Source organism: Pseudoalteromonas sp. SCSIO 43201, assembly GCF_023716725.1.
In the GTDB taxonomy this organism is placed as follows: Bacteria; Pseudomonadota; Gammaproteobacteria; order Enterobacterales; family Alteromonadaceae; genus Pseudoalteromonas; species Pseudoalteromonas peptidolytica.
Map to the genome: position 1 here is coordinate 230,686 of NZ_CP072684.1, position 57,671 is coordinate 288,356.

Below are 57,671 nucleotides of genomic sequence, written 5' to 3' on the forward strand. Positions count from 1 at the left end.
CAGTCGCCATTTAGATCGCGACTACCCGTCAAGTTATTTGAGGCTGCAATATCAACATGCGTATTTTTCTTGATGATTTCGACTAATTCAAAGCCATGATTGTTGGCCGCTAATTCACAGCCATAAAAAAGCAGATCAGCGCTGGGCTTCATTGCTTGATTTATCGCGTCAGTAAGCTGGCTATCGTGTGCGAAGTCTGTTTTATTTACTCGCTCATCGCCTAAGTGGATAGTGCCCGCTGTCGCATGTGACACCAAGTGAACAGCATCAAGGCCACGATATTGTTTAAGCCAAAATATCAGTTGTTGCTTACCGCTAGACCCTGCTTTTAAATCAATAACCTCTATACCGGGACGGATGCGTTGATAAAACAAGTGCTTATCTTTCACATCAGCAGCAAGAATAATTAGCTCTTTCACACCAGCCAGTTTGCTAAGGCTAATTTCCTCTTCTATTGCTGTCGATTCTTCGGCTTCGTAAAAGAATGATTCAAGTTGATAATTTGATTTACCTCTAGCCAAACGTTCAGGCTGAATACTACTTGGATGAAGGTCAAAAAGTGCGTTTTGCTGTATCGCAGCATAACTACTGACAGGTAATAGAGCGGAAACTATTCCATTTAACACGAGATGATGCATATTACTTCCTTCTTATATAACAAGGTAGCTTAAGTTCAGTTTTACTTTGGAGAAATAATACTGGCGCTTGTTCCCAACGGGTCTTGCCAAAATTGCATTTCGCTATATTTTGCAAAAAGATCGGGCGGTAAAATGGTATTACGTGCTTTATATTCAACTTTTCTTTTCACGGTGTGCAGATCTTTCACACCCAATTGAATATCAAATTCATTTTCGCTGTATTCCACATTGTCAAAATCATGTTGAAAACCGTCGAGTTGCAAAAACTCATAGAGTAACGCCAAGGTTTTATGCGGATACTGAGTAAAAATGTCGTAATCTATAATCAACAATCTATCCGAAAACTCGCCATAATATGCTTCTTTCAAAGCCGTCCAGGCAGAGCCAACAGCGCCAGCTGATTGCACTAATGACTCACAGCGAGTATAGACTGTTGTGCGAGAGGCAGGAGAAAACATCCGGCTATAATCGAATGGGTTTTTACGATAAATTCGCTCAAAGCTGTCCATTATCCAAGCAGGGTTCCTGACTAAACAAATAACTTTAAGATTTTGATGCAACTCAACTTGCTGATGAAGTCTTGCCGTCCACAACCTATTTGTATCGAAAATTACGGACTTGTTTTGTTGCGCTTCGTAGTACGATTTAAATATAGCAGTAACTAAAGATTTGCGCTTTTTCTCATCAAAAAATGAACCAAACTCACTACCTGCACCTATTTGCTCAAGACATGTGTTTATCAACACAGCTACGGGGCTAGACATGCCGGCATGAAAAGCTGGGTTTTGTCTTAAAATACCCGCTAGCAGGGTGGAACCTGAGCGCGGCAAGCCAGAGATAAAATGAAATTGCTGTGTCATAAAACAGTCCCTATACAGCCCTTGAGTTCGAAGTTAGCCATTAATTGCAACCAATATAGAAACATAATAGCGATATTTTTATAATTGAATTATTCTATATAAAATGTAGTCACCTTTTATTTTACATGCAAGCAAGCCTAAGCATTACCGATTTTAGAAAATCGATATGAATAATAAAGAAGAGTCGTTATCTAAAATAAACCGGGTGGCTTATAGAGCAGGTAAAACATACCTTGCTCATACGCAATGGCCATAAAATTCCGTAATGCTAAACACATCTATAGGTGTTACTTTAAGCGCAGTTGAGTTTGGGTCAGCTCACCTAGTAAACAGCTAAATGAGCTAACCATCACGTCCGACATAGCAGCTACGTCAGCTCTTAATTCCTTTGTGGAAAAATGCCTTCCATACAAATTACATAATTCACCGCTTGGTAAGGGCTACGACTTCTCACCGCAACAGCAGCGCCTGTTACTCCAGTTTCACCGCTAACATGTCCAGATGCAGAACCAGTCTGAGTCACTTCTATTCCTCCGAGTGCTACGGTAGAAGAGGGATTACCACCTGTGTAGTAAATTTTTTCCGGTGCATCAGGACCCGCGATATCTGGTGCTGTTGCAAGGTACGCTCCTGCCTGTGGTGTGGCTGAATCACCTTCCAATTGAGTCGCATTTAAAGTCACATGTGTGGTTGTAGCGTCTCCTGCTCCAGTAACATTAAGATTAACTCCATGATGGTGTGGTGGTAGGTTAGACTCGGTCAATATGAAGGAATCTCCACCACCAAACTGCCCCATATTAAATGGACCATAATATGGAGATGTACCATAGCCCAAAGGCGATCTACCTCTAAAATCAGGCAAACCAAATGATACTCTGCCATCACCACCAAAGTAGGTACCGAGTAACGCGAACACGGCAGTATATTGTGTTATTTGAACGGTCCCACCCATACAGAATGCAAAATCGACCGGCGCAAAGTGAAAGCCGCATGGCATAATCTGCCCAGTATATTCATCACTCATTTATTTCTCCTAATTAAAGTCAAAAGCCTGCTGGCTATAGTTGCATCCCAGCTTGAGTACCACCTACTCTCGAAAACTGGTGATCTGTTACTGAATTACCTCTTATCTCTGACCAACATAAAGATACACTTTGCAGAACGTTTCATTTAAAACAGCTCTAATGACATCTTTTCTCAGAGCAACCTGCCTGAAAACATATTCTTGGCTAGCTCTTTCTTTGTTGACAAAAATTAGATTCGATGACAGCAAGTCACCTAAAAAATCGACATACGATGCGCTTGTACAAACACGTTTCAGCAATAATCGTTTACTTTTACAATGGCAAGCGTCAGCCCTTTGAGACTTTTTTACGCCACCTGCTTTTGAGTGTGCCCATTACTAGCGCTTCATATTGAGTGAGTCATCGACTCTCCTTTAATATGTTCAGCGATCCACTCATTTACCACACAGTCAATGACCAAATTGACACGATCATTACCACCATTATTCTTTACGCTGTGTGTCTTGTCGGCATTGATATACCAAAGCTCACCAACAGCCATTGGTACGACCTTGCCATTAACTAAAAATAATACCTCGTCATTAGCCAATATCGGCACGTGTAGCCTTACTTCTCCCTTACACAAGCATAGTCCTCTGTCTCTGTGTGGCTTGATATATGCCCCAGGCTTTAACCGCATTAGACGCGCCGACTTTACGTCACATTGCAAACTCCATATTAAGCTTCGTATCGTTGGCAAACTGTCCATTAAAGGTAGGTTTTTCCATTCGCTACCATCCCCCATAGCAAAGCACTGCAAAATCGGATGCGCATTTGTATGCTCCAGCTGACATCGCAGCGGTAATACATCCCAATCTCCAACGTAATCTCTATGATTCACATGAGGATTCCAGCTTTTGGTCAGTAATCGGCTAACTTCACTACACATAGAAGCATTGTTGATACCAATTGGTAGCCTACAGAAATCAGTATCAATCGCGCTCATCTTGAAAATAGCTCCTTTAATGAAATTAGATAGTTATGCTTCTGTGACAAGCAACCAGCTAATGGCTTTATATGATGCGCCACAATAACGAATAGTTATTAGCCTAGTATAAAGGGACAATAGTGCTATTAAAGATTGCAAAAAGTTTTGAGATTACTGGGTACACTCTCGTGCTGACTGGTTTTATAATTATCTTATACAGGAGGCGCATTCTGGCGCAAGCAGCATTAGCATAGGGATTTTGACTTCAAGCTTGTGTTTATACCAATTGGACCTAATACTTGCCCAATTTGTAGGAGTAAATCTGACGCTAACAGCGTTAAAACTTCTTATCTAGAACAACTAAATAGCAAAATTTTTGCCTTGCCTGCACGGATGTGGGTTCCTTGGCGATAGCAGGACGCGGTAGCGGGGTTATCGACAAGGTTTTCTCGTCTCAAAGTAGGCCTCTTAAATAAGATAATTGGTATTACCTCTGCGCTTTAGTCAGGGGATGTGGTTTGGCTGAGTGGGATAGTTTTATCGAAAATAGCCTTGTTTGCCTTGGTTACATAGGGGAGGTTTCGTTTAATTAAAACGTTAATAGCGGATCTACAAATTTGCTTCTCCGCTACAACATTAATATTGCATCGATTATTGCTGGTATTAAAGGTCTCTTTGACAGGGTTAGCCATTAATGGATTGCACGTAAGCTTTGGTCTTCTGAGTCCAAATACCAAAGGCGCTCACCTGATAAACCACCGCTGACCACTACTTTTTGATTACCATCTAAACTGGTAAACTTTTTACCTTTTGTAAATCTTCCTAAGCTATAGTCTCTCAGGAACATGCCATTGTTTCCAAACACTTTAATACGTGTATTGTCTGAATCCAACACATAGACCCTGTGGTGGCTATCTATCGTAATACTTCTTGGGCCATTAAGTTTATCTGTTTGATCATGGCCGAATTCGCCAAGTGTGTTTAGCACGTTACCGGAATAGTCCGTAACGATAATTTGGTGTTCGCCAAGCGTCAACCAATAAACACTGCCGCTACTCGTATCAATTGCGAAATCATGTATCGGTATATCATCGCCTTCTGGAGTTGTAATTTGAGCGACTAAGTTCCCATACATATCAAATACATCAATAAAGCGGCTTAATTCGAAATATACAAACACTCTAGTGTCGTAGCGACGAATAATCTTTGCTTTCATCGTTACGTCAACACTTCCACCTGTTGGAGGGCTTATCTTTCTAACCGGTTCACTAATACCAAGTGACAGCAATTGCTCTCTCGATAATCTCGTGGAGTCAGCATTTGCTGCTATCAATTCATTTCCGGTCGCCATCGCAGGAAATGGTAGCACTGAAGCGGCTAATAACATCGAACTAGTATTCAAAAACGCTCTACGGTCCACGAGCCTATCCTTTTGTTGTTTTTGTAAAAAAAAACAATATATCAGCTTGGTAAGAAAACACAATTATTCTCTGATTACACCACATTACACGAGCAAAAAACAAACAAGGCCATGCCAATAGGGTCTATAAATAAAAGATTATGGTACTTGAGTTTGACGTAACTAGTTTATAACTTGCTGCTTCAGCCTGTTTAATTTTTTTAAATAATAGATAATCTCATACTAGACAAGTATTTACATTCCAATTAACCTATTATGTTAATATAGAATAAGAATTAGTAATCGTATGTCTCTGACTCAGTTTTCGGACAACCATATTGTCGATGTCTTTCAGTCTGACAAGTATCAACTACTTGAAAAGATTGGGGAAGGTGGTTTTGGCAAAGTTTTTAAAGCTCGTCAATTAAATACAGGGCAGTTCGTGGCACTTAAGTTTTTGGCATTAGAGCCACAACTTGATGTCACAAAAAAACAACGATATGCCGAGCGATTTAATCGTGAAACTCTGCTTTGTAGTCAGCTTAATCATCCAAATATTGTTCGATTATTAGATAAAGGGCAATTAAATGAAAATTTAATGTTTGGTGTATTTGAGTATGTTGAAGGGCAAACATTAAGAGACTATTTAAGTCAAAATGGCGCTATTGATTCTGTCTATACCACTGATATTATGTTGCAGGTTTTGGATGCCCTTATCCATGCTCATCAACAAGGTATTATTCACAGGGATATAAAGCCCACAAATATTATGTTGAGCCAATCAGGGGCAAAAACCTATGCCAAAATACTCGATTTTGGTATTGGTACCCTAGCGCAAGAAAGTCGCCAGCATGATTTTGAGACGATTACCCTCACCCAAGAAACTCTCGGTACACCATCATATAGCGCGCCAGAGCAATTAAGGGGAGAGCCTGCATCAGCAAAGTCAGATCTGTATGTTTGGGGGTTGGTTTTTTTGGAATGTTTGACCGGTGTGCCAGCAGTAACCGGCACCAGTGTTGCGTCAATTTACCATAAACAACTCAGTGACGTACATATTCCTATCCCAAGCGCCCTGCTCGGTCATCCTCTGGCAGGTTTGTTAAGAAGAGTACTGCATAAAAGTGCACTAGAACGTGTCATAACAGCAACCGAGGCGTTTTCAGAGCTCGCTCGAATGAACGTTTCCAATCTAGTCGGTGTACTTAGCGACGTAAAGGCACAACACGGTTACGATGAAACAACAATAATGATCCGCGATGACGATCCAGATCATCGCGCAATTCAAGAGTATACGGCACTTACTGAGCGTAAACAGCTTACGGTTTTAGCGGTACGCTTAAGTGTTAAAGCGCTCGACAACCATGATAAAGACTACGATGTGATTGACACAGTTTATAAGTCTCAACGTAATCACTTTATCGATATTGCCACCCGCTACGGTGCCTACCATGTTGGGAACTTAGCCGATACTTGTCTTTTTTATTTTGGTTACCCCGTAAGCAGTGATAATGATGCACGCTTGTCTGCGCGCACAGCGCTAGAAATGATAAGCGAACTTGCCAAACGAAATGCATTGATGCAAGAAGCGCACAGAGTCTCACTCAATGCCCATATTGGTATTCATAGCGGAGTATTTATTACTTATGCCAACGCTGTTCCTGAAGGCCATCATGCAAATATTGCCGCAGCACTCTCTCGTGAAGCTGGCGAGCGACAAATTTTATGTAGTGCAGAATCGCGCTCACTCCTAGATGCTTTTTCAGAGTTTAACCTGTACGGCCAGTTACAAATTGGCCCATTGTTCGAGCTAACTCCAGTATACAATTTACAGGGTGAACGTCGCGTCGAAGCGTTTGGCTTTATGCGCGGTACTAAAAATAACCATGAGCTAGTTGGTCGCCATGCTGAGCTTGAGCAAACACTGTCACTCATTAATACAGAAATTGAGGGCGAAACACGTATTGCGCATATTCATGGCGAAGCTGGTATAGGTAAATCTCGTTTATTACAAGAGATCCGTGCTAATGCTCCACAATACCAACACTTGGTCGCTCAATGTTTGCCTGAGCATCAAAACAATGCCTTATACCCAATACTTAACTTAGTAAGGTATCTATTTAATACAGATCAGCTTGATGCCCATTCAGCAAATACCGTATTTAGCTACGTGTTATCAAGCATTGACAGTGAGCTTGATTTGACTCAGGCCATTCCTGTACTGCTTGTTTGGCTCAATATTTCTCTTGGTGATGATATAGCACCTTCAACTCTCGCACCTGATGAGCAAAAACAAGTGTTATTTAAAGGGTTATGTGCATTATTGCTGTCAAACCGCCATGGGATAAGTAAGTTTAAGCTCTATATTATTGAAGATATTCATTGGGCAGATAATACAACCTTAGAGTTTTTACATCATTTTGCGGGCGCATTAACGTCTGGCAATGTACTACTGAGTACATCGCGCCAAGATGTACCTAGCCAGTTAAAAGATTTAACCTTAGTCGATGTTTGTTTGAAAAAGCTAACGGCCAAAGCGACCGAGGACTTTATCATTAATCTATTTGACGGTCGCCAAGTCTCTGAACAAGTGCTTACTGTACTCACTAGCCGTACAGATGGGATCCCACTTTTTATTGAAGAGCTGGTCAACATGCTAAAGCAGAAAGCACTGGTTGGAGATAAAGGCGGAGTCATCGACTTTTTGGCACCTGATAAATTGGAGCAAGTTCCAACCAGCCTAAGAGAATCACTGCAACAAAAGCTCGACAACCTTCATCATGCCAAAGAGACAGCGCAACTGGCGGCAACCATCGGCCGAGAGTTTGAATACAATTTACTTATTGCTACATCATCCTTAAGTGAAAGCCAAATTCAAAACGACTTAAATGAGTTAATGGCTAACGATCTTATCGTGCATCAACGTCGTGTTGATAACGATAGCTACATTTTTAAACATGCTTTGGTAAGGGATGCTGCCTATGAAAGTATGGGTAAGCATGAATCATATGCACATCACATGAGTATAATTGAAGTACTCAACAATACAGGAATGAGCCAAAAGCAGCCCCTACTTACAACCCATCATTTAGCAAAAGTGGGAGATCATAATGCGGCTGTTGAATTATTACTAACATCAGCAAAAAGTGCTGCTGCCATCTACTCTGTCGCAGAGGCCAGTATTTACTATGCAGAAGCATTAAACTTCTTTCAAAATGGGTTAATTGATAACCAGCCTTTACTCCATAAAATTAAAAATGCGCTTGCTTCATCACGGGTTGCATACAATGGTTGGCTAGACACGTTGGCTAAAAAGCACGTGCTTCAAAATATCAGTGAACTCGCCACAATTTTAGACCCTAAAGAGCGCTTCATTACGATGAGAGGTGAATGGCTACACGCCTACGCTACCGGTGATATATTAAAAGCTCATAATATTGGATTACAGCTGCACGAAAACAAAAACGAATATCCACCTCACCAACATCCAGTGATCTTCGAGCTTTTATCGCAATCCTACTTTTCGCTAGGAGAGTTTGACAAAGTAATTGCGCTTGTCGATACGTTACCAAAAGAGGGCTTCTTCGATAATAGCTCTCAAGCCATAACTGATAATTACGGCTTTTGTTCTGAACTCACTTGTATTGCTTTTAAAGCGCTATCACAGTTACTCACTGGTAAGGTTGATTTGGCACAAAGCGCCATGAACGATTTAGCTGAGCTTTCCAAAAATATTAATATAAATGACATTAGCTCAGCAACAAATGGGATATGGGCGTGGTTTAAACTAATACATGCTTCAATACAAAAAGATTCAGCTAATTTTAAAAAATATCAAGATGAAGCAAAAAATTACTCATCAACAGGGGTAAGCCTTGCAAAAAATTCTAATAATGTTGGCTGGTTGGGTTATAATAACATGCTCAACTACTTGGCTAATTTAGATAATATAGATAGCTTACAAGAATTCGAAGAAAAAATATCAAGCTTTGCTGGATATCGTTCACATCGTGCTTTTTATTATTACTTTTTATACAAAGTATTACTATTTAATAAAAACACAATGAAAGATGACGCTTATAACGAATACTTAAATGATAAGGCTGGTACTAAAACCTTATATCTCCAAAACTATGAAAATTAGGAAATGAAAAATGAGTGATAATACAACACTACCAACTGGTTTAATCTCTTACATCTATAATGTAACTAACGATGAAGTTTTGAAGCAACGAGCGACCGATAACTTGGCCGAAGTGATGGCAGAGTTTGATTTAACAGCAGATCAAAAACGCATTATTACTGAAATTTCTTTAGAAACTGGATTAACAGATGATCTGTGGGATCAACTATCAGCAGAACTAAGACCTGAAATTCAACACACGATCAAAACAATTTGGTAATACATAGGAGCAGCGGGTGATTTTTTTATCTTAATCAAGCGTGTATTTTTTGTAGTGAGTCCCTGTCAGTAATAAAAGTTGAGTTATTTATTTTTTAAATAGTCAATCTCTAATACTGTTGACATCATGCACAAAAAACAAACCAAAATTAAGTTAAATTGGCATTTCACCCGCATTTATCATGAAATATAGTAAAAGTGAGCTTTACAGCATTGCACTTGATAGTGAGGTTCAACATCTCAATAATACCGTATTAGAAGAGCTTCAGACAATTGTCAGTGAAATCCCTGAAAATATACACGCTATATGTTTTGAAAAGAGAATTGATCAGTTTGAAGATCCTGTTGACTTTTTAGTATGTTATTACTGCTCTCCTCATAATTTAGACAGCGTTTCATCCTATATAAATCAAAAAACTCCAAATAAATACGCCCTTAGAATAAATGAGTTTATAACGAATAGGAAGCACTCCCCTGCTTATAAATTAGTAAATTTAATATGGTTTAGCTTTGACTATGAAGAGGGTCGATATAGCACAGCTCCAACATTTTGTGTAAGTACACAACATTGTCAGTTTTCTGACTTTAGCCTATTAAGCTCATTTATAATTAACGCATCTGAATTTTTAGCTCCTGAGTTTTTAAACAAAACAAAAGAGTTACTTCCTAGTTTAGAATGCACAAGGATAAACCACTTCAGTTTTACATTTGGTAGAAAGGAATTTAGAGCTAAACTCGTTTTTAAATTAGAAACGTTAAGACTTCCTAGTCTACTCAAAGATCTAGACTGGAAAGGAAACTTATATCTGCTGAAACAGTTATTAAATACTATTGTTCAAGTATCAGATGAAATACAAGTTGGGCTTTCCTATTCAACGGAGTTGTCAGAAAAGATTGAAATTGAATTACCTTGGATAACAAGACTTGACGAAAATTATCTACAAGATAGCTTTTTGAGCTCGCTAAGAAAAATAACAGAAAAAGAATTAAGCACTAATTTAACTCCTTGGCTCAACCTGAAAGTACAAACTGGTTACTATATAAAAATAACCCTTACATCAGCATCAGAATTTAATATCAAGTCATATTTATATTCTTCACCTTATAAAAAAAGGAAATAATCATGAAAAGTGTAATAGCGAAACTCTCTTTACTATTCGTAAGTACTGGTACTTTTGCTACTGAATACAGCATTTTTCCAGATTGGCTAGTCAAAGATGAATGCACATTAACAGAGCCATTTCCTTTTCCAAACGACTTGACTCAGCAAAAACCCTACCCGCTTGACGCATACAATAAATTAGTGAAGTCGTGTGAAGAGTTAAAACCTGTAAAGCCTAATGAATCGCAGAAGCTTGATTATTTGGATCACCGATACGCGCTATTTTCATGGCTGAGCTTTACTGCGCTAAATAGGCAATTGGACGAAAACTATAAGCTCACGCAAAATAATCTAAAAGTGTGTGAAGCCGATTCAGGCGCCAATTGCCCGCTTCCACTTTGGATAAATTGGCGTGAAACCGAGACTATTTTCACAGCAGATGCAGCGCCTCCAAAAAACTGGGAAATATCCAAAAACTTCGCCATGATGCAGCCTTTATCTGCAGTGGAGCAAGTTGCGCCCAAAAATACACCGAAAAAACAGGCAATTTTAACTGATCAAAAAAACAACCCTGTATATTATCAGAAGTTTGTTAGTCCCTATGTATTCAATTTTATTACCAAAAATAAACTATATAGCATAGATGGCCAAATCGAATTCGCGAATAACCCAACTTATAGTTGGGCATGCAAAAGCCAGAGCGCGAGTAGCATGTGCATCAACATGAATACGATTGGCTTTTTAGCGTGTTCCAGTGGTTCCTCATTACCCACTTGTAACTTGCCACAAGACCTGACCAATTTTGACCCTAAGCCGCCAGGCCTTGCTATCGAGATAAAGGTAGCGTGGAAAATACTCGATGAGTCTGATGATCCGAGTAAGTACATTCGCGCAACACTGCCCGTAAAACGCTACCACCAAATACAAAATGGTGAAACAGGCTCATTTAAAGTCGAAGAACAAGAAGTTGGCGTAGTTGGATTTCACATAATGCAGAAAACCGGCACATCTAGTAATTGGATTTACGCAACCTTTTCACATCAGGGTAATGTTTGGGGCAACTCTCCAACCTTTTTCGATAAGCAATGTCCAACATGCGCAATCAATCACCCAGTAGGAGGCACTAAGCCTACTCAAGTGGTTCGATTGGAACAAATATCACCGGTTGTTGAAAAAGTGAATCAGCATATTTCTAAGCTATTCAAACAAGAAAACGCTGTTCTGCAATATTACAAACTAATTGGTACGCAGTATTCAACTAATAACAGCAGTAAGCCAATGACTGATATTAATGGCCAACCAAGTGATACAATTGAAACCAAGCTCACCAATTATTCAGGTGGGTTGCCCCACCCTGTTTATCTAACTAATGAGGTGATTGAGACATTTTTACAACTAGGAAATCAGCCATTAGGTAAACAAGAAGCGCTTTATTATAAAAGCTCCTCTTGTATGAATTGTCATGCGGCAGGCGGGATCGCAACCGACTGTGATAAGAATACCGGCAAACCGATATTTACACCACGTACAGCAGACTTCTCTTTTATATATCAAGATGCAAAGGCAAAGTTTAAAGAGCAAAACTGTATCAAAGAGGAGCCCTGAGGTTTGGGGTTAGCTGCCTAAGCTGATGTGTATTTCTGTGAGTTGTAATGAGCACTTGTGGCTTCAACCGCATAATGCTCAACAGTCCGTCAAACTATAAAGCAAGATAGCAGTCATGCTATCTTGCTTTTACTTTAAAAAGTAAAGATTAGCGCTGTGCTAACTTTCCTCTTGCTGTATGAAGCTTCTTGTAACTCTCAATAAGACGCAGATGCTTGTCTAACCCTTCTAACTTCATGTTAGTAGGCGTTAAACCATAAAATTTCACATCGCCATTAATTGAGCCAATAACTGCATCCATCACCTCTTTACCAAACATACGAGTAAAGTTGTGAATGTAATCCTCTATTTCTAACTCGTCATCCAATGCAATTTCGAGTGTGGCGTGCATTGCTTGGTAGAATAAGCCTCGCTCAACGGTGTTGTCGTTAAACTGCAAGAAGGTTTCCACCAGTTCAATAGCCGCTTCGATATCACCAAGCGCTAGATAAATCAAAATCTTAAGCTCTAGAATAGTAAGCTGACCCCACACCGTATTTTCGTCAAACTCAACGCCGATAAGGGTGATAATGTCGATATAATTATCAAGCTGGCTGTCTTCTAAGCGCTCAACCAAGTCAGCTAATGCTTCGTCATCTAGTGAATGAATGTTAAGAATATCTTCGCGATATTGCAGTGCTTTATTGGTATTATCCCAGATCAGATCTTCGGCTGGATATACTTCAGAGAATCCCGGAACTAAAATACGGCAAGCAACGCCTAAATCTGTGAACTCCGCAATATAAGCTTCTTTACCTAACGCCTCTAGAATGCCAAATAACTTATCGCATTCTTCTTCATTAGTGCCTGTAAAATCCCACTCAACAAAGTCGTAGTCGTGCTTTGCACTAAAGAAGCGCCATGAGATCACGCCCGTTGAATCGATAAAGTGCTCAACAAAGTTCTCCGGCTCAGATACTGCCATGCTGTTAAACGTAGGTTTTGGTACATCGTTTAAGCCTTCAAAGCTACGCCCTTGCAACAGCTCGGTTAAGCTTCGCTCAAGCGCTACTTCAAAACTTGGATGCGCCCCAAAAGAAGCAAACACACCGCCTGTTTTTGGATTCATTAGCGTGACACACATTACAGGGAATTGACCGCCAAGAGACGCATCTTTAACCACAACTGGGAACCCTTGATCCTCAAGTCCTTTGATCCCTTCAACAATACCTGGATATTTAGCAAGTACAGACTCTGGTACATCAGGCAACACAATTTCTTGTTCGATAATTTGCTTTTTCACCGCACGTTCAAAGATCTCAGATAAACACTGCACTTTGGCTTCAAACAGATTATTACCAGCACTCATCCCATTACTTAGGAATAAGTTCTCTATTAGGTTTGATGGGAAATATACCGTTTCACCATCTGAATGGCGGGTATAAGGAATAGAACAAATGCCGCGCGCTACATTACCTGAGTTTGTATCAACAAGGTGTGAGCCACGTAATTCACCTTCTGGGTCGTAAATTTCGCGGGTGTAATCATCTAAGATTTCGTTAGGCAGCGCATCATCAGCACCTGGTGTAAACCATTTCTCGTTCGGATAATGAACAAATTCAGCATTGGCAATTTCTTCGCCAAAGAATTGGTCGTTATAAAAGAAGTTGCAGTTTAAACGTTCAATAAACTCGCCAAGTGCTGAGCAAAGTGCACTCTCTTTGGTTGCCCCTTTACCATTAGTGAAACACATTGGCGAAGCAGCATCACGAATATGCAGTGACCAGACGTGTGGCACGATATTACGCCATGATGCAACTTCAATCTTCATACCCAAGTCAGACAGGATCTTGGTCATGTTTGCAATCGTTTGTTCAAGCGGCAGATCTTTACCCAAAATAAAAGTACTATCGCTTTCACTGGTATCAACCATCAGCATTGCTTGAGCGTCATCCTCTAGGCTCTCAACTGCTTCTACTTGAAATTCCGGCCCAGTTTGAATCACTTTTTTCACGGTACAGCGGTCGATTGAGCGCAAAATACCTTGGCGGTCTTTTTCAGAAATACTTTCCGGTAACTCAACCTGAATTTTAAAAATTTGGTTATAGCGGTTTTCTGGATCAACAATGTTATTTTGCGCTACGCGAATACCATCTGTCGGAATATCGCGAGCATTACAATACACCTTCACAAAGTAAGCTGCACAAAGCGCTGAAGACGCTAAAAAATAGTCGAATGGGCTTGGTGCTGAACCATCGCCTTTATAACGAATGGGCTGATCTGCAATGACAGAAAAGTCGTCAAACTTGGCATCAATTCTGAGATTATCGAGGTAATTTACTTTGATTTCCATTGGAAGGTTCCGGTGTGTTGCAATCGAAAACGTTCATTGTACTTGAGGATGCAAGGCCACGCCAATGGAAGTTACATCTAGAGATCATCTCATGGCAATAAAAAACGATGGACAAAGGTAGTTAACTGAGCTTCGGATCATTGTGATTAAACACACTTTGAGGCACCCAGGTCTGATAGCGTGACTCAGCAAGCCACATGCTAATTCAGCCTGAGATTTAAAAATAATAAGCTAACTCAGATTGACTTATAAAGCCGCAAGTAAGTCTCGCTGACTTACCTTACCCAGTTTAAGCTGCTCATAAGAGTCATAGATAGCTTTTTTACTGTCTTGCAGGCGCTCAGCAACATCTTCGCCTTCAAGCAGCGCTGCTTGCGCGGCTTCCAGTCGGTCTTGCATATCTGCAATAATAGCTGTTAACTTCGCTTTATCTGACTTGAGTAGTGTACTGTCCTGATCCACTTTTTGCTCAAGCATAGAAAACAGCTCAGAGCGCACAGAAATAGTTTTATACTCTTTAAAATCTAACCCTAAATGGTTGAATAACAGAGCTTGATTCATTTCCTCTGGTGCAATCTCTACTTCTATAGGCATTTCCACAATATTCGTCATCATTTCGCGATACATCTCAATGTTATATTCACGACTGCCGACTTTATGGCTTGAGCTGACTAAGGACTCATGGGCTATTTTTTCAGCTTGCTCAAAATGCTTGACAAGATAAATCGATTGCGGATTGTTCGACGTCTTTTCTTGAACCGCTTTTGCAGCTGCCATAAAAGAGTTTGTTTCCGAACTTTTTGCCACGGGGTTGGCAAATCCTTGACCTTCTATGGTGTTGTTACTCGCATCACCAATTTGTTTACGCGAACTATACACTGGCGAATACGCTGAATTTTGAATATACATATACACTCCTTGGTAATTGACACACTTATAAAGCAATAAGTGCGCCAAGGAAATGTGGTTAAGATTTTAGCCTCTTAACCACAGTTCCCGGCTCTTGTAGCTAAAAGTTTGCCGTTCACCCCCCCTCATATTAGCGCACTTAAGGCAAACTTTTTCCGCTACCGATTAGCCAGCCACTTTCTCCCTCCAGCGGATCATCAGCATATAAACTGCTGGTAACACAATCAAAGTGAGCAAAAGTGCACTAGCCATACCACCAACCATAGGCGCAGCAATGCGACTCATTACTTCAGAGCCTGTACCTGAGCCGTAAAGGATAGGTAATAGTCCAATGATAATGGTCGCCACTGTCATCATAACCGGGCGAATGCGCTTACCCGCCCCTTCTAAAATGGCGTTATTTATAGCCTCAGGAGTCATAATCTGTTGTTTTTCTTTCAGCTCACTTATAGCTTGATTGAGATACACCAGCATTATTACCCCTATTTCAACCGCGACACCTGCCAGTGCAATAAAACCGACCCCAACCGCGACAGAAAAGTTAAACCCCTCTAGGTATAGTAACCACAGCCCACCTATCATGGCCATTGGTAACGTTGCCATGATAATCGCCACTTCACTCAACCTTCTAAAGTTTACATAGAGTAGAACAACGATGATCCCAAGTGTAAGTGGCACCACATAGGCTAATTTTGCTTTCGCACGTTCCATATATTCGTATTGCCCTGCCCAGCTGATGGAGTAGCCTGCTGGCAGCTCCAGCTGTTCATTCAGCACTTGCTTAGCCGTGTCCACGTAACTACCAATGTCTACCCCATCTAAGTCAATAAATGTCCATCCGTTTATTCTCGCGTTTTCACTTTTGATACCGGGCGGGCCATTTTCAATATAAATGGTCGCAACGTCACCAAGGGCAATATTCAGTCCTTCAGCCGTCACAATCGGGAGCTGCTTTAACGCTTCAGGGGAATTTCGTAAGTCTTGAGGGTAGCGTAAACTCACCGGATAGCGCTCTTGGCCTTCCACAGTTTGCGTCACGTCCATCCCGCCAATTGCAGTTGCGACGGCCTGTTGCACATCAGCAATGTTTAACCCAAATCGCGCGGCCTTATCACGCTGAATATCAATTTTAACGTAACGTCCGCCAGCTACCCGCTCTGAATAGACAGAGGCAGTGCCCTCTACTTTGTTCAGTATGCGCTCAATGTCCTGACCAATACGCTGAATGGTATCTAAGTCTGGACCTGCTACTTTTATGCCCACTGGCGTTTTTATTCCCGTTGCGAGCATATCAATACGGGTTTTAATTGGCATTACCCAAGCATTGGTCAATCCGGGGAATTGTACGAGTTTATCAAGTTCAGCTTTTAGTTTTTCAGTGGTCATCCCCTCACGCCACTGGTCTTTGGGTCTTAATTGAATAAAGGTTTCAATCATAGTCAATGGTGCAGGGTCGGTGGCCGTTTCCGCGCGGCCAATCTTACCAAAGACATTTTTGACTTCTGGCACAGTCGCAATCAGCTTATCCGTTTGCTGTAGAATTTCTCTCGCTTTGCCAATGGAAATACTTGGATAAGTGGTTGGCATATACATCAGATCCCCTTCATCCAGTGGCGGGATAAACTCACTCCCGATTTTATCCATCGGATAGAATCCCACTATGGTAATTGCGGTAGCAGCGATAAGTGTAAGCTTCGGAAAATGTAAAACTTGCCTCAACAATGGCGTATATGCGCCAACCAAAACTCGATTTACGGGGTTTTTGTGTTCAGGAACAACCTTGCCGCGAATAAAGTAGCCCATTAAAACTGGAATAAGGGTAATAGCAAGCCCCGCCGAAGCGGCCATCGCATACGTTTTAGTATACGCAAGCGGGGCAAACATACGTCCTTCTTGCGCCTCTAAAATAAACACAGGTAAAAAACTCACTGTAATAATCAACAAACTAAAAAATAGTGCAGGCCCTACTTCTGAGGCTGACTTAGCGACAATTTCCCAGCGGTTTTCATCGTTGAGCGGCGTTTTCTCCATGTGCTTGTGCATGTTTTCAATCATCACGATTGCGCCATCTGTCATCGCCCCAATCGCTATGGCTATGCCACCAAGGGACATAATGTTGGCATTCACCCCTTGAAAGTACATCACGATAAAGGCAACCAATATCCCCAGTGGTAGAGTGACCACCGCAACAATAGAGGAGCGAATATGGAATAAGAATACAACGCAGACTAACGCCACCACCATTAGCTCTTCGAGCAACTTGGACCAAAGGTTATCAATGGCTTTGCTGATAAGCTCAGAGCGGTCATAAACGGTCACCACTTCAACGCCTTCCGGTAAGCTCTTTTGCAACTGGGCCAGCTTTTGTTTAACACCCTCTATGGTATTTTGCGCGTTTTCACCAAAGCGCATCACCACCACTGCACCAACAACTTCTCCCTCGCCGTTAAGCTCCGCTATACCACGGCGCATTTGTGGCCCAATATTGACCGACGCAACATCCGCAATCGTTAGTGGAGTCCCCTTAACGGCTTGGCCTAGTGGTATTGCTTCAATATCTTTAACACTTTGAATATATCCTGTGCTGGTTACCATGTATTCAGCTTCAGCCATTTCAATAACAGATGCCCCTGACTCTTGGTTTCCACGCTGTAAAGCCTGCTGAATATGGGTTAGGGGAATGCCATAAGCACGCAGTTTATTGGGGTCAACCTGTACTTGATACTGTTTAACCATACCGCCAATTGGCGCAACTTCAGATACACCAGCAACCGATTGCAGCTCAAATTTTAAAAACCAATCTTGCAAGCTGCGTAGCTGACTAATATCGTGCTTACCGGTTTTATCTACTAACGCATACAGATACACCCAGCCCACGCCCGTAGCATCAGGCCCCAGTTGCGGCTTTGCTGCTTCAGGTAATTGCGGTGCAACTTGACTTAGATACTCAAGTACGCGACTACGTGCCCAATAAAGGTCTGTTTTGTCATCAAAAATAACGTACACATAGGAGTCACCAAAAAAAGAATAGCCCCTTACCGTTTTTGCACCAGGCACGGAGAGCATTGCCGTGGTGAGTGGAAACGTTACCTGGTCTTGTACTACTTGTGGTGCTTGCCCAGGATAGGGGGTTTTTACAATGACTTGAACATCTGACAGATCTGGGATCGCGTCAACTGGCGTATTTTTTAAGGTAAATAGCCCAATACCAACAGTCATTAAGGTCAGCAATACCACAAAAAAGCGGTTATACACCGACCAACGTATGATAGCTTGGATCATAATACGCGCTCCTAGTGGTCTGTATGTGTATTTACTGACATCTCATCAGCAGCTTTAATGTCAGTAACCACAAATTCGTCACCTACTTCAAAGGTGAAGCTAATTGCCATCCCTTGTTTCAGTTGACTTAAATCAAGATGATGAGCGGCCACAAAATCCATCGTCGTCGCTGGGCGGTTCCACTTTTTGATGGCGTCGCGAGAAATATTCAACACTCGGGTATCAATATCAATGGCATTGATCACACCACCGACAGTTGCACTAGGTAGTGTATCATTATCCTCGCTGCTGTCGGACATAATATGAATACCGGTGAGTAATACACTGCCATTGTCTTGTTTTGTCGCTTCGAAGTGCAAAACCTGTCCTGCATTTAGTGTGTCAATATCAACACTCTCAGCCACTGTAAAATCCATCACCATTTCGGGCCATTCCCACTCAGGTACAGGTTGATGATCGATATTCACTACACGGCTTTGATAGTCCACGCGTTGAATTTCTCCTTCAATCCAAACAGACTTAGCCTCAGCAACTGGCGCCATACGCATAAAGTCAGAGGTAATGCTAGATTGAGAATCAATCAAAAAATGGGCTGACGTAACGATTGTGTCTCCTTCGTTAAGACCATTGAGGATTTCAATGTTTTCACCACTGACTTGCCCTAGTTCAACAGCAACTGATTTAAAGCTACCGGGTGCAACTTCAACGACAACACGGTTTTGTTTGGCTGTACGGATCACCGCTTCACTTGGCACTTGTAATACCTGATCACGAGAATCTGCATGAATCGTTACTTGCGCAAACATATTTGGCTTTAATAACGCATCACTATTGTCAAATCTGAGCCTGACTCTGAGTGTTCGTGTTTTTTCATTGAGTGAGGGGTAGACATAATCAACTTGCCCTCGCCACGTTCTACCGGGTAAAAAGTCCAACCTCATGGAAACTGCTTGTCCCTGAGCGACCAGCATTGCATCACGTTCAAATACGTCAGCTTCAACCCAAATCTCGTCTAGTTTGGCAATACTCATGAGTGTTGTACCTGGCTTTACATAAAACCCCTCTCTGATCTGCAGACCGTCGAGTACCCCGGACTGGCGAGCATAAAAAGTAATGCTTTGATGTACTTCGCCTGTGCGTTTTAGTGTACTGATAAATTCCTCACTTAAATGTAACGCCTTAAGACGCTCCTGTGCTGCACTGACAAGTGCTTTATTATTGCGTTTACGTGCGATCAGATACTCCTCTTGCGCATTCACAAGCTGAGGAGAATATAGTGTGTAAAGTGGCTCACCTTGTTTTACTGCCTCTCCCGCGGCTTTCACATAAAGCTTTTCAATCCAGCCTTCAACTCGGGGATGGATGTGTACCAAGCTATCTTCATTGTATTGGATATAACCCACTGTCTGAACTTGATAAGACATCATATCCCGACTTACCAGTGCTTTGCGAACCCCCATATTGTTTTCAACATGGGGGGCAATCTCCACAACCCCCTCACCAAAGGCAGCATTAGAGCTCTCCTCTTCATATACAGGGATCAAATCCATGCCCATTGGAGATTTACCTGGCTTATCACGGCGATAATTGGGATCCATGGGAGCAACCCAGTAAAGTGGGGCCTGCGCTTCATTCGTTGCAATCTCTTGCTCGCCATTTGTAGATAGAGTCAAACCAACAAACATGCCCAATGTTAGAGTAACTACCCCAACTAGTATTAGCTTAACGTTACTGTTCATGTGTGGTCTCCTTGGCAACTTGGGTCAAATAGTAATTACTGCGTACTACCGCCTTGAGCAAGGCAATATCTATAGCAAGCGCCGATAATTGCGCGTTCAATTTGGCAATACGCGCCCTCACTACTTCAGCAAAGTCACCATCGTCATTTGTATACGCTGTCAACGCGGCTTCTGCTTGCTCTGCACTTTGTGCCACAATCGCCTTTTCGTAAAGGAAGCGGCGCTGCTGCAAACGTTGAATTGACTGAATTTCACCGTTCAAATTCGCAAATAGTTGCTTTAACACTATCAAGCGATCAGTCTTAGTCGCTTCAAACTCCGCAATAGCTGCGGCCTTTGCTTGATCTTGTTTACTATCAGTGAAGAGTGGCAGATCAAACGAGACACCCACGCTAAAAAAGTCAGAGCGTGACATTTTATTCGGCGCATCATCACGAAAGGCATAACTTGCGTTCAAAGCAAACTGCGGTTTATAAGCTTGTTCAGCTAATTTAATACCTTGTTCTGCTTGATAGGTCGTGACATCAGCAGCAACGACTTGTGGGTGTCGTGCTAAATACTGCACAAGCGTTTGGCTGTCACCATGACCTTCACGCAAAAACTGAGGTGCCAAAAAGGGGATCTTAGGTAACGTAATGTGGTCTTCAATAGATATTGGTAGTGTTTTTTTATTGTACAGAGAATCATCTAGTAACCATTGCTCAAGTTTTGCTTTGGCGATATTAAGTTGTTGAAAAGCCGCTGAACGTTTATCGTCGAGCTGCATAACCTCGAGCTGTGCTCTGATGACATCTTGTTGACGAGTCGGCCCAACCGCATTAGCGTAACTCGCGTTTGCGATTTCAACCATCTGTTCGAAAAGCACGCTATCGCGTTCAATTAACGATAACGTTTTCTTTGCCTGTACCATATCCAACCAAAGAAGAGAGACATCACGACGTACCTGAGCTTGTCGGTCTAGTTGTAATATCGGCTGCTTATTCGCATTAAGTTTTAATTGCGTACTTTTGATTTCAAGACTATCTCCACGAGGGAGCATTTGCATGACACCCACTTTAAGTTGGGTCATGCCCTCTTGGTTAAACTCCCAGCTATCGACTGGTAAATTCATTGTAGCGACGCTTACTTGTGGATCTGGGTAGCTTAGCGCCTCACGACTCATGGACAACATCGCAGAACGTCGATGATTACTAGATTTAAGCCAAGGATCGTGTTGTATCGCTACTTTTATTGCATTTTCCAGTGTCATTGTATTTGCTCGCAGCGAAGCAGAAAACACAATAGCTGCAAACAGGACACAGATGATTACTTTCATTAGAACTGTTCCTCATAGCGACTCACTTCAGCAAAAACCTCATAGCTGCCATCTTTTTTTAGTAACAACACTTGGAATGGCATAAATCGCTCTCCCATTTCCATGCCCACAGAGCCAATTGGCATTGCTGGTACACTTAACCCAATGTTATTGCTGTCTTGTGTTAGCGTTTCATCTTGTAGAAAGCGCTTGATAAACTTGGCAGGTACATGACCCTCAAATACAAAGCCATCTTTAGAAACACCAGTATGGCAAGACTGATAATTTTGTTTGATACCAAATTTGTTTTTAAGCGAGCCTAAATAATTTAGATCTGTCGCCTGGTGCGAAATACCTTGAGCGGTGAGATGGTTGAGCCAAAGCTCACAACAGCCACAAGTTGGGGATTTAAATACTTCTAGTTCAATATGGGGTTTACCGTATGCCACAGCACTCATTACCCATAGCACCAACATTAGAAAAAGTTTTCTCATGCTAACCTCGCACATGATTCAAAGCACAAAAGCCTTGAAAATTACATTATAAAAAAACACCACCTGATCCGATGGATAGATATAAATCAGTATAAAAAAGGCAGATCTGCCCTGTGGCTAGGCGATTATCGGTGGCTTATAAAGAGATTGAGGGTAAGTACTTAGCTGCCCGCTTACAAAGTTAAGTTTATCGCTGTGTAACGCGATCAGCGCGAGCCATTCGTTTAAGGAAAAAGCAGCTAAATTTGTTGAGCACATGTGTGTTGGACAGGTGCATTCATTGCACTGTGTAGCGCTTTTAGGGTCACAACAGTCCATCTCTGCGCTCATCATTTGATGATGTTCAGACTGCGTATGTTTGCTGTGAGTTTTTGCTTCGTTATTTGTACTGTGCATTTCACATGCTGCCATAGACGCAGCAGCGCTTTGACCACTAAGAGTAGCCACCACGAACAAGGTGATAAGTATGCGTAATATTAGCTGCAAAATGCTTTTCCAAGTCAATAACATCGCAATGATAAAAATCAATGTGAAGAAATGCAAGCAAATCACGCTTTACGGATTATTATTTTCTTTCATCATTGATATACTCTGCGCTCATTACACAAGCATTACTCTGGATCAAGGATAAGAATATATGAAATTAGTTACCCTTGCTGCGACATTGGCTTTCACAACTTCCAATGCCGTAACCGCAGCCGACTTTGGTGAATTTGGCATATCAATCTATGGTGGTGAATCATTCAGTAGCGATATTGAAACTTCGCGTCACCAAAAGTACGAACTAGAGGATGATTCTCATTTTGGGATCAGTATCGATAAGTATGTGCCACAAGGCCGTTATGGCTTTTATTATGGTACAACCGAAACTCAGCTAACAGCCTACCCACTCAACAAAGTTGAAATGGAGTATTTGTTTTTTCAAAGTGCTGTCGTACGACCGCTTACTGAAAACCTCGATGTCTACCTTGGTGCACAAATTGGTGCTACCTTTGTTAATCCTAACTTTATCGACTCAGACACATTCTTTGCTACAGGTCTTTATACTGGTTTAGAGTATGATGTAGGTGCCGGTTTTCATTTTGGAGCGCAAGTACGTTGGATAGCAACAATGCTTAACAATGGCTCGAAAGTCACGTGCGACCTTGACCCTGCAACAGAAAATACCTGTAGCTGGCACTTTGATGATGAGCTGATGAGACAATACCAAGCAAGCGCAACACTCAGTTATCGGTTTTCTCTATAGCTAACTTTTACAAGAGGAAGCGCGCCTTTAATGCCAAAAGGAGGCCTCCTCTCGTGTCAAAACCCACTGTAGTTCGGGTTCTCCTGACCTCAATACATCTCACTTTTTCAGACGGTGTAAGGTTGAATGTTCTTAAAAGCATTGCCATTTCAAAATTTACTCAGGGTACAGATCGAAGAACTGAAAGAGCATGTGAAACCTAGCTTAAAGCCTAGTTCTTAACCAAACCAGGGCGGTGATCTTTGTTTAACAAAAGATACTCTATCTTGGTTTTGGTCTTGGTACAAATCAAGACCACTAAGAACCAAAAAAGTCCCATGATAATCTAAAAAAAGCAGCTTTCCTTCTCTTATCCTCATTATAGATGTGAAATTAGCTATTTAAGCAGTCAACGGCTACCTTCAATAAATGAGCAATGCCCGCTTAATATTAGAGTGGACCACACTCCTCGGCTGAATTAAGGAATAAATAAGATCGAATTGATTACTCGCTATGCTTTATTTAAAATATTAAATAAAAAACCACCAAAAAGATCAAAAACCGAACAAACCAATCATTCAAAATAAATCATCATTAAAATTTTAAAACCTAAATAAAAAAACCCAAAAAGATCAAAAATCAAACAACTCAACATTTTAAAATAAAAAATCATTAATATTTAAAAAAATGCGAAATAAAAATTAAAAAATAAAGGTTAAATAAATTAAATACCCACAACCAGTATGTTAAAAAAAGATCAACCAAAAAATATACAAACAAAAATATTGATATAATCCAATTAATTAAATAATATACCCACCTCATTTTATGCCCCTATTGTTTGTAGGGGTTTCAGTTCGTATTATTTTTATTAGGGAAGGAAAGATGCGTTCATTTATCAAGCAAAACATTTCTAAAAAATCTCTTCTAGCTTGTGCAGTATCACTTGCACTTATCGGCTGTGGTGGTAGTGACAACGACAATAACACGAACTCACAAATAGATAATGGTAACAGTGGAAGTGTTAATAATGATACCAAGGCTGGTACAAAAACCATCACCGCAATCGATGGTTACCTAATCAATGCTGTAATTTGTAACGACACTAACAATAACTTAGTGTGTGAAGACGAAGAAGTACTGAAAACACAAAATAGTAAAGGCGAAACTGTTGACCTAGTAACCAATGCTAATGGTCAAGTTGTGGTTACTGAAAATGTCAATGTATTAGTTAAAGCTGTTGCAGGACAAACAGTTGATGCAGATACCAATGAGGTAATTAAGCAAGGTTATACCCTCGCCTCTCATTCCGACTCAGATATCGTATCTCCGTTTTCAACACTTGCATCTTTGAATAGCATGAGTATGGAAGCTCTAGCAGATCATATTGATGTAGATGCTGATGTTATTAAATCAGACTTTGTCGCAGCAAAAGCAGTTCAAAAAACTTCAGAAGATGCGAAAGAAGCTCACTTAGTAGCCCGCTCTGTAGTTCGTTTACTACCTGAAGATTTATCGCAACTGCTTGGTAACGCTTCACACAACGAAGCTCTATTAAGTGATACGGTTACTATTTCTAACATTGCAGATGATGTGGCACTTGACAATATCGATAACCTTATCATCGAAAAAGATGAAAGCGGGTTTGTTGTTTCTGATACCACAAAAAATGATAATGACGAAGTCACTCCTGAGCCGGAACCGGCTCCAGCCACTTTACAGACGACTTTAGAGCAAGGTAACGGCCAATGGTACTCGGGTTCATTTAATAGTGAGCTGCTAAATGATGAAACTGTTGAGCTATTCACTTTCACTAATGGCACGGTTTCAGCAGGTGCAAGCACATTTAGCTATACAATCGAAGGCAACACAATTATTGCTGAAGGTGAAAAGACCCATATCATTTACTCTTCTGACGCCCTAATTTTGGGACTAGATCCAGAAGCACAGGATATGGTCTTCTTTGCAAAACATTATGATTTAAGCCGAGAAAATGCAGCTGCATTTTCCGCTGAAGCCCTATCAAATCAAACACTTTATGCTGTAATGGATGATAATGCTTCTGGCTACCAATCGCCTGAGCCAATGCTTATTAAACAAACGTTTAAATCTGACGGTAAAGTCGTTTTTGAGTCCATGCTTAACAACGAAAGCTTTGAAGGTACGTGGAGCGTGAATGACGCTGGCGTATTGACTGTAGTCTCGGTTGATGAAGGCAATACAAAGACTGAGCATTACTATCGTAGTAAAAGCACTGCTGATGTATATTTAGTTAGAGCAGAGTTAAACCATACTTTACCAATGGTTGTCACTACAAATTACGAAACAGCTAAAGCGATTTTTGATAAGTTTGTATTTTAATTAAGCTCACCAGTATTCCTTACTAAGCACTAGCCAAAAGGCATCCTTAGTTTGACGACCCTTTTTTTACGGGGTCTACTAGCTTATACTTAACCTGACAGTCACCACTTTGAAACGGTGTCTGTCAGTTTCCGTAGGTAATTACACCAATACACTTTCAGAGTGCACAGCAGCTCCCCCTAACTGGTTCGAGAAGCAACTCATAATATCTCTGTCACTACTTTTCATCAGTCAAGAGCAACTCTGACGACCATTGCCTTTCCGCTTTCGATAACTCGCAGACTGTTTTCTCAGTTTGACATAATCACTATCGAATATCGATGTGAGTTAAGACGCAATGTTACTTCAATGATTGCACACATCCACTGTTTTTCTATGTCTCTTTAAAGTGGCATGACTAATAAAACTATTAAGGGTCTCGCTTTTATTCCTTTGTCAGTGGGCAAAAATGTCTACACAGCGAACTTACCTGTTAGATTAACCGTCTAACTCATCCCAAAAATTAGCTTTCCTGTTGTGTTGAAAGTCATCGAGTGTTTGGTAGCTATTAGAACCAACTGAGCCATAATACATCTCTAAATTACACAGTGTTTTAAACGACAGGTGATGCGCTTTGATATTAAAACATACAGTTTCAATATCTAACTCCTTCCATTTAGCAAGTAATGATTTATGAATAAAGAAAGTGTCAGAGTGCCTTTTTAATAGCATTCGAATAATAAGCCGTTTGGACACTGGAATATTTTCAAATCGCAACCTTGCACGCTCATGGAAAAAAACTTTATGAAACGACAACGCGGTAAAACCCGTTCTTTCATCTCCGGCGGCATCAACAATGGTTGCAGAAGTTCGAGTCACCCCTAAAATAGGAGAAAATTCTACTCCTTCTAAAAGATCGTTGCGGAGCATTAGAGAGCTATCTCCCCAGCAACTAGATATTTCTGGTAACCTAAGCGGTTGATGTCCCAGCGACTGCTTTATATATCCAGCTTTATCGGTTTCACAATCCACGCCAAAGCGCATAGGCTCATCCCCTAAGTAAAGCTGAGGCACTTGTTCACCCTCGTCTACAATAGGTCGCCATATAAAGTCGTATTCACTCAGCCACATATCAGGATCATCTTCTGGCCCATAAACCTCACCGAAGCGAATTAATTGTAATGGTAAGTATTCACTAAGGATCCCTTGTAAATCATTCATCGCCTCACTCCTCAGCGCAAACTTGATACTTTTTCAGCAAGTGTCGTATAAAATCCCTGCCATGTTTCTATCCAATCATCCGTAAGCTCATCAACATTAAGCTCTGGATCATGTCGCATCTCAAAATCTGCACTACCATTTGTGAGGTAATGATCAAAGAATAACTGTTCCGCAACTTTCTTTAAGACCCTATTACCTCTTGTCTTATGACTACACAATAGTTTGATAAGGCGCAGCTGCACCTGTTCATCTGGCTCTACCAATATTTGTGGTAAAATACGAGTACTATATTTACTGTAATTTTCAATGTGGAGGTCGTACTTTTTAGTGTCAGAATAGTGACCAAAATAACGCTGGAATTCAGAGAAGATAATGACACCTGATAAATAATCAGTAACCGCTTTTTGTAATGTTTTAGCCCGAGCTTGGTAACTTTCAAATTGCTCAGCCAGAACAGTAAGCTTATCCAGATCAACTTGATTATCCAAAATAATATAGTGACTAGCCCAAGAAATGCTATTTGACCCAGAGCAGAATGTGACCCCATCTGTTTTAGCAACAAGTATCAATGATTCAACATCATATAAAAATATCACAAAGTTTACGTCGTTTTTGATGGTCAGTACTTGTTGATGTAGGGAAACTGGTAACTCAAATTTTTCAGGTAAAAATTCAATATGATCACTAAACAGCAGCTCTTTTTGATTAAAGTAAGTAGCAATAAAGTCATCATCAAAATATAACGTTGAACTAATCAATGCTTCAATCATGTTTTCACGCTGGTAAATCAAGGGTGTTGTCACTTTCGGCGCTAAGCGATAGACGTCAAGATAAAAATAGTCCTTCGTGGCTGGCGTCACTTTAGCCAGTGCTTTATCCCACCTTTCTCGGTCTGACTTTTTCATTTTGACGTACTGCTTAACCAGCTTCTCATACCATTGAATGTCATAACCCTGCGCTAGTCGAACTTCAAATGTCAATAAGTCATATGTATCAACATTCACTTGCTGTAAATTAGCCAAGATTTGCTTCTTTTGTTCTGGTTCACCAAATGAACCAAAACGCTTCAATTGCAGCCCAATGAAGCAACTCAAGGATGCTTGTGGCGCTATTTTCAGCGCCATTGCAATTACTTTTCTAGTAATAATGTTTGGCTCACTTAATTCAAGCCAATAACAACTAGCAAGCACAGCTTGAAAATCACTAATACTACTAAACAATTGGGTATGTGGTTGTGCTGTATGCTCCGTCTTATGCGCATCTAGTCCAGTATCAGGCGCGAGATTTTTAGCTAATCGATCGATACACTCGGTATCAATACCTTGTTTTTCAGAGGTTAACCAAGCAACAAAAGACTCTGGTAATTTACAATCATGCGCTATGTCCTCTTCAATTTTTTTAAGTACTTGCTTTATTAATGACTCATTAATTAACTGCCTTAATGCTTGAGTGCTCTCGTCATTTATCGCAGATAATTTATCTTGATAGAGTAAAATACATGCTAGTAATAGCCGGCTTGATGGTTCTGTTCCCAGCCAATTTTCGGGGTTTACAGCTTGCCGATTACTTTTAAAAAGTTTTGTAATTTCGCACCACTGTCGATACGAAGCAAAATGGTAGTCTTCTAACTTATCGAGCAGTTCCAAAATTTGTTGTTTTAATTTTTCAGAGACACCGTCTGTGGATATTTCGATCTCTTGAATAAAACGAGCTTGATAAGCTTCTGCGCTCAGGCATGCGGTGTCCTGATCTTCAACGAGTAATTCGTAGAAATCATCAGACCATGATTGCTGATCGAAAAGGTGATAAAAAATATCCAATATACGTAAGAAACAAGCCTGTTTTGCTTCTTTTTTACTTTCGCTCTCTAATAACTCCTCAGTAAGTTCACTTATCGCTCGATAAAAATATTGCTGAATTTCATTTTGCTCTACAATAGTGCTATGGCGAAGCGTTGACATTATATAATTATAAAATTCAGGTGCATATCGACATGCATGAGGTAACAGCAAAACATGGTCAAGATCAAGCAACGCATGTGACCGAACTAATTGCTCCTTCCCTTTCCCAGTTTTTACATATGCCCATAATGCGGAACCAGATGGAAGGGATTCTATAAATATTTTCACTATCGATAGGGTTGGCGTGATTTCAAATCCTAACTGACGTTCGTCCTGACAGCCAAAGCCGAGGAACTTAGCCACACTTGCGAAAAAACCATCACGTGTCTTTTTCTCAGCGTTATCAACTGAAGAAGTCTGCTGCTCCGGTTGTTGGTAATCTGCAATTCCAGGCCAATTGGCTTTATCACGGAAGTCATTCAACGCGGCCCCAACATTATCAGAACTATTTTCAATTAACCCTTGAAGTTGCTGAGTGCACCACCGAAATGTTTCTTTGGGATTTGATAAACAATTATGGCGAAACACAGATAAAAACGTCGTAATATCAGCGCTGACAGCAACAGCTACTACTTCATCAACAAATACTTGTATCGTGGTCGGATCACAATAACAAAGGAAAAAGTGTGTATTTTCTGATACCGCGAGGATATCAGAGTGTGAGATCCCTTCAGCTTGAAGAATATTATGCAGGGTATTATGACACCATTGCGCGGTATGATTTGTAGTAATAAATACTAAACAAGGGTCGTCATAGCTATCTAACTTTTGAAATTGAAGCCGAACAGCTTCGGTAAACACCGGGGGGTCAAAAACGCATTCCATCGACATAGATACTCGAATATTTTAAGTAATAGACCGTATAAATACACAGGTAATATAAAGAGAATCGCGATTATACACATAACAAAAGTCGCAGTAAAAGTTAGAATACCGATACTTTTGGATTGTATTGAACTCGATTCCCCAAGTACTAACTTTCACATAAAGTGGCGATGAATCCTAAGTTTGAGGAGCGTACTTGTGAGCTATCATTAGAATTGCTGTTTCTAACTAACTGAGCTGCGTATAATTAATGCCTTTTTAGAGCGCTAACTGAGTTGAATTCACTTCCAATAGACAGCCCCCAGGATGTAGGTACCTTAGCGAGAGCAGGACGCGGGAGCGGTGTTTTCCCTAAAACTCTCTGGCTAGACAAGGAAAAAACTAAGTTGTGCTTTAGCAACAATAAGTTGGAATATTCTTATCCAAACCTCAGGCTAAATAAAGTGAATATATTTTTCGTAGCCCTAATGAGGTTATCACTAGGGCAATAAATTTAGAAAGTGCGTTATGCTATTGTTGGTGAATAACTGAAGTTTTTATTAAATCACCTCAGTCACATCAACTAAACTGTCGATACACTCTTTGACAGCTGCTCTTGTTGCCTGCTTACGTTCACCATTTTGAATAAACTCTTCTAGTGTAACGTCATTGCTATTATCACTATCCATCTCAGCGAAACGTATTTCTTGACGAGTGGCCAACGCTTGTGCAATTTCATCAACACTAATCGCACCACTATCATCAGAATCTAATTGAGCAAACTTTTCTTCTGGTGATGCAAATTTATCGCTACTCGGTACGACAATAAGGCTTGCTTCATCTGCATCTTTTAATGCTTGTACACATTGCACTATTTCGGTCGCATACGTAGATAAATCATGCGAATGACGCTGCTTTGCAAGGTATTCCGTCAGGTCAATACTTGCGTTACCATCAAGATCTGCACGCGCTAACTTTTTTTCAGCTTTAGTCTGTTCATTACCCTGTAATTCATCAAGGATCAGCGTACCACTCTGATCTAAATCGAGTTTGCTAAATACAATTTCAGGTGCTTTTTTATGGTTCCTATCACTTTTTCTTGCCTCAACTTGTGCGCTTAAAGTTAATGTAGTTAACACAGCCGCCGAAATAGTAATATTACGTATTGAGTTATTCATGCTCTACCTCTTTTGGGTTAAATAATCTGCGTCCAAACTAAAAAGCTCATTCAGTTAAGGTCGCGATATGTTAGGTTCAATAATAAGATGGTAGGGAAATGTGCAAAGAATATGGAATTCTATATTTAATTTGTGACGTGAAATGAATCAAAAGCAATATGGCTTCAGGGAAATATAAACCCAGTTATGTATGGGTTCCTAGACGATTTAAGCCATACGTTCTTACAATAGCTCGTTAATGATAAGTATCTCACAACTCAAGTTTATACCAATTTAACTTAATACTTGCTCAATTTGAAGGAGTAAATCTGACGCTAACAGCGTTAAAAATTTCTCATTTAGAATAACTAAATAGCAAAGTTTTTGCCTTGCCTATATGGATGTAGGTACCTTAGCGATAGCAGGACGCGGTAGCGGAGTTATCGACAAGATTTTCTCGCCTCAAAATAGACCACTTAATTAAGCAAATTGGTATTAGATTATTTATGAGCAACCCTCAGATACACAGGAGGATCATGCTCTGATAGGCTAGCTGTAAGCCGCAGCATTCGACTAGTGGGCGTTAGGATAGTTACGCAAACGTTGAGGATAGACTAGGTTAAGTAAGTATTTCACGCCTTCATTTTCTAAGTATCAATGCGATTATTGATAGGTTTAGTGTTCACAGCTCTGTTTAACGTTGCTTATTGGACAATAGTTATCAAATGCTGTTACTAATATAGATAATTCGCTTTGCTTTTCAATATAAGCGTCTGGGTACAGAAGCCAGTTGTAAACTTTGGGTCACCTCAATTGTCGATTAAAAATACTTACAGATAGGTGTTATGGCAACTAGGTGGCAACATCAAAGCAGGCTATATAAGTTAAATACTAGGAGGTATCTGTGAGCGTATTAAAGAGTATTAAGTCTTTTAGTCTATTCATACTTTTGTCCGTTTCCATGCTCTGTGAAGCAGCGGTAACAGTGAGTGACCAAAGCCCTGTAGTAATAGGGAAAGAGCTATTATTAAAATCAGAAATCTTAAACAAGGAAATTCCTCTCAAAATTTCGTTGCCTAGCAACTTTACTCTCTCTTCTGAACATCACACTTATCCGGTTATTTTTATTGTTGGTAAACATGGTCATCAGTATTTTCATACCGTGAATGGGATCGTTAAACATTTGGCTGATGTTGAGCGGATGCCAGAAACTATTGTTGTAAGTATTGATGGAGGAAGCCCCTCCCCTGACATTTATCACAACAATATGTTCGGTAATCAGCCAAGTAATAAATGGCCTTCATGGGGAGAGCCAGATATGTATCATCAGTTTTACCAAGATGAACTCTTTCCCTTTCTAGAAAAGCAGTATCGCGCAAACAATAAACGTAGTGTAGTTGCTATTTCGACAAGTAGTTTTTTCCCACTAAATAATCTTATTCATGACAAACACTTGTTCGACACTTACATTTTTTTGGCTGCAGCGGATATCATTGGGATGGGACACACGCCAAATAAAACCATGGTGGATGGGTTAGCAGCCCGGCTATCTAAGAGCTCAAAAGTAAATCCGCTCATCTTTTTTATGGTCGCTGATGACGACCTGAAAAAACAAAAAAAATATCAAACCAATGTGGATAAACTTAAAAGCAAATTGAGCCAAATAGAAGGCCTGCCTTTTACCCTTCGGATATATGATAATGAAGGACATTATGACACGCTAATAAAAGCCATGTTGGATGTGCTCGAAATAAAATACCCAAAATCACTTTGGTCTGCAAAATATCGTGACATTGTTGCCAAGCCTGGTAACGCTCTGAAAAACCTTGATAAATATTTTGACCAATTAAGTCAACACTACGGTTTTGCTATTTTGCCCAGAGCAACTCGCTGGAATAGTGTAAATAGACTGGGTTTTATTAGTACATACTTGATCAGGCAAAACAGAGCAGCTGAGGCAATTGAAGTCGCTCAACGTTACACCAAGTATCAGCCTAAATCTTGGCAAGCTTATGAATCATTAGCAAAGGCATATGAGGCGAATAACAATCGCGAACACGCGATAGAAAATGCCAATGTCGCGTTAAAACTTGCTAAGAACGAGTATGATAAGAAGAGGCTGAATCAATACATTAAAAGCATAACACCGACGATAAAGTGATTATCAACGGCTGGTGATTCTAAATTAAATAACGAGGAGTGAGCGTAATCATTAATTAAATATTTTTCTGTATGGCGCTAACGAGTTGAGAATAGAACTAGTTTGCTAATTTATGAGAAATCGCTCTAATACCAATTTGACTTAAATACTTGCTCAATTTGAAAGAGTAAATCTGACGCTAACAGCATTAAAAATTTCTTATTTAGAACAACTAAATAGCAAAATTTTTTCCTGCCTACACTGAGCTAGGTACCTTGGCGATTGCAGGACGCGGTAGCGGGGTTATCGACAAGATTTTCTCGCCTCAAAATAGACCACTTAATTAAGGAAATTGCTATAACTGACCGGTTTTGGCTGTCTCATCAGACAAATAGCTTGGCTGAATTCTAGTCCTTATACCTGAAACTCAAATTAAAAGATAAGCGCTGTATTAGCAGCGCTTATCTTATGGTTCCACTCTGTATGATTAAAAATTTAACCCAAGCTGACTACACTTGATTTAACTTTCTATTCCAAGGTGTTACATACCAGATGGGTAAATATAGCTTGCCTGTAACCCTAGAGGTATACCTAAAGTCCAGTATATTAATAAGAAAATACTCCATCCAATCAAAAATGCGATTGAATATGGCAGCATCATTGCTATTAATGTACCAATACCCGTTGATTTAACGTACTTTTGGCAGTAAACCACGACTAATGGAAAGTACGGCATAAGCGGAGTGATAATATTTGAGCCTGAATCCCCTACTCTATACGCAGCTTGTGTTAGATCTGGAGAGATCCCCAACTGCATCAACATAGGAACAAAAATAGGTCCTAGTAGCGCCCACTTGGCTGAGCTTGAGCCAACAAACAAATTCACAAATGCGGTCAAGAAAATAATTCCAATAACAGTGACATAACTAGGCAATGCCATTGCCTTTAACACTTGTGCTCCCTCAATAGCAAGCAATGCACCTAAATTAGAGTGGCTAAAAGCACTAATAAAGAGCGCACAGAAGAATGCCATTACGATGTAATAAGACATGCTATTCATCGCTTTTGTCATGGCGTCAATCATGTCTTTGGAGCTTTTAAATGTCCCAACTACGAACCCATATACCGCTCCGGGGATCCAAAACAATAAGAAAATTAGCGGCACGATTGATTGCATCAATGGAGCACTAAAGTCCGTTAGCGCACCTGATGGGCTGCGCAGTGCTGAATCTTCACCACTTGACGCATAAACCAGTAGAGCGATGCCTGCAAGCATAACTAGAGATGCAATTACAAATCCCTTTTTCTCTTTGCTCGTGATCTCATCAAATGAAGGTAGGCTATCGGTGTCACCATCGATTGCTGTGTTTTTTAATCTCGGTTCAATAATTTTGTCTGTGATATACCAGCCCAATAAAATGATAAACAAACTAGATGCAGACGTGAAAAACCAGTTATTAAGAGGGTTTATTGCAATTTCAGGATCAATAATTTGTGCAGCACTTTGTGTAAAGCTTTGCAATAACGGGTCAATACCAGATGGAATGAAGTTGGCACTAAAGCCACCACTCACACCGGCAAACGCTGCCGCAATACCTGCCAGTGGATGCCTACCCATCGCATAAAAAATCACGCCCGCGAGCGGAATAACGAGTACATATCCCGCATCGGTAGCGGTGTGGCTAACAATTGCAATCAGGATAATTGACGGTGTTAACAATATCTGTGGTGTGCGCTTAAGCATAATCTTAAGCCCAGTATTGATATAACCTGAGTGTTCAGCGACACCCACACCCAACATTGCAACTAAAACAACGCCCAAAGGTGCAAATCCAGTAAAGGTCTTTACCATCGTTGCCATAAACCCGGCAAGCGCACCGGGGTCTAATAGATTGTGTACTACTATTGCTTCATTAGTTCTAGGATCAATGGCGCTAAATTCCACACCTGAGAATAGCCAAGAAAGAAGCCAGATCAGCAACATTGCTGATAGAAAGATAATGGCAGGATCAGGAAGTTTATTTCCGACCCGCTCGATCCCATTTAAAAAACGGGTGATCGCAGAGTTTTGCGAATTCGCTTGTTGTGATTCGTGCATACCGTTGCCCTGAGAAAAAAATTGCTTAACCATAACTTAATATTTACATGATAGGCAAGTATACGTTCAGAACATTGGGACACTTTGCTGATTTAGTAGTCGGATTGAGATTTTTTCTTACCACTTCGTGTCCAAAAAAGAAAATACGCTATGCTTTTAGATATCCAAAATGAAGGATTTAATGATGATTGATTTAGATGACACCGTGTTATCCGACGTAAAGCATGGCTTCAGTTTACCGCCAAAACCAAGCCTAATAACCGAGCTACAAAATGCGTTATCAGACTCAAATCCAGATCTCAATGACGTCGCAACTATCATAGCCCATGACGTAGGCGCATCAGCTGCGGTGTTAAAGATTATTAACTCTCCACTGTATGGCCTATCTAGAACCGTTACAGACGTCAAGCAAGCCGTTGTCTTTTTAGGACTTAGTGCTATCACAACTCTAGTCACTAGCTTTTTACTCAAGCAATCCTTTGAACAAAGCAAGTGCTGTATTAGTCTTGAGCGGTTTTGGGATAACGCATCCGATATTGCCGACAGTATTATGGTGATTGGTAATAAAATAAAAGCACGTGTACCTATTGAAAATCTGCATTTACTCGGTTTGTTTCATGATGCCGGGATTGCGGCCATGGCAGTAAATTATCCTGATTATATGGAAACTTTAGTCGCAGCTAACAAAGATTATGATAAGATCCTAGTAGCACATGAAGAGCAAAAGTATCAAACAAATCATGCAGTTGTAGGTTACTTTCTGGCAACTTCTTGGAATCTACCAAAAGATATTTGTCAGATGATTTTATGTCATCACGACCCCGAATTTTTACCCCAGTGTAAAAATGAAGAACAACAATTGGCATTTGCTGCGCTAAAAATGGCTGAAAACTTCGTTCACATCAATAAACGTTTTGTCGCATCGCCTGACTGGTACTTGATGAAAAGCGATGTACTGAAAGCACTCAACCTAGACGAAGACGATTATCAAGACATCAAAGAGGATTTAGAAGACTACTTTTTAGAGGAGCAATGAGATTACACATGCGGTATTGTTAAAAATCCACTTTTGGGCACACTTAAGTACCAAAATTTAATTTGCCGTCCAATGTAAAATTCGTTTTCATCTATATTGCGGCAATATGTAAAACTTCGTAGACTGCGTGCAGGCTTACAATAATAACAATACAAACAAAGGAAATAACATTGATCGCAATGCGCTCGCTAAAGGAAAGGTTTGCAGTTTTTGGCCCTGGCATTTTGATGGCTACCGCCGCTATCGGTGGCTCACACTTGGTTTCTTCAACACAAGCCGGCGCGCTGTTTGGTACACAGCTAATTTGGCTCATCGTTGTCGTTAACTTACTTAAGTACCCTTTTTTCAAGTATGCGGTTGAATACACTAGTCAAACTGCCCATACAGTGGTGGAGGGCTATTACAATAACTATCGTTTTGGTTTTAAAATATTCGTACTACTCAATATTTTTGCAGCCATTGTAAATACGGCTGGTGTTTTGCTCTTAACTGCAAGCTTGCTTAGCTACTCACTTCCTTTTACTATTGGTATTGAATCACTAAGCTTCCTATTGCTTACCACTTGCTTGGCTATTTTATTGCTAGGCCATTACAAAATTTTAGATATAACCAGTAAGTGGGTAATGATAATTTTAACGCTATCCACCGTGAGTGCACTTATTATCGCCATGATAAATGGCGCAGCACATCCATCACCACAGACACCAATATCGCCTTATGACCTTGCACTGCTTGGATTTTTAGTTGCCTTAATGGGCTGGATGCCAGCACCTATTGAAATATCAGCAATAAACTCATCTTGGCTGAAAACGAAAATATCCAAGCAAACGCTTTCCCACCAACAGATCATGTTAGATTTTAAGGTCGGCTATTTCGTTACCTTAGGATTAGCTGTCGTGTTCTGTTTACTTGGCATGTTAATGCAGTATGGACAAAACAACCCAGTAGAGCTTGCAGGTGTTGCTTTTTCCAAGCAATTAATTGATATGTATGCAAATACGATAGGAGAGTGGGCAAGATGGCTTATCGCTGGCGTTGCTTTTTTATGTATGTTTGGTACCACTATTACCGTTTTAGATGGTTATTCAAGAGTACTGAGTGAATCGTTACAGCTACTGCGACCCAGCAAAACGAAAAAATATTACTTAGGCATTTTGCTACTTCAGGCGCTACTAGCAATGTTAGTCGTGCTATTCTTTAAAGCTGATTTAAAAAATATGTTGATGTTTGCAATGAGCTCAGCGTTTGTTACTACCCCAGTATTTGCTTGGATGAATTTGGGATTGGTCAAAGGTGAAATATTCAGTCGTCAATCTGTTGTAGTCAAGGTATTAACAACGCTTGGGCTTATTTATTTGATTGGTTTTGCACTGCTATTTATATTTTGGAGGCTTGCAAATTGATTTATACCAACGATTTTAATTAATACCAATTTGCTTAATTAAGTGGCCTATTTTGAGGCGAGAAAATCTTGGCGATAACTCCGCTACCGCGTCCTGCTATCGCCAAGGTACCTACATCCGTGTAGGCAAGGCAAAAAATTTGCTATTTAGTTGTTCTAAATAAAAACCTTTAACGCAGTTAGCATCAGATTTACGCCTTCAAATTGAACAAGTATTAAGTCAAATTGGTATAAGCCTATTAACTAAGTCCGCTTACTTTAGGTTTTGCACCTGTTCCCAAATAGTAACGACATGCGCCTTGTCATCATCATTAAGTTCACCGTTTCGATACGCTTTGACCAAGCTGCTCTCAATCTGAGCGTTTAACTCTTCTACGGTGAGATCAGTCTCTTCTACCTGTGCATATCCCACAGCCAAGTCGAAGTGGCCCCGTAAATAACCACCAGCAAATAACTCATCATCACTTGCTCTATCTACAAGATCATCAAAAAATTGCTGTGCTTTTTCTACATACTCTACTAATAACATTTGTGTTCCTAGGTTATTCCTGATGACCAATGGCATACATGACATGGTCGTTAAATCCCGTGATCACCTTAATAAATCCAGTGAGAGATTCATCAAGTTGCTCATCTCCTGTGTCAGCGATAAGCGGGCGACCATTGAGCGCTTTCAGTTTTGATTTAGTAGCGATAACAATAATATTATCTTTTCCCACTCTCTTAATCAGTTCTGGGCTTAATTGCTGGTTACCGCGGCCGAAAATATGCCCTTGACCACCAATTAGGGTGATCACCAGTTTGGTTTTATCATCAGCCAATGCAAGCAATTGCTGTGCTGTTTGATCTTGTGCAACCAGCGCTTGATCTTTCACTACATCTACACCAAGTAAGGTATTCTCAAGCCCCATTTCTTCCATCACGGCAGCAACGGTAGAACCAGATCCCATGATATAGGTTTCATCTTCATCCATTTCAGAAACAACATAAGCGGCTATATCAGCCAATACCAACTCGTTGCTTTCTTTGCCGCCATTTTTTACTGCTTGTACATATCTAAGTTCAGTGGGTACTTGCATTTCTCCATACCGTTTGGCTCTTACGGTACCGGCTCGAAAGGCAGCCTCATCTATATCCATTACATCAGCTTCACCAATAGATACCAGCTCTCCTGTGACCAAAAGCTCAACCACTCGACCTGCAGCTTTGGGCGTGATGGCATACACACCACTATGAATTTTACATCCTGCGGGGATCCCAAGTACGGGACAAGTATCACCTACTGCATGGCAAATATTACGAGCTGTACCATCACCACCCGCAAATAAAAGCAGATCCACACCTTGTTGCTGCAAAAGTTGTGCTGCGGATTCTGTATGTTCAGCTCTGGTCTGCACACTTGGGGTCTGATATATCACCTGAGTGCTAAAACCAAGTTCTTCGGCAATACGCTCACCCATTTCGCCATTAACAGTAAAAACTTCTATATTTTCTCGGTGTGAGACAAGTTGACTAAGCGCAGCTTTAGCCCTTTGATTGGCACGGGGCTCGGCTCCTAAAGCAAATGCTTTTTGAGCGGTATCCTCCCCATCGCTGCCTTTTAAACCAACACTACCACCAAGCCCTGCGAGCGGATTAACAATCAGTCCCAGTTTAAATTTCATTTTCTATCCCCACACTTAAATCAGATGGAATATTCCAATTAAATTGGCTTTTATTTAACGGCCAAGGTGTATTGTAAAACTGACTCAAGGCTTCAAGCAGGCATGTTGCTCTCTCATTGAAACCGATATCTAATAAACTAATGAGTTGTTGATGAACACGTTTTTGAAAATTGAATCGACATGTTTGCGCACCACTGAGGTTATCTACTGAGACATTAAAAGAAAAATTTGCCGCAGCACTCAATGCCCACTCTATCGCTTGTGGTTTTACTTCAACGTGCTCAAACTCTCTTTGTTTCGTCTCATCGCGACCATCAGGACAATACCAGTAACCATAGTCTTCCAACTCGCGGCGCGCCTTACCTGCTACTAACCAATGTGCAATTTCATGTAGAGCGCTGGCATAAAAGCCATGGGCAAATATGATTCGGTGATGCGGATATGCCTCACTCGCGGGAAGGTATATTGGTTCTTCGAGCCCAGCGACAAGCTCTGTGTTGAGAGGTTCCAAGAATAGCCCATTAAAAACGGCAATGAGGTCTTCTATTTTATGCATCAACATCCGCCACAAATTCAAACAGGGCGCAAATTGTAAGGTTTTTGAGGGACAATGTAAAAGGCATCAAGCCTTTTTATCGAACGAGCTACAAGGAGCGATATATAAAGTGGCTTGATTTCTGCCAGCCTTCTTGGACTCATATAAGGCCATGTCAGCCTCTTCAAAACAGCGTTGGTGATTAAAGCTTTCACCAATTAATTCATAGCCAGCAACACCAATACTAAACGTAAGTCCATAGCTACTAAAACGAAGAAAATCATGGACAAGTCTATCGGCAAAATTCAACGCTGCGTCAGGCGCTGTCTCGGGGCAAATAATGACAAATTCATCTCCTCCCCAACGACCGATATGATCGCTCGGCCTTGCCTGTTCAGTCAAAAACTGTCCAACTTCTTTAAGTGCTGTATCCCCATCTTGGTGTCCCGCACTGTCATTGAGTTGCTTGAAGTAGTCTATGTCGACAACCAAAAGAGACAGTGAGCGATGGTAACGGATCGCCCTTTGTACCTCTTCTCGCAGGACCACTTCTATTTTCCTGCGATTTTTTACTTGAGTCAAAAAATCAAGTTCTGCACGTGACCTTAGCTCTTGTTCTTGCCGTAAGTCTCGTATGACTGCAATGTAGACATCACCTTTCGAGACGGACACCGTAGAAATCGTAACATCTACAGGAAGCTTGCTACCTGACTGATGAAGCGCTAACATTTTTTTCCCTTTCAGCTGCGGATCACCTGCACCAGCTTGGCCACACTCCTCCTCGGCAAAACGATGTTGTGGAATTAAATCTCCCACTCTCATCCCCAACAGCTCATGGTGCTTATATCCAAACAACTTGGTGCATGCTTGATTAACGTCCTTAAGCTTATTGTTTCTGTCAAAATACAAAATTGCGTCTGGCGTTGCATTAAAGAGCCGGCGCTTTTCTTTTAATAGTTTTAAAGTGTAGATGAGTGTAGCTATGTTTAAGCATGCAAATAACAGCATAATTGGGATAAATAATAACGTACCGTAACTAGCCAATGCCTGTGTTTGTGTAAACATTGTAGCCTGCTGCTGTTTTGCGAGTGAAAACTGCGCGCCTATCGAGTGGCGCAAAAAGTTAAACGCGGCTTCAGCATCTGCATCGTCAACTTTAACAAGGCTATCCATCATAGTTGGTGTGATATTGCTACTTGTTGTAGTCGATTTTGCAACCGCTAGCATGTGCGTGTAGTTATCAAAGGTTGACTGTATTGCATCCAATGCAGCGTCTTCTTGCTCAGTTAAGCCCAAACCCCGAAGCTTAACAATTGCGTTATTTTGTCGATTCTACATCTAATAACGCCGTGTCATAGTAAACATTTTGTTGACGCAGAATGTAGTTTTTAAAATGATGAATAAAACCATTATAGCCCAAGCTGCGCTCAAGCTCCGCGAGCAAGGCCGCACGCTTTATTGATACTTCAGAGTCAGACTGCCACGATTGATGAAAAGAAGAGATTGACTGATTAAGTACAGCAGACCAATAAACTAAGCTCCCACTAACAAGCACTGTAAAAATAGAAAGCGCTATTATTAGTAAGAAAATACCGCCTATTCATCCGTGTTACCACCAACAATATAGAGGTTATTGGTAACTCGACAGTTTATCTGTAAGCTATTCATGCTGTTACCAGTTGATATGACCTATAATATGTAATATCAATTGCCTTAATTCTTGCTCAATTTGAAGGGCGTGACTCTGACGCTAACTGCGTTAAAAATTGCTTACTTAGAACACTAAATAGTACAATTTTTGCCTTGCCTACACTGATTTAGTGACCTTGGCGATAGCAGGACGCTCTAGCGGTGTTGTTAACAAAATTTCTCGCCTCAAAATAGACCATTTAGTTAAGATAATTCGTATAAGGGGTAACGGCTACTGGAGAACAAGTCATTATCCCGAGCTCAGGTTATTCGTTTAAATATAGACCAGAAAATAAAAAAAGCCGCATAAAATGCGGCTTACCAGTGAATTGCTAATGTACGAAGAGATCAGTAATAACCTTTACCCGCTTCCACCATCGCTAGCAACGGCTCGGCAGGCGTAAAAGTTGGATTTTCAGACGCATACGTCGATAGCTCAGAGCAAATCTTGTTAACGCCTTTTTTATCCATGTAACTAAACGGACCACCTAAGAACGGTGGGAAACCGATACCAAAAATAGCGCCAATATCTCCATCTCTAGCATTACGAATAATGCCTTCGTCCAAACAACGCGCAGCCTCATTTAGCATTTGCGCAACACAACGATTGGCTATTTCTTGCTTGTTCAATTTTGGAGATGGGGTAATACCCAGCAATTCGTAGACAGACTCGTCAACCTGCTTACCTTTTTTGCCTTCATAATTGTAGAAGCCTCGGCCTGTTTTACGACCTAAACGTTTACTATCTATCATACGGGCAAAAGCATCGGGTGCTTTAAATCGCTCCCCGAGTTCCTTTTCCAAAATAGGGGCTATTTTAGAACCAATATCAACACCTACTTCATCTAAAAGTGCCAAGGGGCCAACTGGGAATCCAAATTCCACCAAAGCTTGGTCGATTTTTTCAATTGGCTCACCGGCTAATAGTAGATTAGCCGCCTCATTGACGTACGGCGCTAAAATACGGTTAACATAAAAGCCAGCCTTGTCCTTTACAACGATTGGCGTTTTACCCTGTTTACGTGCAAACGCAACTGTACGAGCGATTACCTCATCGCTGGTGGTATCGTGTGGAATAATTTCAACCAATGGCATTTTCTCCACTGGCGAGAAGTAATGTAATCCGATCACGTTTTCCGGTCTCGCGGCTTTCGCAGCGATTTGGCCTATCGGTAATGACGAAGTATTACTCGCAAAAATGGTTTGTTCAGCGCATTCACGTTCAATATCCGCTACCATGGATTGCTTTAACTCTAAATCTTCAAATACCGCTTCGATCACCATGTCTGTGTGCTTAAAGCCAGAATAATCAGTAGTACCTGTGATCATATTCAGGGTAGACTGCATTTCTGCCTTTGAAATAATACGGCGCTTTTGGCGCTTAGATAAAATCTTGTAGCTGTAATTTAGTGCGTTACTGATCCCCTGATGGGCAACATCTTTAATACGCACCGTCGCCCCTGCTTTTACCGCGCTCACATGGGTAATACCGGCACCCATCAAACCACCACCAAGCACAGCTACGCGGTTTACAGCCGCCAAGTCTTCAACTTGGAAATCTTTTTTCATTTCCGTTGTGGCAAAGAAAATACCTCGCAGTGAGCGAGACACTTCTGACATAACCAGATCAGCAAACCCTTCTGCTTCAGTTTTGTAGCCCTTAAGCTTATCCAATTCGATAGAAGCTCTCACCGCTTTGATAATCGCAAGTGGTGCTGGGTAGTGTCCGCCAGTTTTCTTCTCTACATTTTCTTGTGCTTTTTTGAAAATGATATTTCGACCAAACGGGTTTGATTCCAATAGTTGACTAATTTTGTCTAGGTTTGGTTTACGAGGCTTAGGCTTGCCTTTTCTTGCAAGCTTAACGGCAACGTTTAATAAAATGCTGTGTGGCACCACATCATCAACCAGTCCTGTCTTTTTCGCCTGCTTTGGACGCACTTGTTTACCAGTCAACATCCATTCAAGTGCTTTTTGTATTCCAACTAATTTTGGTAGGCGCTGCGTACCACCACCACCTGGCAATAAACCAAGTTGTACTTCTGGAAGACCCAGTTTTGTTTTACTGTCTTCAGTACAAACTCGATAATCACAAGCCAGTGCAAACTCAAGGCCGCCACCCAATGCGACGCCATGAATAGCCGCAACGGTTGGGAATGGCAGCTCGGCCATTTTAAAGAAGGTTTTATGACACATTTCTGATATCGCTAACGCGTCGTCACGCGTGTTGGCGTTGTCCAGCATTTTGATGTCTGCACCGGCGATGAAGTTGTCTGCTTTACCACTGATAAAAACCATCCCAGTTACATCGTCTTGCTTACCTTTAGCAATAACTTCAAGCAACTCATCAGCGAATGAATCGCGTAAGGTGTTCATCTTTTCACCTGGTACGTCAATAGTGACGATGGCCACTTTATGGTCGTTTAGTTCATAAGAAAATACTGACATTACGCGCTCTCCAATACAAATGCTGCTCCAAGACCACCTGCTGCGCAGGCTGTTGTTAATGCAAGGCCACCGCCACGACGTTTAAGTTCATGCAAGCTTTGCGTGATTAAACGCGCGCCCGTCGCTGCGAATGGGTGACCGTAAGCAAGTGAGCCACCGTTTACGTTAAACTTGTCCATGTCGATTTCACCAATCGCTTTGCTGCGACCCAATTTCTCCTGCGCGAATTTATCTGAGCCAAACATCTTCATGTTTGCCAGCGCTTGAGCTGCGAAAGCCTCGTGCATTTCAATCAAATCAAGGTCTGCTAATGTGATCCCAGCTCTATCCAACGCAATAGGCGTCGAGTGTGCAGGGCCCATTAGCATGTCTTCGTGTACGCCAATCGCTGAGAAGGCGAAGCTACGGACATATCCCAAAATATCGTAACCGAGCGCTTTGGCCTTACTTTCACTCATCATCAATACAGCTGCAGCACCATCGGTCAGTGGTGTTGCATTCGCAGCGGTAACAGAACCATGCTTTCTGTCAAATACAGGCTTTAATTTGGCATACCCTTCAAGTGACGAGTTTTCACGGATGTTATTATCTTTATCAATGAACCCTTTGTATGGCTCGACATGTGCAGCCATCACTTCATTACTCAACAGGCCTTCTGACCATGCTTTTGCAGCTAGAGTATGTGAACGATGCGCCATCGCGTCTTGATCCGCTCGGCTAATACCATGTGTTTTCGCCATTTGCTCTGCTGTTTGCCCCATAGACAAGCCAGTCGAATACTCGGCAACTGCAGGTGGAACCGGTAATAAATCTTTTAATCTCAGTTTTGAGAAAATTTGTAAACGCTGTTTAAGAGTGCGTGCTTTGTTTAGGTCGACTAAGCTGCCAGCTAATTTTTTGCTTACGCCAATTGGTAGTACCGATGAAGAATCAGCACCACCTGCCACGCCTACATTTACTTGGCCTGAGATAATGCTTTCTGCTACATTGGCAATCGCTTGGAAGCTCGTGGCACAAGCGCGAGATACGGAATACGCATCAACAGATACCGGCATCCCTGTACCAAGGACAATTTCACGTGCGATATTTGGCGCTTCAGGCATTTGAACAACTTGACCGAAAACCAATTGGTCGATTTCTTTGCGGTCAAAGTTAAGTCGTTCAAGCATTTCGTTAACTACGATTTTGCCCAAATCTAATGCTGGAACATGATGAAAAGCGGTAGCTTGCTTTGCGAATGGCGTACGCAAGCCGCTAACGATAGCGATTCGGTCGCCTTTTGATGTTTTTAATATATTTTGTTCAGACATGAATTTGCTCTCCCGCTGACAGGTCTGACCTGTTAATTTCCTTCGATTCTAAACAACCAAATCGAAGTTGCCAATAGTAAAGCGCGAAATGGTTGCTTTTTAAACCGCAAACGTCAACTTTAGATGCTTTTTCAAACAATCTCAAAGTATTTGAAATTGTTATTGAAAATTTATGAACTTTTCTAAATTTACCGGTCTAATCTCCTTGATTATTGATCCAGCGACCATATAACTATTTTTATTTTTGTCGGTTTAAAAGGCATTCTCATGGCAGTAAACGAGTTTTCACAACTAAAAGAATATTTAGATACCCAAATTCTAGGACAAAGTGCACTGACCGAATCGTTGCTTATTGCACTGTTAGCAGATGGCCACTTGTTGGTGGAAGGCCCTCCGGGACTTGCTAAAACTCGAGCAGTAAACGCACTGGCAAAAGGCATTGAAGGCAGTTTTCAACGCGTTCAATTTACCCCTGACTTATTACCGTCTGACGTGACAGGCACGGACATTTATCGTCAACAAACGAACGAGTTTGTATTTGAGAAGGGGCCCCTTTTCCACCACCTTATTCTGGCAGATGAAATTAACCGAGCGCCTGCAAAAGTTCAGTCTGCGCTGCTCGAAGCCATGGCTGAGCGACAAATCACCGTAGGTAAAACTACTTACCCATTACCAGAGCTATTTATGGTGATGGCCACACAAAACCCATTGGAGCAAGAAGGTACGTACCCGCTACCAGAGGCACAACTTGACCGCTTTTTACTGCATTTGAACATTGACTACCCAGATGCCGAAACTGAAGTAGACATACTCAGATTAACCCGTGGTGAAGCACTTGAAGAGTATCAAGCCGCTTATACGCCAATTAGTCAGGCAACGTTATTTGAAGCACGTAAAACTGTACTGGGTATGCACTTAGCTGAACCTCTTGAGCAATATTTGGTGCAGCTAATCATTGCCACAAGACAACCAGAGCGCTTTGACCCTACCCTGGCTAGCTGGATTGAGTATGGTGCAAGTCCTCGTGCCACCATTGCATTAGATAAATGTTCACGTGCTCATGCTTGGCTACAGGGGCGAGATTTTGTCACACCTGAAGACATTCAAGCGGTGGTTCACAATGTACTTCGCCATCGTATAGTTCTTAGCTACGAGGCTCAGGCCGATGGCATCACAAAAGATCAAGTCATTAGTAAAATTCTAGAATTAGTTGCTGTTCCATAACATGATGAACGACGTCACACAGTTTAATGCAGCCAGCTGGTTTAGAGAAAGCCACAGTAATGGCGTCGAGCTAGGCCTCAAGGAGCTGCTGTTTTATAAGTCAAAGGCTCATTTACTTTCACTTAAACCACGCGGCAAAGTAAAAAGTGCGCAAGCTGGACAATACCTCGCCCCCCACAAAGGGCGAGGTATGGAGTTTGCTGAGGTGAGGCAATATCAATACGGCGATGACATACGCGCTATTGATTGGCGTGTTACCGCGCGTACCGGTGAGGCACACACCAAACTATTCCAAGAAGAAAAAGAGCGCCCTGTATTCATTTTTTGCGACTTTTCTTCGAGCATGCTTTTTGGTTCAAGGCTGTTACTCAAATCTGTATTAGCTGCGCATTTAGGCGCTTTGGTATCTTGGTCAGCTTGCCAACGTGGCGATCGTGTCGGTGGTGTGGTCTTTAATGACAGCCATCACCATGAGCTAAAACCAACAGCTCGCGATCGCGGTGTTTTGGCGTTGGCTCATCAATTTTGTGCACTGCATGAGCAAGCCTTATTGCAAAAAGACCGACCGACGTCCGAGAACCGTTTTAATGAAAATTTAAAGCGGCTTGTTCATCTTGCAAAGCCAGGCAGCCTTATCTATTTAATATCGGACTTTACTGAACTTAATGAAGAAAGTTTCAAATTGTTGGAACGTGCCAGCCGCCATAACGAAGTGATCGGATGTATGGTAAGCGATCCATTTGAACATCAATTACCACAGTACAGCCAAGCAATAGAAGTATCGGCGGGAGAGCACAACTGGACATTACCGCTCATGGATAAGCAATTTCGCGACTCATTTTCGCAACATGCAGCCGACTTTTTTAATCGAAGATTAGCGTTACTCCAACGCTCAGGCATGACGCTACAAAAATACGATGCGTCGTTACCCATAGAACTACAAATAATGAGGGGTTAAATGCAAGTCAATCCACTCGACCAACTCAATGATGTGGTCATCCCTCAAAGCGTAAGCTGGTGGCCACTTTCTTATCCAATGTGGGGAGTTATTGTTATCGTCCTCGCACTGATAGCCAGCGGAGCTTGGTTGCTGTATCGCAGACAACAGTTTTTAAAAGCCAAAAAAGAAGCGATAAAGCTTAGTCAATCTCAAGATAACCCACAGATTTTACATACTTTGCTCAAGCGTTTAGTGAAACACTATTATGGCGAGGTCGCCGCAAGCCGCTATGGTAAAGAGTGGTTAGCATTACAAGCAAAACTCACCCGTGTTGAGCTAACGCAACAAGAGCTTGACTCATTGTACGCACCGACCCAAACACCTGAGCTCAGTAAAAAGCTTGCACTGGCGATCAGTACCTTTAAAGTCAAGGAGCGTATCGATGTTTGAGTTTGTATGGCCGCTGGCATTTTTATTACTACCACTGCCTTGGTTGATCGCCAAATTTAAGCCAAGTGTTGCACAAACGAATATACATATTCGCATGCCAAGTGTCGCCAAGTTACAGCTTGGCCACTCAAAGCAATTGCATAAGCGCGCTAAAGTCAGCCCCCTTGAAGCCATTGTCTGGTTACTGCTGGTGAGCGCAGCCGCCAATCCTACATGGCTTGACGAACCGATTGTTATTCCAAGCGAAGGGCGAGATATTATGTTAGCAGTTGACCTTTCAGCCTCCATGACAGAGCAGGATATGGAGTATCAAGGCCGTTTGGTTGATAGACTATCCGTCGTAAAAGCCGTCGTGAGTGACTTTATTGAAGCGCGTCAGGGAGATAGACTAGGTCTGATTCTCTTCGGTGATACCGCATTTTTGCAAACTCCCCTCACCCGAGATTTAGCGACGGTCAGTCAAATGTTAACAGAGGCTCAAATAGGGCTGGTTGGTCGCGCCACTGCTATCGGTGATGCGATTGGCTTGTCAGTCAAACGTTTTGAGGCTCGCGAACAGAGTAACCGTATATTAATTTTATTGACCGACGGTCAAAACACTGCCGGTAATCTTGAGCCAAATGAGGCGCTTATCTTGGCACGTGAAGAAGGCATCAAGATTTACACCGTTGGCGTAGGCTCCGATGGCAGACGAGGGTTTGGTCTATTTGGTTTTAACTCAATGGCTGGCAGTAGCATTGACGAGAAAACACTACAACACATCGCAAAAGAAACAGGTGGACAGTATTTTCGAGCCAAAGACGTTGCCAGTTTGCAACAGATTTACGCCATGCTGGATGAGCTAGAGCCAATCAGTGATGAAACACAGACCTTTCGCCCAAAAGTTTCATTGTTTTACATACCGCTACTTGTGGTTTTTGGGCTACTTTTTTTGGCTCAACTGAGTGTCGTTGTTAGAGTAAAAGTAAGGGGATAAGAGCATGGAATTTGAGTTTATTCGCCCACAATTACTTTGGTTACTCGTTCCTTGGGCTATCTACTGTTTGATGCAGTGGTCTAAAAAAAGTAAGCAACATAATAATCAACTTATTGCCCCACACTTAATGAAAGTGGTGATGGGTGAACAAGGGCAGCAATCACAAAAACACAATAACTCTTTACTTGGTGTTATTTTTTCTTTGCTAACCGTTATTGCGGTTGCAGGCCCGAGTATTGAAAAGCAGGAAGTGCCTGTTTTCAAAACACAAGCACCAAGAGTATTGGTGCTGGATATGTCCTACTCTATGTATGCAACCGATCTCGCACCAAATCGTCTTACTCAAGCAAGGTTTAAGACTCTGGACATGCTGAAGTTATTTCAAGAAGGTGAAACAGGGTTGGTTGCTTACGCAGGTGACGCCTTCACTGTGTCTCCGTTAACAACAGATGTAGCAACACTAGAGAATTTAATTCCAAGCCTTCGCCCCGAAATCATGCCATCAAAAGGTTCTAATGTTTATGCCGGTATCGAAGAGGCAATCAACCTATTAAGTGGTGCGAGCGCAACCTTTGGCGATATTATCTTAATTACAGATGGGCTCGAGCAAGAGGATGCCGAGGACATTCAGGCGTTACTGGCTGATAGTCCTTATTCACTCAATATTTATGCGTTGGGTACAACTCAGGGCGCGCCGATAAAACTTCCTGACGGCGGCTTCTTAAAAGACCAATATGGTCAAATTGTAGTACCAAAACTATTCACTACTCGATTAGAAAAGCTTGCGAAAGTCAAAGGCGGTAAGTTTGCCACGTATACGACCGACAACAGAGACATCAACACATTTAAACCTAGCTTAGCGTCGAACGCTGCCATCGTTAAAACTGAGCAAGAAAGTGCCAAGTGGCGTGTAGATGCCGGTGTATATTTGCTTATTTTATTGGTTCCACTGGCACTTTTATTGGTACGGAACCACGCAATTATGCTCAGTGCTTTGCTTGTTTTTACTTTATTACCACAGCAAAAGGCTGTAGCCAGTGAATGGCTACAATGGTTTAAAAATAACGATCAAAATGCCTTACAAGCCTATCAAAATGAAGCTTTTGAACGAGCGGCATCAGCTAATGACCCTGTTTTAAAGGGGGCTGCTTTGTATAAAGCAGGCGACTATGAAGGAGCGGCTTCGGTGCTAAATCAAACTGATTCAGCACAAGGCCAATATAATTTAGGTAACGCGTTGGCGCAGCTGGGTAAGCTGGATGAGTCTATTGCAGCATATGACAAAGCGCTAGCCATGAACCCCGACTTCACACAGGCAAAGGATAATAAAGCCGTCGTTGAGGCATTAAAAAATCAGCAAGACCAACAGGGTCAGCAAAACCAACAAGGTCAGCAAGACCAACAGGGTCAGCAAGACCAACAAGGTCAGCAAGACCAACAAGGTCAGCAAGACCAACAAGGTCAGCAAGACCAACAAGGTCAGCAAGACCAACAAGGTCAGCAAGACCAACAAGGTCAGCAAGACCAACAGGGTCAGCAAGACCAACAGGGTCAGCAAGACCAACAGGGTCAGCAATCAGAGAGTCAACAAGAGCAAAATAATAATGAGCCGCAGCTAGATCCATCCATGCAACAACAACAAGAAGCAGATCAGCAAGCACATGAACAAAGCCAACAACAGGGGCAAGCTGTATCTGAGACGGACGCAGAACAAACACCGCAAGATGAACAAGCACGCAATGCCGCCATGGTGCAGGAAAGTCGACCTCTGACACCTGAAGAAATTGAAAAAGCACAACAGCTCAATCAGTTACTCAGAAAAGTACCTGACGACCCAGCGATATTACTGAGAAATAAAATGCAATTAGAAGCACAAAAACGTAAACAAAGACGTCTACCGAGAGGAGTTGAGAAATCATGGTAAAACGTATTTTATTTTTGCTGTCTTTGTTAATAATAAGCCACAAAACGCTAGCTGTGGATAATCTCACCGCAAGCGTAGACAAAAATCCAGTACTTGCGGGTGAGTATTTTACCTTGTCAATCGTCGCGCAAGGAAAAGTCAAAGGCACAATTCCAGATGTGTCAGCTTTGAGTAATGACTTTGTCACAAGCCCTGTAAATACCAGCTCTCGAACGAGTATCATCAATGGCAGTGTTGCTAGCTCAACAACCTGGCAAATGCAGCTTGTGGCTCGCTCCCCAGGAACCTATACCATTCCCGCGTTCGAAGTTGATGGCGCAAAAACGCAGCCAATCGAAATCTCAGTCGTCGCTCGTGAGGATCAACAGCAAAGCAAAGATATTTTCGTCAAGACTGAACTAAAAGCACCTAACCTTTATGTGCAGCAAGCAGCGCTTTACACCGTTAAGCTGTATATTGGCAAGGACTTACTAGATGGCCAGCTGAGTGATCCTATCTCAGATGGTGCTACCTTTACACAGTTAGGTAAAGCCAGTGAAGAATACGAGATTGTTGATGGACGACGTTATATGGTTTTGACGCGTGAATACATGATCCAACCGCAAAAAAGTGGTGACTTCACCATCAAGCCGCCAGTATTTAATGGCCAGATCAGAGATAATTACCGCCGTATGGCTACCTCTGCCGTTGGCGATAGCATTGACTTTTCAGTATCCCCTATCCCGGCCGATGCCGCCGATACGTGGTTGCCAAGCGAATACTTAAATTTTTCCGAGGAATGGCAACCTAATGAGTCAACCTTTACCGTTGGGACTCCAATCACTCGAACATTAACCCTAACCGCTGTAGGAGTAACAAAAGAGCAGCTTCCAGATATTCAGATAGAGGATACCGATGGATTTAGAATTTATCCTGATACTTCCGAGCGAAAACAAATTACCAGAGATGGAAAAGTTATCTCGCAACTGATCGTTTCGTTTGCCTATCTGCCTCAGCGAGCTGGTGATTTTGTTTTACCTGAAGTCACGTTACCTTGGTTCAATACCATTACCAAGCGCGAAGAAATTGCTACATTGGCGAGCAAATCTCTGAGTGTAGTTCAAGATCCAAATCAACCCGTATTACCACTAACACCAAAAGTGACTCAGCAAACGCGTAGTAATGAGCCAAGTCAAGCGGTGTCGACTTCAACACAACAACACACAAGCTATACAGTACCGCTGTGGGTATGGGCTTTAGCAGTGAGCGGTTACATAATATGGCTAGTCACATTGATGTTCTGGTGGAGGGCATCTAAATCAACAGTGAAACAACAGCCAAAAATGAGTCAGCAAACCAACTCACAGCCTTTGATTTCGTTTGAAGAAGCCGTTAAACAAAACAGCACAAATGCGTTTTATCAGGCACTGCTCAACCATACTAGACAACAAAACATGTCTATGGCCAAATGGTTGCAACAACAGCCTGAGTCGTTAAAAACGCAAGTGAATGAGTTGCAACGTTCACTTTACAGCAACACCCAATCTAGCGTTGATTTATCCGCTTTATTCACTGAAGTAAAACGGAGTATCAAGCAAGCAGCGGACAAAAGATCTAAACAAGTACTTGATACGCTTTACAACTAAGCGCCTAGCGGCGCTTTTTTATTCTTTACCACTTTTGTTTGATAATAAGACTTAACCAATTTGCAGGAATAAATCTGACGCTAACAGCATTAAAAGTTTCTTATTTAAAACAACTAAATAGCAAATTTTTCTTGCCTAGATATATGTACATATCTCAGCATCAGCAGGGTACGAAAACGGTGTTATCGACAAGATTTTTGCCTCAAATTAGCAAGCTTAGTTAAGCTTGTTGGTATAAAAATAGAGCAGCGATCAGCAACACAAGAGAGTATTGCTGTTATGCTTAATAAAAATAATTGGTTTGTGATGAAATAAACCAGCCAAAAAATAGGTCTCATCAATATGGCCACTAAACAACATCAGTACGAGTCACTGGTGCGGGCATACCACAAAGAGCTATATAAGTTCGCTTATTGGTTATGTGGAGATCCAAGCATTGCCGAAGACTTAGTACAAGAAACTTTTTTACGGGCATGGCGTGCGCTTGACTCTTTACAAGACGAACAAGCCGCTAAGCCTTGGTTATTAACGATTTTAAGACGAGAAAATGCACGTCGTTTTGAGCGTAAACAATTTGACTATGCGGAGGTGGAGCAAGATACCTTAGTCGATGATAGAAGCTCAGCTTTAGATGACGAAATGGAACAAACTGTAGTGCAGAGACAAATAGCGAGCTTATCTGCTGAATATCGAGAGCCATTATTACTTCAGGTGGTGATGGGATGTTCAGGTGAGGAAATTGCAGAGATTTTAGAGCTGAACAAAAATACAGTCATGACAAGATTATATCGAGCCCGTAACCAACTCAAAGACGCTTTAACGACTAAATATGAACCAGTAAAGGGGGCATCAAACTAATGGATGAACTCGAATTTCGACGTCGCCTTGTTGCCGATCCTCAAGATGAAGAGGTAGCAAAGTACGCGTCACAACAACCCGAATTGCAAGCGCAACTAGAAGATATGCGCGATTTCGATAAGTTTTTAAGTCATTCTCTGGATATTGACGTTCCAGATGGACTTGCTGAAAGAATTATTGCAAAGCAGCAATTGCTGGAGGAAGAACACGACAAGGTAACGCATGTTTCATGGTTTAGGCGTATTTCAGCCCCACTGGCGGTAGCCGCTAGTATGCTATTTGCTGCTGTGATTTTTTATTACGGTGGCTTGGCACACCCAACAGATACAGCTGAGCATGCGCTTGCACACGTCTACTATGAACAAAATGCCTTGGAAAAGCAGGAAAGTGTTCCTCTTCAGACAGTTAATGAAAAATTAGCAATGCTAGGAGGTAAGTTCGATACTTTACCGGGCAAGATAGTTTACGCAACTTTCTGTAACTTTAAGGGGCAAAAAAGCCTGCATTTGGTGATGCAATCAGAATTTGGCCCATTGACCGTTTTTGTAGTGCCTGCAGATCAACAAAGCACACAAGATCAGAAAGACAACTTTAGCGACAGTCGTTTTGAAGGGCTAATCGCACATCATGAAAAAGCCAATACTATCTTAGTCGCCAACCGTGGTGCACCACTTGAGAGGTTCCAAACTGAGGTAAACAACTCTTTACGTTGGCTGTAAACCAACCAGACACCACAATGAGCTAATTGTGGTGTCTCAAGATCCTTACTAAACCACCAAAATTCAAAATAAATTAAGACACAGCCCTATTCAAATAGCAAAATGACTTCTTTACAATGTTGTTAGTTATTTTTGTATATAGGAACTTTATGAAACATTTCATTGTGTTATTTTCACTTGTTTGTTTTTTATTCACAGCGAGCTTTGATGCTGAAGCAAGAAAAAAGTTTGGTAGTAAAAGCAAAGGCAAAACTCATCAAACTCAAACTACTCAGCAAAAGCAGCAAACGGACACCCAAGCTTTAAATGCAAAATCAACAGCTAAACCTAAGTCAAACAAAAAAGGGATTATGGCAGGTGTGCTTGGTGGTTTGTTAGCTGGTGGGTTAATTGCTGCAATGCTTGGTGATGATTTCGAAGGATTTCAATTCCTTGAAATGATTCTATTAGCAATCGCTGCATTCATTATCTTTAAACTAGTGAGAAGCATGCTAGCTAAAAAGCAGCAACCAAGCTTTGCAGGGGCTCCACAAATGGGTCATCCGAGCACCCCATCTCAACAGCCACAGCAATTTCAAAGCAACGGTGCCACCAGCGGTGGATTTGGCGCTAACAGTGTACCAATGAATCTACCACGAGATTTTGATGTTAACGGTTTCTTACAGGGTGCCAGACAACACTATCAAACCATTCAAACGGCATGGAATCAAAACGACTTTACCACGATGGCTGAGTACCTAAGCCCTGAACTAGTTGAAGAGTTTAAGCGTGAACGTGAGCAACATGGTGATGTTAAGACAGAAGTCATGTTTGTAGATGCTTCGCTTGTTCGTGCAGACACAACTGCCGATGTATGGGAGATCAGTATTAAGTTCACGGGTAAATATCGTGACCTTAATGATATGCAAGAAGAGGCTATTCTTGAGATCTGGCATTTAGAGCGCAAAACATCAGGTGATGCGCCTTGGCTAATCGTCGGCGTTGAGGACTTAGCTGAATAAGCGAGACCAAAACCTGTATTTAATGCCAATTAGTCTTAATACATGATCAATTTGAAGGAGTAAATCTGACGCTAGCTGCGTGAAAGACTTCTTATTTCGAACAGCTATCGACACGGTTTCCTCGCCTCAAAATAGAGCGATTAATTAAGGTAATAGGTATAAGATAAGCAGTCTAAGCTCGGTTAATTGCCGAGCTTTGTTTTTATCTCAAGCACTTCCCTATTTTCTCCCAGCTTAACCTCAATATCAGCGGTGTTAGGAAGGCTTAATATCCCCCATTCAGACAAGCGTTGAAAGGGCTGGATAAATCGCTCAACTTCATCATCTCCCATCCCTTTTCCCGTCATCGCTTTTAGCATATGCTCTTGTTGTAATCGCCAACGATATACCCTATCAAAGCTCAGCCCATTCAAATAAATTAACGTATCTATTTGTGAAAAAATAGGTTGATACTGTTGATGTAAAATTTCATTTACTTGTAGACGAAATGCTCCATCTGCATCGTATTGCCGCTCAAAGCGATTAACTGGTAATACTAACTGGTTATGCTGTTGTGGGAATTGTCCAATGCACCAACCTTCAATAATCAGTACCTGAAGTCCAGCAGCTACAGTTCGCCATTGTGATTTTGGTATTTTTCTGTCTATTGACTTGTCAAATATCGGAAGGGTTATCGCTCTTCCTTGTTTAAACTGGGAGATAACTTCCTGTAGTAGAGCCACATCATGTGTTCCCGGCAATCCTCTTTGCTGAAATAGTGAGTGTCTTTGCGAAGCTAGGATCGCCCGCTCCTCAGGGTCTAGGTAAAAATCATCAAGAGAAACATGCTCAGAAACAATCGCAGATCCTGTTAACTGTTTACACAGCACCTGGCTCAGTGTCGATTTTCCCAACCCTTGAATACCAGAGACTCCTATCAATAGCGGCTTTGTCGAATTAAATATTCCAAAATTTAACTAGTTCTTCAGCCAATTCCATATTTTTACCCTTACCAGCCCGATAAAAACCTTATTTGCATTATAAACTTAACATGTTCCCAATACACCTAGGAAAAAATAAAGTTACATTAAACTTGAATAATTTACATTAATAAATTATTTTTACCTGCTATTGATAATATGGCAATAGTATAAATATCGGTACTATTGCTTATTTCACATAAAAATAATAAAGGAAATCACAATGAAACCACTGGGTAAAATACCATTTGCTAAGAGCACTATTTGTCTTAGCATGCTAGCTGCATCATCTAGCTTTTACGCCACCGCCGAAACACAGTCTGATGACGGTGCCAATGAACAAATCGAAAAGATTACCGTAACCTCTCGCCGCAAAGAGGAAACTATCATTGAGATCCCGATGCAGGTTTCTACTATCTCATCAATGGACATCGCTGATCGTAACTTAGTATCAGCTGAAGATTTCTACAGAACCCTCGCTGGCGCAGCCTCCCCTAGAGGTCAGCTTATTTTACGTGGCCTCAGTGGAGGTAACACAGCATTTCCTGATACCACTAGTGTATTTGTGGATGATGTTCCTTTCACGTTTGAAAATCTAAACGACGTAGAACGAGTGGAAGTACTGCGTGGGCCACAGGGTACACTTTATGGCTCGAATGCCATCGGTGGTACCGTGAGGATAATCACCAAAAAGCCAGTACTTGATGAGTTTGAATTTTTCGCGTCAACACAAATTGGAAGTGAAAAAGATGTTGATGGCCTGCACCGCAACATTTCAATGGGCGTTAACATTCCTCTTGTTGACGATACATTAGCACTGCGAGTCAGTGGTAATACAGAGCATGAACGTTACCAAATGGTAAACATGAATACCGGCGTTCAAGGAAATGCTGATAGAGGCTTCATACGTGGCCAACTGTTATGGCAAGTTGATCCTGAAACTTCTGTTACTCTAGGTTATGCCCATACAACTTTCAGCGATACAGGCACAACAACAGGCGATCGTTCTACACCTGGTTATTACTGGGACTATAGCTTGACTGCAAATGAAGAAGCAGATTACGGGTATGATGTTGACTTCTTTAAGGTTTCTTGTCCTGAAACTGCTGAGCGTCCACAATGTAACGCCGGCAGTGCGCCTATTGCTAACAAAGGTGTACCACAAAAATACCAAATTTGGGACTTAATGGACCCATGGTCTGACGCAACGAATGACCTTTTCACCATCAATATTCAGGATGACAACATCTTCGATATTGCTTCATTAACTTATGCGGGCTCTCATCGCACCTATGAAGAAGATAGTATTCAGACTTCATGGAGCCGTTTAGACGCGTCAGATATGTTCCGTACTTGGATCATTGATCATCGTAAATATGAGCGCGTGACTCATCAGCTACGTTTCCAAAATATTGATATAAATTCGCCTCTATCTTGGACTATCGGTGCTTACTATGATGAAGTAGAGTACGGCTTCGATCCAAACTATCAAAATCAATACCATGAAAAAGGCGACAAAGTATCAGCACTTGCATTGAACTGGTGGGGTGCAGATGCCACTCAAATAGGTATAGATACGTTTGGCAATCCACAAAACAACTGGAATCTTACGAATATTCGTGACTACACCGAAGAGCTTGCTTTCTTCGCTGATGTTGCATACGAATTTGATTTAGGGGACTCTGGTAGCCTTGAGGTAAATGGTGGCGTTCGTCGCTTTGAGCTTAAAGATGGCTCTCACTATACACAGGAAGGTATTTGGGCTACTTCTGAAGATAACTTAAGCGGTGAAGAGTCAGGTAATCGTTATAAGTTTAGTGTTTCTTACCGTCCGACTGAAGAAATGTCTGTATACGGCTTATATTCAGAAGGATATCGACCAGGTGGTAACAACGGTCCATTAGCAGCATCATGTGAGGCAGATCCACTTGCTAAAAACCGTAAAGACCGTTACACGTCTGATGCTATCGAAAACTA

At 41.5% G+C, this 57,671-nt stretch carries 42 protein-coding genes (2 of these 42 only partly in view); 19 read left to right on the top strand and 23 right to left on the bottom strand.

Annotated elements, in window-relative coordinates; translation table 11 throughout:
* The 5 genes from J8Z24_RS17795 to J8Z24_RS17815 form a co-directional block, all read right to left on the bottom strand.
* Window positions 1-638, bottom strand: partial view of a tandem-95 repeat protein gene (locus J8Z24_RS17795; protein ID WP_252095876.1) — the 5' portion only. It extends 11,479 nt beyond the left edge of the window; 638 of the gene's 12,117 nt are visible here — the first part of the coding sequence; the start codon lies at window positions 636-638; its stop codon lies off the left edge, out of view.
* A 41-nt stretch (window positions 639-679) separates the two neighbouring features.
* Entirely contained in the window at window positions 680-1,498 is an 819-nt protein-coding gene (locus J8Z24_RS17800; RefSeq protein WP_125252820.1) for a sulfotransferase, read from the bottom strand.
* A gap of 379 nt (window positions 1,499-1,877) precedes the next feature.
* Window positions 1,878-2,522, bottom strand: coding sequence for a phage tail protein (locus J8Z24_RS17805; protein WP_147391479.1), 645 nt, complete (start codon window positions 2,520-2,522; stop codon window positions 1,878-1,880).
* A 386-nt stretch (window positions 2,523-2,908) separates the two neighbouring features.
* Window positions 2,909-3,508, bottom strand: a complete 600-nt coding sequence (locus J8Z24_RS17810; RefSeq protein ID WP_252095877.1) for an aspartyl/asparaginyl beta-hydroxylase domain-containing protein — start codon at window positions 3,506-3,508, stop codon at window positions 2,909-2,911.
* Window positions 3,509-4,181: 673 nt separating this feature from the next.
* A complete protein-coding gene (locus tag J8Z24_RS17815; protein WP_252095878.1) occupies window positions 4,182-4,910 on the bottom strand; it encodes an NHL repeat-containing protein in 729 nt (242 codons plus the stop codon).
* Window positions 4,911-5,196: 286 nt separating this feature from the next.
* Here J8Z24_RS17815 and J8Z24_RS17820 point away from each other — a divergent pair, with 286 nt between their 5' ends.
* From J8Z24_RS17820 to J8Z24_RS17835, 4 genes are all read left to right on the top strand, one after another.
* Window positions 5,197-9,033 carry a TOMM system kinase/cyclase fusion protein gene (locus J8Z24_RS17820; RefSeq protein WP_252095879.1) on the top strand — a complete coding sequence of 1,279 codons (3,837 nt, stop codon included), beginning with the start codon at window positions 5,197-5,199 and terminating at the stop codon, window positions 9,031-9,033.
* 10 nt (window positions 9,034-9,043) lie between these two features.
* Complete coding sequence (locus J8Z24_RS17825) at window positions 9,044-9,292, top strand: hypothetical protein (protein WP_252095880.1); 249 nt, start codon at window positions 9,044-9,046, stop codon at window positions 9,290-9,292.
* A gap of 181 nt (window positions 9,293-9,473) precedes the next feature.
* On the top strand, window positions 9,474-10,412 hold the full coding sequence (locus J8Z24_RS17830) for a hypothetical protein (RefSeq protein ID WP_128729831.1): 939 nt from the start codon (window positions 9,474-9,476) through the stop codon (window positions 10,410-10,412).
* Window positions 10,413-10,414: 2 nt separating this feature from the next.
* Window positions 10,415-11,998, top strand: coding sequence for a hypothetical protein (locus tag J8Z24_RS17835; RefSeq protein WP_252095881.1), 1,584 nt, complete (start codon window positions 10,415-10,417; stop codon window positions 11,996-11,998).
* A gap of 148 nt (window positions 11,999-12,146) precedes the next feature.
* Here the strand turns inward: J8Z24_RS17835 and J8Z24_RS17840 are convergent, their stop codons facing one another.
* From J8Z24_RS17840 to J8Z24_RS17870, 7 genes are all read right to left on the bottom strand, one after another.
* Window positions 12,147-14,330 (bottom strand): OsmC domain/YcaO domain-containing protein, encoded by a 2,184-nt coding sequence (locus J8Z24_RS17840; protein WP_252095882.1) that lies wholly within the window; start codon window positions 14,328-14,330, stop codon window positions 12,147-12,149.
* 246 nt (window positions 14,331-14,576) lie between these two features.
* Window positions 14,577-15,239, bottom strand: coding sequence for a hypothetical protein (locus J8Z24_RS17845; protein WP_147390266.1), 663 nt, complete (start codon window positions 15,237-15,239; stop codon window positions 14,577-14,579).
* 165 nt (window positions 15,240-15,404) lie between these two features.
* On the bottom strand, window positions 15,405-18,521 hold the full coding sequence (locus J8Z24_RS17850; protein WP_252095883.1) for an efflux RND transporter permease subunit: 3,117 nt from the start codon (window positions 18,519-18,521) through the stop codon (window positions 15,405-15,407).
* A gap of 11 nt (window positions 18,522-18,532) precedes the next feature.
* Window positions 18,533-20,260 carry an efflux RND transporter periplasmic adaptor subunit gene (locus J8Z24_RS17855; RefSeq protein ID WP_252095884.1) on the bottom strand — a complete coding sequence of 576 codons (1,728 nt, stop codon included), beginning with the start codon at window positions 20,258-20,260 and terminating at the stop codon, window positions 18,533-18,535.
* Window positions 20,250-21,575, bottom strand: a complete 1,326-nt coding sequence (locus J8Z24_RS17860) for a TolC family protein (protein WP_252095885.1) — start codon at window positions 21,573-21,575, stop codon at window positions 20,250-20,252. The genes J8Z24_RS17855 and J8Z24_RS17860 overlap by 11 nt, the downstream gene beginning before the upstream one ends.
* Window positions 21,575-22,048, bottom strand: coding sequence for a DUF411 domain-containing protein (locus J8Z24_RS17865; RefSeq protein ID WP_252095886.1), 474 nt, complete (start codon window positions 22,046-22,048; stop codon window positions 21,575-21,577). Before J8Z24_RS17865 ends, J8Z24_RS17860 begins: the two co-directional genes overlap by 1 nt.
* Before the next feature lie 117 nt (window positions 22,049-22,165).
* Window positions 22,166-22,534 (bottom strand): hypothetical protein, encoded by a 369-nt coding sequence (locus tag J8Z24_RS17870; protein ID WP_225740810.1) that lies wholly within the window; start codon window positions 22,532-22,534, stop codon window positions 22,166-22,168.
* A gap of 151 nt (window positions 22,535-22,685) precedes the next feature.
* Between J8Z24_RS17870 and J8Z24_RS17875 the strand changes: the two genes are divergently transcribed.
* Window positions 22,686-23,294: a hypothetical protein gene (locus tag J8Z24_RS17875; RefSeq protein WP_252095887.1), complete on the top strand. Its 609-nt coding sequence runs from the start codon at window positions 22,686-22,688 to the stop codon at window positions 23,292-23,294.
* Window positions 23,295-24,158: 864 nt separating this feature from the next.
* On the top strand, window positions 24,159-25,634 hold the full coding sequence (locus tag J8Z24_RS17880) for a hypothetical protein (protein WP_176033448.1): 1,476 nt from the start codon (window positions 24,159-24,161) through the stop codon (window positions 25,632-25,634).
* A gap of 477 nt (window positions 25,635-26,111) precedes the next feature.
* Here J8Z24_RS17880 and J8Z24_RS17885 read toward each other — a convergent pair whose 3' ends face one another.
* The 3 genes from J8Z24_RS17885 to J8Z24_RS17895 form a co-directional block, all read right to left on the bottom strand.
* Entirely contained in the window at window positions 26,112-26,834 is a 723-nt protein-coding gene (locus tag J8Z24_RS17885; protein WP_147390261.1) for a hypothetical protein, read from the bottom strand.
* 11 nt (window positions 26,835-26,845) lie between these two features.
* Window positions 26,846-29,566, bottom strand: coding sequence for a hypothetical protein (locus J8Z24_RS17890; protein WP_252095888.1), 2,721 nt, complete (start codon window positions 29,564-29,566; stop codon window positions 26,846-26,848).
* A 533-nt stretch (window positions 29,567-30,099) separates the two neighbouring features.
* Complete coding sequence (locus J8Z24_RS17895; RefSeq protein WP_252095889.1) at window positions 30,100-30,717, bottom strand: EF-hand domain-containing protein; 618 nt, start codon at window positions 30,715-30,717, stop codon at window positions 30,100-30,102.
* 883 nt (window positions 30,718-31,600) lie between these two features.
* On the opposite strand from J8Z24_RS17895, the gene J8Z24_RS17900 reads away from it, so the two are divergent.
* Window positions 31,601-32,857, top strand: coding sequence for an alpha/beta hydrolase-fold protein (locus J8Z24_RS17900; protein ID WP_252095890.1), 1,257 nt, complete (start codon window positions 31,601-31,603; stop codon window positions 32,855-32,857).
* Window positions 32,858-33,377: 520 nt separating this feature from the next.
* Here J8Z24_RS17900 and J8Z24_RS17905 read toward each other — a convergent pair.
* The gene (locus J8Z24_RS17905; protein WP_125252802.1) at window positions 33,378-34,934 is read right to left on the bottom strand and encodes an AbgT family transporter; all 1,557 of its coding nucleotides are present in this window, start codon (window positions 34,932-34,934) and stop codon (window positions 33,378-33,380) included.
* 184 nt (window positions 34,935-35,118) lie between these two features.
* Here J8Z24_RS17905 and J8Z24_RS17910 point away from each other — a divergent pair, with 184 nt between their 5' ends.
* Window positions 35,119-35,970: an HDOD domain-containing protein gene (locus tag J8Z24_RS17910; protein ID WP_176033464.1), complete on the top strand. Its 852-nt coding sequence runs from the start codon at window positions 35,119-35,121 to the stop codon at window positions 35,968-35,970.
* Window positions 35,971-36,149: 179 nt separating this feature from the next.
* Window positions 36,150-37,373, top strand: coding sequence for an NRAMP family divalent metal transporter (locus J8Z24_RS17915; RefSeq protein ID WP_404824215.1), 1,224 nt, complete (start codon window positions 36,150-36,152; stop codon window positions 37,371-37,373).
* A 252-nt stretch (window positions 37,374-37,625) separates the two neighbouring features.
* Here J8Z24_RS17915 and J8Z24_RS17920 read toward each other — a convergent pair whose 3' ends face one another.
* The 6 genes from J8Z24_RS17920 to fadI all read right to left on the bottom strand — a co-directional run bounded on the left by J8Z24_RS17920 (window position 37,626) and on the right by fadI (window position 45,018).
* A complete protein-coding gene (locus J8Z24_RS17920) occupies window positions 37,626-37,901 on the bottom strand; it encodes a YfcL family protein (protein WP_252095891.1) in 276 nt (91 codons plus the stop codon).
* 13 nt (window positions 37,902-37,914) lie between these two features.
* Complete coding sequence (locus J8Z24_RS17925; RefSeq protein ID WP_176033453.1) at window positions 37,915-39,036, bottom strand: ATP-NAD kinase family protein; 1,122 nt, start codon at window positions 39,034-39,036, stop codon at window positions 37,915-37,917.
* Window positions 39,026-39,592, bottom strand: coding sequence for an elongation factor P hydroxylase (locus J8Z24_RS17930; protein ID WP_176033454.1), 567 nt, complete (start codon window positions 39,590-39,592; stop codon window positions 39,026-39,028). Before J8Z24_RS17930 ends, J8Z24_RS17925 begins: the two co-directional genes overlap by 11 nt.
* 66 nt (window positions 39,593-39,658) lie before the next feature.
* Complete coding sequence (locus J8Z24_RS17935) at window positions 39,659-40,867, bottom strand: sensor domain-containing diguanylate cyclase (RefSeq protein WP_252095892.1); 1,209 nt, start codon at window positions 40,865-40,867, stop codon at window positions 39,659-39,661.
* Between the two features lie 741 nt (window positions 40,868-41,608).
* Window positions 41,609-43,708 carry a fatty acid oxidation complex subunit alpha FadJ gene (gene fadJ, locus J8Z24_RS17940; RefSeq protein WP_147391010.1) on the bottom strand — a complete coding sequence of 700 codons (2,100 nt, stop codon included), beginning with the start codon at window positions 43,706-43,708 and terminating at the stop codon, window positions 41,609-41,611.
* A complete protein-coding gene (gene fadI / locus J8Z24_RS17945) occupies window positions 43,708-45,018 on the bottom strand; it encodes an acetyl-CoA C-acyltransferase FadI (protein ID WP_125252795.1) in 1,311 nt (436 codons plus the stop codon). Before fadI ends, fadJ begins: the two co-directional genes overlap by 1 nt.
* A gap of 267 nt (window positions 45,019-45,285) precedes the next feature.
* On the opposite strand from fadI, the gene J8Z24_RS17950 reads away from it, so the two are divergent.
* The 9 genes from J8Z24_RS17950 (at window position 45,286) to J8Z24_RS17990 (ending at window position 54,735) form a co-directional block, all read left to right on the top strand.
* Window positions 45,286-46,242, top strand: coding sequence for an AAA family ATPase (locus tag J8Z24_RS17950; RefSeq protein WP_128731064.1), 957 nt, complete (start codon window positions 45,286-45,288; stop codon window positions 46,240-46,242).
* A 4-nt stretch (window positions 46,243-46,246) separates the two neighbouring features.
* Window positions 46,247-47,200, top strand: coding sequence for a DUF58 domain-containing protein (locus tag J8Z24_RS17955; RefSeq protein WP_125252826.1), 954 nt, complete (start codon window positions 46,247-46,249; stop codon window positions 47,198-47,200).
* Complete coding sequence (locus J8Z24_RS17960; RefSeq protein WP_176033457.1) at window positions 47,201-47,632, top strand: DUF4381 domain-containing protein; 432 nt, start codon at window positions 47,201-47,203, stop codon at window positions 47,630-47,632.
* The gene (locus J8Z24_RS17965; RefSeq protein WP_176033458.1) at window positions 47,625-48,608 is read left to right on the top strand and encodes a vWA domain-containing protein; all 984 of its coding nucleotides are present in this window, start codon (window positions 47,625-47,627) and stop codon (window positions 48,606-48,608) included. Before J8Z24_RS17960 ends, J8Z24_RS17965 begins: the two co-directional genes overlap by 8 nt.
* Before the next feature lie 4 nt (window positions 48,609-48,612).
* Complete coding sequence (locus J8Z24_RS17970) at window positions 48,613-50,532, top strand: vWA domain-containing protein (protein WP_252095893.1); 1,920 nt, start codon at window positions 48,613-48,615, stop codon at window positions 50,530-50,532.
* On the top strand, window positions 50,526-52,157 hold the full coding sequence (locus J8Z24_RS17975; RefSeq protein WP_176033460.1) for a BatD family protein: 1,632 nt from the start codon (window positions 50,526-50,528) through the stop codon (window positions 52,155-52,157). Before J8Z24_RS17970 ends, J8Z24_RS17975 begins: the two co-directional genes overlap by 7 nt.
* Before the next feature lie 342 nt (window positions 52,158-52,499).
* Window positions 52,500-53,015 (top strand): sigma-70 family RNA polymerase sigma factor, encoded by a 516-nt coding sequence (locus tag J8Z24_RS17980; RefSeq protein ID WP_125252788.1) that lies wholly within the window; start codon window positions 52,500-52,502, stop codon window positions 53,013-53,015.
* Window positions 53,015-53,734 (top strand): DUF3379 family protein, encoded by a 720-nt coding sequence (locus tag J8Z24_RS17985; protein ID WP_125252787.1) that lies wholly within the window; start codon window positions 53,015-53,017, stop codon window positions 53,732-53,734. Before J8Z24_RS17980 ends, J8Z24_RS17985 begins: the two co-directional genes overlap by 1 nt.
* 149 nt (window positions 53,735-53,883) lie before the next feature.
* Window positions 53,884-54,735 (top strand): Tim44 domain-containing protein, encoded by an 852-nt coding sequence (locus J8Z24_RS17990; protein WP_147391226.1) that lies wholly within the window; start codon window positions 53,884-53,886, stop codon window positions 54,733-54,735.
* Window positions 54,736-54,917: 182 nt separating this feature from the next.
* On the opposite strand, the gene J8Z24_RS17995 is transcribed toward J8Z24_RS17990, so the two are convergent.
* The gene (locus tag J8Z24_RS17995) at window positions 54,918-55,655 is read right to left on the bottom strand and encodes a kinase (protein ID WP_252095894.1); all 738 of its coding nucleotides are present in this window, start codon (window positions 55,653-55,655) and stop codon (window positions 54,918-54,920) included.
* A 262-nt stretch (window positions 55,656-55,917) separates the two neighbouring features.
* Here J8Z24_RS17995 and J8Z24_RS18000 point away from each other — a divergent pair, with 262 nt between their 5' ends.
* On the top strand, window positions 55,918-57,671 hold the 5' portion of the coding sequence (locus tag J8Z24_RS18000) for a TonB-dependent receptor (protein ID WP_252095895.1). The gene runs 376 nt beyond the window's last position; the window shows 1,754 of its 2,130 coding nt (coding positions 1-1,754); its start codon is at window positions 55,918-55,920; its stop codon lies off the right edge, out of view.

What these genes read in the sequence shown, in the direction of transcription:
- J8Z24_RS17925 (WP_176033453.1), bottom strand. Translation starts at nt 39,036, where the DNA reads ATGAAATTTAAACTGGGACTGATTGTTAATCCGCTCGCAGGGCTTGGT.
- J8Z24_RS17835 (WP_252095881.1), top strand. Translation starts at nt 10,415, where the DNA reads ATGAAAAGTGTAATAGCGAAACTCTCTTTACTATTCGTAAGTACTGGT.
- J8Z24_RS17845 (WP_147390266.1), bottom strand. Translation starts at nt 15,239, where the DNA reads ATGTATATTCAAAATTCAGCGTATTCGCCAGTGTATAGTTCGCGTAAA.
- J8Z24_RS17840 (WP_252095882.1), bottom strand. Translation starts at nt 14,330, where the DNA reads ATGGAAATCAAAGTAAATTACCTCGATAATCTCAGAATTGATGCCAAG.
- J8Z24_RS17975 (WP_176033460.1), top strand. Translation starts at nt 50,526, where the DNA reads ATGGTAAAACGTATTTTATTTTTGCTGTCTTTGTTAATAATAAGCCAC.
- J8Z24_RS17875 (WP_252095887.1), top strand. Translation starts at nt 22,686, where the DNA reads ATGAAATTAGTTACCCTTGCTGCGACATTGGCTTTCACAACTTCCAAT.
- J8Z24_RS17850 (WP_252095883.1), bottom strand. Translation starts at nt 18,521, where the DNA reads ATGATCCAAGCTATCATACGTTGGTCGGTGTATAACCGCTTTTTTGTG.
- J8Z24_RS17890 (WP_252095888.1), bottom strand. Translation starts at nt 29,566, where the DNA reads ATGTCGATGGAATGCGTTTTTGACCCCCCGGTGTTTACCGAAGCTGTT.
- J8Z24_RS17930 (WP_176033454.1), bottom strand. Translation starts at nt 39,592, where the DNA reads ATGCATAAAATAGAAGACCTCATTGCCGTTTTTAATGGGCTATTCTTG.
- J8Z24_RS17820 (WP_252095879.1), top strand. Translation starts at nt 5,197, where the DNA reads ATGTCTCTGACTCAGTTTTCGGACAACCATATTGTCGATGTCTTTCAG.
- J8Z24_RS17865 (WP_252095886.1), bottom strand. Translation starts at nt 22,048, where the DNA reads ATGAGAAAACTTTTTCTAATGTTGGTGCTATGGGTAATGAGTGCTGTG.
- J8Z24_RS17920 (WP_252095891.1), bottom strand. Translation starts at nt 37,901, where the DNA reads ATGTTATTAGTAGAGTATGTAGAAAAAGCACAGCAATTTTTTGATGAT.
- J8Z24_RS17825 (WP_252095880.1), top strand. Translation starts at nt 9,044, where the DNA reads ATGAGTGATAATACAACACTACCAACTGGTTTAATCTCTTACATCTAT.
- J8Z24_RS17990 (WP_147391226.1), top strand. Translation starts at nt 53,884, where the DNA reads ATGAAACATTTCATTGTGTTATTTTCACTTGTTTGTTTTTTATTCACA.
- J8Z24_RS17955 (WP_125252826.1), top strand. Translation starts at nt 46,247, where the DNA reads ATGAACGACGTCACACAGTTTAATGCAGCCAGCTGGTTTAGAGAAAGC.
- J8Z24_RS17805 (WP_147391479.1), bottom strand. Translation starts at nt 2,522, where the DNA reads ATGAGTGATGAATATACTGGGCAGATTATGCCATGCGGCTTTCACTTT.
- J8Z24_RS17830 (WP_128729831.1), top strand. Translation starts at nt 9,474, where the DNA reads ATGAAATATAGTAAAAGTGAGCTTTACAGCATTGCACTTGATAGTGAG.
- J8Z24_RS17915 (WP_404824215.1), top strand. Translation starts at nt 36,150, where the DNA reads ATGCGCTCGCTAAAGGAAAGGTTTGCAGTTTTTGGCCCTGGCATTTTG.
- J8Z24_RS17800 (WP_125252820.1), bottom strand. Translation starts at nt 1,498, where the DNA reads ATGACACAGCAATTTCATTTTATCTCTGGCTTGCCGCGCTCAGGTTCC.
- fadJ (WP_147391010.1), bottom strand. Translation starts at nt 43,708, where the DNA reads ATGTCAGTATTTTCTTATGAACTAAACGACCATAAAGTGGCCATCGTC.
- J8Z24_RS17860 (WP_252095885.1), bottom strand. Translation starts at nt 21,575, where the DNA reads ATGAAAGTAATCATCTGTGTCCTGTTTGCAGCTATTGTGTTTTCTGCT.
- J8Z24_RS17965 (WP_176033458.1), top strand. Translation starts at nt 47,625, where the DNA reads ATGTTTGAGTTTGTATGGCCGCTGGCATTTTTATTACTACCACTGCCT.
- J8Z24_RS17960 (WP_176033457.1), top strand. Translation starts at nt 47,201, where the DNA reads ATGCAAGTCAATCCACTCGACCAACTCAATGATGTGGTCATCCCTCAA.
- J8Z24_RS17980 (WP_125252788.1), top strand. Translation starts at nt 52,500, where the DNA reads ATGGCCACTAAACAACATCAGTACGAGTCACTGGTGCGGGCATACCAC.
- J8Z24_RS17950 (WP_128731064.1), top strand. Translation starts at nt 45,286, where the DNA reads ATGGCAGTAAACGAGTTTTCACAACTAAAAGAATATTTAGATACCCAA.
- J8Z24_RS17880 (WP_176033448.1), top strand. Translation starts at nt 24,159, where the DNA reads ATGCGTTCATTTATCAAGCAAAACATTTCTAAAAAATCTCTTCTAGCT.
- fadI (WP_125252795.1), bottom strand. Translation starts at nt 45,018, where the DNA reads ATGTCTGAACAAAATATATTAAAAACATCAAAAGGCGACCGAATCGCT.
- J8Z24_RS17905 (WP_125252802.1), bottom strand. Translation starts at nt 34,934, where the DNA reads ATGCACGAATCACAACAAGCGAATTCGCAAAACTCTGCGATCACCCGT.
- J8Z24_RS17855 (WP_252095884.1), bottom strand. Translation starts at nt 20,260, where the DNA reads ATGAACAGTAACGTTAAGCTAATACTAGTTGGGGTAGTTACTCTAACA.
- J8Z24_RS17970 (WP_252095893.1), top strand. Translation starts at nt 48,613, where the DNA reads ATGGAATTTGAGTTTATTCGCCCACAATTACTTTGGTTACTCGTTCCT.
- J8Z24_RS17810 (WP_252095877.1), bottom strand. Translation starts at nt 3,508, where the DNA reads ATGAGCGCGATTGATACTGATTTCTGTAGGCTACCAATTGGTATCAAC.
- J8Z24_RS17885 (WP_147390261.1), bottom strand. Translation starts at nt 26,834, where the DNA reads ATGAATGATTTACAAGGGATCCTTAGTGAATACTTACCATTACAATTA.
- J8Z24_RS17985 (WP_125252787.1), top strand. Translation starts at nt 53,015, where the DNA reads ATGGATGAACTCGAATTTCGACGTCGCCTTGTTGCCGATCCTCAAGAT.
- J8Z24_RS17910 (WP_176033464.1), top strand. Translation starts at nt 35,119, where the DNA reads ATGATTGATTTAGATGACACCGTGTTATCCGACGTAAAGCATGGCTTC.
- J8Z24_RS17895 (WP_252095889.1), bottom strand. Translation starts at nt 30,717, where the DNA reads ATGAATAACTCAATACGTAATATTACTATTTCGGCGGCTGTGTTAACT.